At 38.1% G+C, this 57671-nt stretch carries 60 protein-coding genes and 1 tRNA gene (3 of these 61 running past the window's edge); 20 read left to right on the top strand and 41 right to left on the bottom strand.

Translation table 11 applies throughout. From position 1 onward, the window contains the following. The 9 genes from AOB46_RS17515 to AOB46_RS17485 all read left to right on the top strand — a co-directional run. Window positions 1-297, top strand: partial view of a GtrA family protein gene (locus AOB46_RS17515; protein ID WP_062701753.1) — the 3' portion only. 162 nt of this gene lie to the left of the window's left edge; only the last 297 of its 459 coding nucleotides appear in the window; its start codon lies beyond the left edge, outside the window; the stop codon is at window positions 295-297. 3 nt (window positions 298-300) lie between these two features. After that, complete coding sequence (locus tag AOB46_RS17510; RefSeq protein ID WP_082377214.1) at window positions 301-1029, top strand: lysophospholipid acyltransferase family protein; 729 nt, start codon at window positions 301-303, stop codon at window positions 1027-1029. 39 nt (window positions 1030-1068) lie between these two features. Continuing rightward, window positions 1069-2514, top strand: a complete 1446-nt coding sequence (locus AOB46_RS17505) for an MFS transporter (RefSeq protein WP_062701750.1) — start codon at window positions 1069-1071, stop codon at window positions 2512-2514. 91 nt (window positions 2515-2605) lie between these two features. Continuing rightward, window positions 2606-3562, top strand: a complete 957-nt coding sequence (locus AOB46_RS17500; RefSeq protein ID WP_082377213.1) for a DUF3810 domain-containing protein — start codon at window positions 2606-2608, stop codon at window positions 3560-3562. A gap of 924 nt (window positions 3563-4486) precedes the next feature. Next, the gene (locus tag AOB46_RS17495) at window positions 4487-5995 is read left to right on the top strand and encodes a vitamin K epoxide reductase family protein (protein WP_062701749.1); all 1509 of its coding nucleotides are present in this window, start codon (window positions 4487-4489) and stop codon (window positions 5993-5995) included. 113 nt (window positions 5996-6108) lie between these two features. Continuing rightward, window positions 6109-6300 carry a bacteriocin-like protein gene (locus AOB46_RS23240; RefSeq protein WP_131724410.1) on the top strand — a complete coding sequence of 64 codons (192 nt, stop codon included), beginning with the start codon at window positions 6109-6111 and terminating at the stop codon, window positions 6298-6300. A gap of 44 nt (window positions 6301-6344) precedes the next feature. Next, complete coding sequence (locus AOB46_RS23460; protein WP_157845079.1) at window positions 6345-6509, top strand: bacteriocin-like protein; 165 nt, start codon at window positions 6345-6347, stop codon at window positions 6507-6509. Window positions 6510-6596: 87 nt separating this feature from the next. Continuing rightward, window positions 6597-8789 carry a peptidase domain-containing ABC transporter gene (locus AOB46_RS17490; RefSeq protein WP_062701784.1) on the top strand — a complete coding sequence of 731 codons (2193 nt, stop codon included), beginning with the start codon at window positions 6597-6599 and terminating at the stop codon, window positions 8787-8789. A gap of 200 nt (window positions 8790-8989) precedes the next feature. Continuing rightward, window positions 8990-10288 carry an HlyD family secretion protein gene (locus AOB46_RS17485; RefSeq protein ID WP_062701747.1) on the top strand — a complete coding sequence of 433 codons (1299 nt, stop codon included), beginning with the start codon at window positions 8990-8992 and terminating at the stop codon, window positions 10286-10288. Between the two features lie 66 nt (window positions 10289-10354). Here the strand turns inward: AOB46_RS17485 and AOB46_RS17480 are convergent, their stop codons facing one another. The 9 genes from AOB46_RS17480 to greA all read right to left on the bottom strand — a co-directional run bounded on the left by AOB46_RS17480 (window position 10355) and on the right by greA (window position 18978). Next, window positions 10355-11161, bottom strand: a complete 807-nt coding sequence (locus tag AOB46_RS17480; RefSeq protein ID WP_062701745.1) for a DUF2182 domain-containing protein — start codon at window positions 11159-11161, stop codon at window positions 10355-10357. Continuing rightward, window positions 11158-12669 (bottom strand): tyrosinase family protein, encoded by a 1512-nt coding sequence (locus tag AOB46_RS17475; RefSeq protein ID WP_062701743.1) that lies wholly within the window; start codon window positions 12667-12669, stop codon window positions 11158-11160. The genes AOB46_RS17480 and AOB46_RS17475 overlap by 4 nt, the downstream gene beginning before the upstream one ends. Window positions 12670-13033: 364 nt before the next feature. Continuing rightward, a tRNA-Met gene (locus AOB46_RS17470) sits at window positions 13034-13107 on the bottom strand. A 44-nt stretch (window positions 13108-13151) separates the two neighbouring features. Further along, window positions 13152-14444, bottom strand: coding sequence for a TlpA family protein disulfide reductase (locus AOB46_RS17465; protein WP_062701741.1), 1293 nt, complete (start codon window positions 14442-14444; stop codon window positions 13152-13154). Window positions 14445-14505: 61 nt separating this feature from the next. Continuing rightward, window positions 14506-14730 carry a hypothetical protein gene (locus AOB46_RS17460; protein ID WP_062701739.1) on the bottom strand — a complete coding sequence of 75 codons (225 nt, stop codon included), beginning with the start codon at window positions 14728-14730 and terminating at the stop codon, window positions 14506-14508. A 5-nt stretch (window positions 14731-14735) separates the two neighbouring features. Next, window positions 14736-16721: a T9SS type A sorting domain-containing protein gene (locus tag AOB46_RS17455; protein ID WP_062701737.1), complete on the bottom strand. Its 1986-nt coding sequence runs from the start codon at window positions 16719-16721 to the stop codon at window positions 14736-14738. A 75-nt stretch (window positions 16722-16796) separates the two neighbouring features. Next, window positions 16797-17984, bottom strand: a complete 1188-nt coding sequence (clpX, locus tag AOB46_RS17450; RefSeq protein ID WP_062701735.1) for an ATP-dependent Clp protease ATP-binding subunit ClpX — start codon at window positions 17982-17984, stop codon at window positions 16797-16799. 67 nt (window positions 17985-18051) lie between these two features. Beyond that, window positions 18052-18441, bottom strand: coding sequence for an HIT family protein (locus tag AOB46_RS17445; RefSeq protein ID WP_062701733.1), 390 nt, complete (start codon window positions 18439-18441; stop codon window positions 18052-18054). 66 nt (window positions 18442-18507) lie between these two features. Beyond that, window positions 18508-18978: a transcription elongation factor GreA gene (gene greA, locus AOB46_RS17440; protein ID WP_062701731.1), complete on the bottom strand. Its 471-nt coding sequence runs from the start codon at window positions 18976-18978 to the stop codon at window positions 18508-18510. Window positions 18979-19087: 109 nt separating this feature from the next. Between greA and AOB46_RS17435 the strand changes: the two genes are divergently transcribed. After that, entirely contained in the window at window positions 19088-19543 is a 456-nt protein-coding gene (locus AOB46_RS17435; protein WP_062701730.1) for a hypothetical protein, read from the top strand. A 42-nt stretch (window positions 19544-19585) separates the two neighbouring features. Here the strand turns inward: AOB46_RS17435 and AOB46_RS17430 are convergent, their stop codons facing one another. Beyond that, window positions 19586-20422, bottom strand: coding sequence for a GLPGLI family protein (locus tag AOB46_RS17430; protein WP_082377211.1), 837 nt, complete (start codon window positions 20420-20422; stop codon window positions 19586-19588). Window positions 20423-20576: 154 nt separating this feature from the next. Here AOB46_RS17430 and dtd point away from each other — a divergent pair, with 154 nt between their 5' ends. Together dtd and AOB46_RS17420 are read left to right on the top strand one after the other, a co-directional pair. Continuing rightward, window positions 20577-21026: a D-aminoacyl-tRNA deacylase gene (gene dtd / locus AOB46_RS17425; RefSeq protein ID WP_062701726.1), complete on the top strand. Its 450-nt coding sequence runs from the start codon at window positions 20577-20579 to the stop codon at window positions 21024-21026. Window positions 21027-21372: 346 nt separating this feature from the next. Next, window positions 21373-23025 carry a S8/S53 family peptidase gene (locus AOB46_RS17420; protein WP_062701724.1) on the top strand — a complete coding sequence of 551 codons (1653 nt, stop codon included), beginning with the start codon at window positions 21373-21375 and terminating at the stop codon, window positions 23023-23025. A 59-nt stretch (window positions 23026-23084) separates the two neighbouring features. Here the strand turns inward: AOB46_RS17420 and AOB46_RS17415 are convergent, their stop codons facing one another. The 12 genes from AOB46_RS17415 to AOB46_RS17360 all read right to left on the bottom strand — a co-directional run bounded on the left by AOB46_RS17415 (window position 23085) and on the right by AOB46_RS17360 (window position 30489). Further along, window positions 23085-23597 (bottom strand): hypothetical protein, encoded by a 513-nt coding sequence (locus tag AOB46_RS17415; protein ID WP_062701722.1) that lies wholly within the window; start codon window positions 23595-23597, stop codon window positions 23085-23087. Window positions 23598-23649: 52 nt separating this feature from the next. Beyond that, window positions 23650-24186, bottom strand: coding sequence for a hypothetical protein (locus AOB46_RS17410; RefSeq protein WP_062701721.1), 537 nt, complete (start codon window positions 24184-24186; stop codon window positions 23650-23652). A gap of 133 nt (window positions 24187-24319) precedes the next feature. Further along, window positions 24320-25690, bottom strand: a complete 1371-nt coding sequence (locus AOB46_RS17405; protein ID WP_062701719.1) for a DUF4173 domain-containing protein — start codon at window positions 25688-25690, stop codon at window positions 24320-24322. 11 nt (window positions 25691-25701) lie between these two features. Beyond that, a complete protein-coding gene (locus AOB46_RS17400; protein ID WP_062701717.1) occupies window positions 25702-25992 on the bottom strand; it encodes a hypothetical protein in 291 nt (96 codons plus the stop codon). 16 nt (window positions 25993-26008) lie between these two features. Next, complete coding sequence (locus AOB46_RS17395) at window positions 26009-26494, bottom strand: Coq4 family protein (protein ID WP_062701716.1); 486 nt, start codon at window positions 26492-26494, stop codon at window positions 26009-26011. Window positions 26495-26505: 11 nt separating this feature from the next. Beyond that, window positions 26506-26802, bottom strand: a complete 297-nt coding sequence (locus tag AOB46_RS17390) for a hypothetical protein (RefSeq protein ID WP_062701715.1) — start codon at window positions 26800-26802, stop codon at window positions 26506-26508. Between the two features lie 86 nt (window positions 26803-26888). Then, window positions 26889-27728 carry a metallophosphoesterase gene (locus tag AOB46_RS17385; RefSeq protein ID WP_062701714.1) on the bottom strand — a complete coding sequence of 280 codons (840 nt, stop codon included), beginning with the start codon at window positions 27726-27728 and terminating at the stop codon, window positions 26889-26891. 43 nt (window positions 27729-27771) lie between these two features. Next, the gene (locus AOB46_RS17380; protein WP_062701713.1) at window positions 27772-28062 is read right to left on the bottom strand and encodes a hypothetical protein; all 291 of its coding nucleotides are present in this window, start codon (window positions 28060-28062) and stop codon (window positions 27772-27774) included. A 61-nt stretch (window positions 28063-28123) separates the two neighbouring features. Then, window positions 28124-28414, bottom strand: coding sequence for a winged helix-turn-helix domain-containing protein (locus AOB46_RS17375; protein WP_062701712.1), 291 nt, complete (start codon window positions 28412-28414; stop codon window positions 28124-28126). Then, a complete protein-coding gene (locus AOB46_RS17370) occupies window positions 28411-28938 on the bottom strand; it encodes a hypothetical protein (RefSeq protein WP_062701710.1) in 528 nt (175 codons plus the stop codon). The genes AOB46_RS17375 and AOB46_RS17370 overlap by 4 nt, the downstream gene beginning before the upstream one ends. 16 nt (window positions 28939-28954) lie before the next feature. Continuing rightward, the gene (locus AOB46_RS17365; protein ID WP_062701708.1) at window positions 28955-29572 is read right to left on the bottom strand and encodes a hypothetical protein; all 618 of its coding nucleotides are present in this window, start codon (window positions 29570-29572) and stop codon (window positions 28955-28957) included. Between the two features lie 152 nt (window positions 29573-29724). Next, a complete protein-coding gene (locus AOB46_RS17360; protein ID WP_062701705.1) occupies window positions 29725-30489 on the bottom strand; it encodes an enoyl-CoA hydratase/isomerase family protein in 765 nt (254 codons plus the stop codon). Between the two features lie 294 nt (window positions 30490-30783). Here AOB46_RS17360 and AOB46_RS17355 point away from each other — a divergent pair, with 294 nt between their 5' ends. Then, complete coding sequence (locus tag AOB46_RS17355) at window positions 30784-31332, top strand: phage tail protein (RefSeq protein ID WP_062701703.1); 549 nt, start codon at window positions 30784-30786, stop codon at window positions 31330-31332. 28 nt (window positions 31333-31360) lie between these two features. Further along, window positions 31361-32182, top strand: coding sequence for a T9SS type A sorting domain-containing protein (locus tag AOB46_RS17350; protein ID WP_062701701.1), 822 nt, complete (start codon window positions 31361-31363; stop codon window positions 32180-32182). Window positions 32183-32273: 91 nt separating this feature from the next. Here the strand turns inward: AOB46_RS17350 and AOB46_RS17345 are convergent, their stop codons facing one another. Then, window positions 32274-34958, bottom strand: a complete 2685-nt coding sequence (locus tag AOB46_RS17345; RefSeq protein ID WP_062701699.1) for a DEAD/DEAH box helicase family protein — start codon at window positions 34956-34958, stop codon at window positions 32274-32276. A 37-nt stretch (window positions 34959-34995) separates the two neighbouring features. Next, a complete protein-coding gene (locus AOB46_RS17340; RefSeq protein WP_062701698.1) occupies window positions 34996-35682 on the bottom strand; it encodes an SMUG2 DNA glycosylase family protein in 687 nt (228 codons plus the stop codon). A 256-nt stretch (window positions 35683-35938) separates the two neighbouring features. Here AOB46_RS17340 and AOB46_RS17335 point away from each other — a divergent pair, with 256 nt between their 5' ends. Continuing rightward, complete coding sequence (locus AOB46_RS17335; protein WP_062701696.1) at window positions 35939-36652, top strand: CPBP family intramembrane glutamic endopeptidase; 714 nt, start codon at window positions 35939-35941, stop codon at window positions 36650-36652. A gap of 222 nt (window positions 36653-36874) precedes the next feature. On the opposite strand, the gene paaZ is transcribed toward AOB46_RS17335, so the two are convergent. From paaZ to AOB46_RS17250, 17 genes are all read right to left on the bottom strand, one after another. Further along, a complete protein-coding gene (gene paaZ, locus AOB46_RS17330; RefSeq protein WP_062701694.1) occupies window positions 36875-39370 on the bottom strand; it encodes a phenylacetic acid degradation bifunctional protein PaaZ in 2496 nt (831 codons plus the stop codon). A 12-nt stretch (window positions 39371-39382) separates the two neighbouring features. Further along, window positions 39383-39658, bottom strand: coding sequence for a hypothetical protein (locus AOB46_RS17325; RefSeq protein WP_062701693.1), 276 nt, complete (start codon window positions 39656-39658; stop codon window positions 39383-39385). Continuing rightward, entirely contained in the window at window positions 39655-40341 is a 687-nt protein-coding gene (locus tag AOB46_RS17320) for a DUF6624 domain-containing protein (protein ID WP_131724409.1), read from the bottom strand. The genes AOB46_RS17325 and AOB46_RS17320 overlap by 4 nt, the downstream gene beginning before the upstream one ends. 11 nt (window positions 40342-40352) lie before the next feature. Then, a complete protein-coding gene (locus tag AOB46_RS17315) occupies window positions 40353-41180 on the bottom strand; it encodes an alpha/beta hydrolase (protein ID WP_062701689.1) in 828 nt (275 codons plus the stop codon). A 31-nt stretch (window positions 41181-41211) separates the two neighbouring features. Next, on the bottom strand, window positions 41212-41805 hold the full coding sequence (locus AOB46_RS17310; RefSeq protein WP_062701686.1) for a transferase hexapeptide repeat family protein: 594 nt from the start codon (window positions 41803-41805) through the stop codon (window positions 41212-41214). Between the two features lie 134 nt (window positions 41806-41939). Continuing rightward, window positions 41940-43145, bottom strand: coding sequence for a 3-oxoadipyl-CoA thiolase (gene pcaF / locus AOB46_RS17305; RefSeq protein ID WP_062701684.1), 1206 nt, complete (start codon window positions 43143-43145; stop codon window positions 41940-41942). A gap of 214 nt (window positions 43146-43359) precedes the next feature. After that, a complete protein-coding gene (locus AOB46_RS17300) occupies window positions 43360-43773 on the bottom strand; it encodes a PaaI family thioesterase (RefSeq protein WP_062701782.1) in 414 nt (137 codons plus the stop codon). A gap of 5 nt (window positions 43774-43778) precedes the next feature. Continuing rightward, on the bottom strand, window positions 43779-44087 hold the full coding sequence (locus AOB46_RS17295; protein ID WP_062701681.1) for a hypothetical protein: 309 nt from the start codon (window positions 44085-44087) through the stop codon (window positions 43779-43781). A gap of 262 nt (window positions 44088-44349) precedes the next feature. Continuing rightward, window positions 44350-45480 carry a 3-hydroxyacyl-CoA dehydrogenase NAD-binding domain-containing protein gene (locus AOB46_RS17290; RefSeq protein WP_062701780.1) on the bottom strand — a complete coding sequence of 377 codons (1131 nt, stop codon included), beginning with the start codon at window positions 45478-45480 and terminating at the stop codon, window positions 44350-44352. 412 nt (window positions 45481-45892) lie between these two features. Beyond that, complete coding sequence (locus AOB46_RS17285; protein ID WP_062701679.1) at window positions 45893-46693, bottom strand: enoyl-CoA hydratase-related protein; 801 nt, start codon at window positions 46691-46693, stop codon at window positions 45893-45895. A 139-nt stretch (window positions 46694-46832) separates the two neighbouring features. Next, window positions 46833-47297, bottom strand: coding sequence for a 1,2-phenylacetyl-CoA epoxidase subunit PaaD (gene paaD, locus AOB46_RS17280; protein WP_062701678.1), 465 nt, complete (start codon window positions 47295-47297; stop codon window positions 46833-46835). A gap of 77 nt (window positions 47298-47374) precedes the next feature. Then, window positions 47375-48124: a 1,2-phenylacetyl-CoA epoxidase subunit PaaC gene (paaC, locus tag AOB46_RS17275; protein WP_062701676.1), complete on the bottom strand. Its 750-nt coding sequence runs from the start codon at window positions 48122-48124 to the stop codon at window positions 47375-47377. 99 nt (window positions 48125-48223) lie between these two features. Then, window positions 48224-48505 carry a 1,2-phenylacetyl-CoA epoxidase subunit PaaB gene (gene paaB / locus AOB46_RS17270; protein WP_062701674.1) on the bottom strand — a complete coding sequence of 94 codons (282 nt, stop codon included), beginning with the start codon at window positions 48503-48505 and terminating at the stop codon, window positions 48224-48226. A gap of 85 nt (window positions 48506-48590) precedes the next feature. Next, entirely contained in the window at window positions 48591-49529 is a 939-nt protein-coding gene (gene paaA, locus AOB46_RS17265; RefSeq protein WP_062701672.1) for a 1,2-phenylacetyl-CoA epoxidase subunit PaaA, read from the bottom strand. Between the two features lie 78 nt (window positions 49530-49607). Next, the gene (locus AOB46_RS17260; protein WP_062701670.1) at window positions 49608-50693 is read right to left on the bottom strand and encodes a 2Fe-2S iron-sulfur cluster-binding protein; all 1086 of its coding nucleotides are present in this window, start codon (window positions 50691-50693) and stop codon (window positions 49608-49610) included. Further along, window positions 50693-52009 carry a phenylacetate--CoA ligase family protein gene (locus AOB46_RS17255; RefSeq protein ID WP_062701668.1) on the bottom strand — a complete coding sequence of 439 codons (1317 nt, stop codon included), beginning with the start codon at window positions 52007-52009 and terminating at the stop codon, window positions 50693-50695. The genes AOB46_RS17260 and AOB46_RS17255 overlap by 1 nt, the downstream gene beginning before the upstream one ends. A 377-nt stretch (window positions 52010-52386) precedes the next feature. Further along, entirely contained in the window at window positions 52387-52965 is a 579-nt protein-coding gene (locus AOB46_RS17250) for a TetR/AcrR family transcriptional regulator (protein WP_062701666.1), read from the bottom strand. Between the two features lie 370 nt (window positions 52966-53335). On the opposite strand from AOB46_RS17250, the gene clpB reads away from it, so the two are divergent. Next, window positions 53336-55930 carry an ATP-dependent chaperone ClpB gene (gene clpB / locus AOB46_RS17245; protein ID WP_062701664.1) on the top strand — a complete coding sequence of 865 codons (2595 nt, stop codon included), beginning with the start codon at window positions 53336-53338 and terminating at the stop codon, window positions 55928-55930. Between the two features lie 175 nt (window positions 55931-56105). Next, window positions 56106-56258, top strand: a complete 153-nt coding sequence (locus AOB46_RS23455; protein WP_157845078.1) for a hypothetical protein — start codon at window positions 56106-56108, stop codon at window positions 56256-56258. 202 nt (window positions 56259-56460) lie between these two features. Further along, window positions 56461-57006 (top strand): hypothetical protein, encoded by a 546-nt coding sequence (locus tag AOB46_RS17240; protein ID WP_062701662.1) that lies wholly within the window; start codon window positions 56461-56463, stop codon window positions 57004-57006. 31 nt (window positions 57007-57037) lie between these two features. After that, on the top strand, window positions 57038-57671 hold the 5' portion of the coding sequence (locus tag AOB46_RS17235) for a hypothetical protein (RefSeq protein ID WP_062701660.1). The gene runs 17 nt beyond the window's last position; the window shows 634 of its 651 coding nt (coding positions 1-634); the start codon lies at window positions 57038-57040; its stop codon lies beyond the right edge, outside the window. Beyond that, window positions 57664-57671, top strand: partial view of a sensor histidine kinase gene (locus tag AOB46_RS17230; RefSeq protein ID WP_062701658.1) — the beginning only. Its footprint extends 778 nt past the window's final position; only the first 8 of its 786 coding nucleotides appear in the window; it begins with the start codon at window positions 57664-57666; the stop codon falls past the right edge of the window. The genes AOB46_RS17235 and AOB46_RS17230 overlap by 25 nt, the downstream gene beginning before the upstream one ends.

The following is a 57671-nucleotide window of genomic DNA, read 5'->3' as shown; positions in this document are numbered from 1 at the left end:
AATATTTTTTCTACAAGCTGCGGCATCATCAGCAATTATTTTCTGAGCATCTGGTTTGTTTTTGAAAGAGGAAAGCACTCCAAAAAGCGGGAGTTTGCCTATTTTATGGGAGTTTCTTTTATTTCAACCTTATTAAGCCTTGGTTTTTTCCAGGTATTTTACAGTTTTATATTTAAGGATAATATCAATTTAATTTTTTATACCTTAAGCCCGGAAATGATCAGTAAAGTGGCGGCAATCCTGCTGGTTTCCATTCTTAATTATTCGGTAAAAAAGAAAGTAATTTTTAACGGTTAAGCAGTGACAAAGATTTTAAATTACCTGTGGAGATTCTGGCTTCTTCTGTTAGCTTTTGTACTGACAGTTACTCTGGGAATTCCTGTTTATATTTTATCCTTCAATAAAAAGCATTATAAGTACGCATATAAATTTGTACGGATCTGGTGCTTCGGTATGTTCTATGGCATGGGGCTGAGATATGATCTGATCAGACTTTCGGACCAGAAGAAGGATAAAAACACGCAATATGTTTTCATATCGAATCATACTTCCATCATGGATATTATGCTTACCTGCATTTTATTTCCTCATAACCCGATCTGTTTTGTAGGCAAGAAAGAATTGGTAAAGATTCCGATCTTCGGGACCATCTATAAAAGAATATGCGTAATGGTAGACCGGGGAAGTGCAAGAAGCCGCGCCGATGTTTACAGAAGATGTGCTGAAAAAATGGAAGAAGGCAACAGCATTGCTATATTTCCTGAAGGCGGTGTTCCGGATGACACGTCTGTTATTCTGGACGATTTTAAAGACGGGGCGTTTACTTTATCCTCAAAACATCATTCTCCTATTGCGGTATATACTTTTATCGGACTGAAAGAAATTTTCCCTTTTGACAGCTCTAAGGGGTACCCGGGAAGAGTAAAAGTATATTTCAATGGAATTATGGAGCCTTCAGATTCTCCAAAGGACTTAAAAACAGAGGCTTATAATCAGATAAAAAAAACGTTGCTGGAACATTCTATTTAAAAGAAATAGTTATATTTGTTTGCGAAATTTCTAACAAATATGTCAAATTATTCTAAACAAACCAATTGGGGGCAATTCATTCCTTTGGTTACTGTGTTTTTTTTCTGGGGATTTGTAGCGGCAAGTAATGACATTCTGATCCCGGTCTTCCAAAAAGCCTTTAAACTGACCCAAACTGAAAGTATGCTCGTACAGATCTGCTTTTATGTGGCTTATACTGTGGGGTCTTTAATTTACATGGCTGTTTCAAAGAGTTTGAGACAAGACCTGATCAACAAAATAGGATACAAAAACGGCTTAATTTTAGGTCTTCTTATTTCTGCAGCAGGAACTTTACTTTTCTATCCTGCAGCCAATATGGGATCTTTCCCATTAATGATCTCAGGACTTTTTATCGTGGGTCTCGGATTTTCACTTCAGCAGATTGTAGCCAATCCATTAGCTATTGAAGTGGGACCGGTGGAAACAGGATCTCAAAGACTTACCATGGCTGGAGGAATCAATAATTTAGGAACAACCATCGGACCTCTTATTGTTTCATTTGCCATCTTCGGATCTGCTTCTGCAGCCAATACAGAGGCAAGTATTGAAAGTGTAAAAATTCCTTATCTGATCTTAGGTGCTGCATTTGCTTTGGTTGCTGTAATGCTTAAGTTTTCTTCTCTTCCTGCGATAACTCCTACCAATACTAAAGATACTGATGATATTGTTCCCGGCGATCATAAAACATCTGCCTTCCAATATCCTCAGCTGGTTATGGGAATGATTGCCATTTTTGTTTATGTAGGGGTAGAGGTTTCTACAGCAAGTAATCTTCCTGCCTACATGGAAAAAAGCTTAGGTTTCGAGACTAAAGATGTTGCTCCCTATATTTCATTATACTGGGCTTCTTTAATGATCGGGCGTTGGACCGGAGCCGTTGAAGCTTTTGATGTGAGCGGCGGATTTAAAAAGATATTAAGATTCCTTGCTCCTTATCTTGCCTTTGGAGTATTCCTTCTGGTGAACGCTATTGCAAAGCATGACCTTTCCCCATTCTATGTGTATTCATCGGTTATTATTGTAATGATTATCTGTGATATTATGAGTAAAGGGAATCCCGCAAGAATGCTTCTGATCTTTTCCGTAGCAGGTATTGCCGCATTACTGATAGGAATGTTTACTACCGGAATGATTTCCGTATATGCATTTACCAGCGTAGGCTTATTCTGTTCTACCCTGTGGCCGTGTATTTTCGCACTTGCCATCAATGGTCTTGGAAAGCATACTAACCAAGGATCCGGCTACCTGATTATGATGATTATGGGAGGTGGTATTGTAAGTATGATTCAGGGATATATTGCTGATTTAACGAATATTCACTTCAGTTATATCGTAGGTGTTATCTGTTTTGCTTATCTTGCGTTCTATGCAATCCGTGTTACAGGAATCCTGAAGGCACAAGGCATTGATCTTGATAAAATTTCTAAAGGCAGTGGTCATTAACAATAAAAAAATTATCCATAAAAAACGATTTTGGGCAGGTGTATTACTTGCCCAATTTCTTTTGTTCTATGCGTTTTCGAAATCCGGAATAATGGTTTCTCTTTTTGAACGCTTTTTTGAATTTCAGAAAGGGGCACATCAATCACTTTTCAGCTGGATTCCTTTTTCTCTCGGGGACCTGATGTATATTATTCTGGGAATCTTTCTTTTATATTTCCTCATTAAATGCCTAAAAAAAACAGACAGAAATGCTGCTTTTCTTAAAATCCTGGGTGGCCTCAATGTTTTCTATTTTATCTATCAGTTTTTTTGGGGAATGCTGTATTTTCAGACTCCACTTATCAAGAAACTGGCTTCTCAACAGGAACCTGATATCAATAAAGCGAAAGCTCTTGCTCTCCGCTATCTTGAAAAGTGTAAAACTACACGAACATTTGTTCAGGAAGATAGAAACGGTATTTTCATCATTACTGATCTGAAGTCGGTACAAACTGAAATCCTTAAACAGCAGCTGCTGCTTCCAAAGTTCATTTCAGACAAAAAAGCCCCACAGATCAATGCTTTCAAACCCAGTCTTTTTAAAAAGGTAATGAACTTTACCGGAATATTGGGATACTATAATCCTTTTACAGCAGAAGCTCAGTACAATGCAGAACTTCCGCATACATTCATACCATTCACATCAGCACATGAAAGCTCTCACCAGCTAGGTTTTGCAAGGGAGCAGGAAGCTAATTTCATTGGTTACCTGATTGGCGTCCGTTCAGACAATACTGATCTGAGATACAGTACCGAATATTTTACCCTTAAAAGCCTTTTAAGATTCATTGTGGAGGAAGATCCTGAATTTGTAAAGACAATTCTGAACGGCTACTCTCCTGCTATGAAAAGAGACAGGGCTTATGAAAGGGCTTTTATTTTCAGGCATCAGGGCTGGCTTGATGATTTTTTCGGATTTACAAATAATCTCTTTCTGAAAGGTAACCAGCAGGAAGGTTCTGTAACCTACTCCTACTTTATTGATCTTCTTCTAAACTATGAGAAATAGTTCATGGTTTCAATGAAAGTTGTTTTTTAAAGATCAGATACAAAGGAATACAAGATTTCTGTAACAGGTTCAACTTTTGTCTATGAACAATAAATTTATATATTTTCTATTTATTCTTTGTCTTATTTTATGATCAAGATGGCTGGATTATTTAAACAGTTATTTTAAGCCTTCCGGCTTATTCTTAATTTTTTTTAGGCTGAATTCTCTTTTTACAGGCATAAAAAAGAATCGTATCAGGCGATACGATTCTAAAAACACAAATGATGAAAAAAAATTTATTACCTTGACTTGTTCCCTCATTCAAGGCGATGTAAAAGTACAACATATTTCATAAATACAAAAACATTTCCTCCCTTTTTTAAAATTTTATGAAAACTTTATGATTTTTTAAGTTCTTTTGAGTCTGTTACTAAAAACAAACATTATGTTAAAATAAACAATTCTTCCATAAAATTATTTTTAAATACCGGGTTTAAATATAAAAAGACTATCAAATCCAGCATTTAAATAACGATGTAATATTATGTTTTTTTTCATTTTTTCAGAAACAGAAAATTAGAGTTATTATTAGATTCAGGATAGAAAAGCTGCTTCCGGTTTTCAATAATGTCTCAAAATGATCATAATTGTTATCTAGCTATTATAAACGGATATAAAATACCGTTCTCCCCAAAATAAAAATCAGGAAAACAGCTTTTATCTACAGGGCTGAGGAATTTAAAAAAAGGTAAGCTGAAAGGTTTCTGACATCCGCCAACCTGTTATCTACCGTTCATAAAATCTACAGATGAAAACCACCGGCTGTTTATAAATATACAGATTTACAACCAGATATACTTATTTACGCGTTGTATATCACCCTTAAAAGAAAAAAAATTTGTTTATTTGAAATCTCTGCGTATTTTAGATAAAAATATTAATATGATTTTTGATAAACTAATAAACTACCTGAAATTAGACAAACAGGAGTTCACATTTCAGTTCAATTCACACCCTAACTATCCCTCTGCACTTGCATTCAGCGATACCTTAAATTTCATGGGTGTTAAGAATGATGCCTATGAGCTTGATAAAGAATATTGGGATGAATTACCGGAAGAATTTATTGCTATTGTGGACAACTCTTTCTCTCTTGTTAAAAAATCAGGAAACAGTTATTCCGTTTATTCAGAAAAAGCCAAAACTCTTAATAAGGAAGAACTCCACCAAAAATCCACAGATTTCGTATTGCTATTTGAAAAGACTGAAAATGCAGAAAACAAATCAGTATTTGATTTCAGGCCGATTTTATATCTTGTTTTTGCAGTCATTCTTATCCATTCATTTCTGAATATGAGTATATATGACGCCATTTTCAACGTCTTATCATTAGCCGGTGTTTATATTTCCCTGGAAATATTTAACCAAAAATTCGGAAATACATCCACTGTTATCGGAAGTATATGTGGAGATACAGCTTCCAGCCAGACAGCCAATTCATGTGACAAGATTATCAAACAGGATAAAACAAGTATTTTCGGTTTAAAATTCTCTGATTTTTCCCTGATTTATTTTACCGGACTTGCCATAATGGGGCTATTTCTTCCGGCCTCGGCATACCTTGTTAAAGGATTCACTCTTGTTTCTGTGATTGCTATTGCTTATTCTTTATATATTCAGGCTTTTGTAGAAAAAACATTCTGCAGAGTTTGTCTTCTGATTATTTCAATTCTTGCAGGGCAGCTCATTATCAGCATGTTATTTTTTCAGAACACGGTTTTCAGCATAGGCATGTTATTATTAACGCTTGTTTTGTGGTTACTTATCTTTTCAGCCGTACTGTATTCCAGCAATCTCCTGACCCAAAAAGAAAATCTTCAGAAATCCAATGCAAAAAACCTTAGGTTTAAAAGAAACTATGATCTTTTCAAAAGCCAGCTTTTAGAAAATGAAAAGATAACCTTCCAGGATAACCACACCTTCTCTTTGGGAAATAAAGAGGCTAAACTTCGTATTGCCATTGTGTCTAACCCATATTGTGGTTTCTGTAAAGATGCTCATAAAATAGCTGAAGGACTTTTAGAGAAATATCCGGGAGATATTTCCGTACAAATCAGGTTTAATTATTTCCCTGACAGGGCTCCTGAAAAATATACCCAGCTTCTTTCTGCGCTCAACTATATATACCATAACAGGCCACAAAAGGAATTCCTGCATGCTGTAGAAGAGTGGTTTGAAACAAAAGATGAGAGCAAAGCTGTAGCAAGAGCCGGTTCTTCCGCCACAGAGGACCTTACTGCGTTTACCGCAATGTCTTCTGATAACAGTAATGCAGGACTTAGCTTCACTCCTATTTTTATTCTGAACGGATATCAGTTCCCTGATAAATATGACCGTGATGATATCTGGTATTTCATTGATGAATTAATAGAAGATGAAGACTTTCAATAAGATTTTCCAAAAGAAAAACCTTTATTGGATTTAAAAATTCACTATCTTAGGAAAAAATATAAGCATCGTCTGAAATGCTTAAAAAATAAAATAAACCCAAAAAACTAACTATTATGAAAAATTTAAAGAAAGTATCCCGTGAAAACCTAAAAACAATTATTGGCGGCGACAGTGCTCCCATAAGTGACGGTCTGGGCGGATGGCGTTGTTCAAGCAGTTTTGAAGTGGTATGCTACAGAGGCTGTACACCAATGTGTATGAGTTTTAATAAATGTATGATCTCATTCTGTCATGATCCGATCTAATCAATTTATGTTGAAGCAATAACAACCAATGCAAAAAGACTACTATGAAAAATTTAAAAAAACTGTCAAGAGAAAGCTTAAGGATGCTTAAAGGTGGAATCACTGAAGAATGTGCCCGTATCCAGGCTGTATCGATATGCTATCCTATTGGCGGATGTCCTGTAAATGAGATCTGTGTACGGGTATGCAATAAGGTATGTATCCTGTAAATAAGCCCTGAGCTTGAATATTAATATTAGTAGATAAATTAAAAATGTCGCCATCTTTTGGCGGCATTTTACAATGAAAAAAAAATTTTGAAGAAATTTCCTTTTTATAAACAGCCGGACGCTAAAGACTGCGGCCCTACCTGCCTTAGAATAGTAAGTAAATATTATGGCAAAAGCATTTCGCTTCAGCAGATCCGCACACTTTCTGAAACTACCCGTGAAGGAAGCAGCCTATTAGGCCTCAGTGATGCCGCAGAAAATCTGGGATTCCGGTCTCTTGGAGTCCAGATTGATTTCAATACCCTTACAGAAGAAGTTCCATTTCCCTGCATTGTACACTGGAACAAAAACCACTTCGTTGTTGTTTATAAAATTGATAAGAACAATAAAGTTTATATATCAGATCCCAGTTACGGGCTGATTACTTACACCAGGGAAGAATTCATCAAACTATGGATCGGAGAAAATGCGAATGAAAATACAGAAGAAGGTATTGCCCTGATTCTGGAAACCACACCTGCTTTTTTCCAGACCGAATTTGATGCAGAAGAAAGCAAGGCTAGCTTCTCCTTTCTTTCCAAATATCTTTTCAAATATAAATCACTTGTTATCCAGCTTGCTGTAGGACTTTTGGCAGGAAGCTTACTTTCACTTATTTTTCCGTTCCTTACCCAGAGTATTGTAGATGTCGGGATACAGAATCAGGATCTTAACTTCATTTATGTTGTGCTTCTTGCACAGATCATGCTGTTTCTGGGAAGAATGGGAATTGAAGTCATCCGAAGCTGGATCTTACTTCACCTATCCGCCAGAATCAATATCTCTATCATTTCAGATTTCTTTATTAAGCTGATGAGGCTTCCTATCAGCTTCTTCGATACGAGAATGACAGGAGATATTATGCAGAGAATCAATGACCATCACAGAATTGAACAGCTTCTGACCAGCTCTTCCTTAAATACCTTGTTCTCACTGGTGAACCTTATTATTTTCAGTATTGTTTTATTGTTTTATGATTACAGGCTGTTCCTCGTTTATCTGGTAGGAGCTGTCTTGTATGTAGGATGGATCAGTTTTTTCCTTAAAAAAAGAAAAGAACTGGATTATAAAAGATTCTCACAGGTTTCTCAGGAGCAGAGTAAAGTAATTGAACTGATCAACGGTATGCAGGAGATTAAAATGCATAATGCTGAAAAACAAAAACGTTGGGACTGGGAATTTCTTCAGGTAAAGTTATTTAAAATAAGAATTCAGTCACTTTCCCTGGAACAATGGCAGTCTGTAGGAGGAAATTTCATCAACCAGATGAAGGATATATTGGTAAGTTTCCTTTCTGCAAAACTTGTTCTAAGCGGGAATCTTACTTTGGGGATGATGCTGTCTGTGCAATATATCATCGGACAGCTTAACAGCCCGCTGCTTCAGCTTATTGACTTTATTAAGCAAACTCAGGATGCCAAAATTTCTCTTGAAAGGCTTGGCGAAATTCATGATAAAGAAGATGAGGAAGACAAGGACGAGCAATATGCTACCGAGGTACCGCAAAAAGACATTGAAATCAGTAATATGTCATTCAGATACATTGGTTCTGATGTTCCGGTATTTGAAAACCTGAATCTTACCATTCCTTATCAGAAAACCACCGCTATTGTAGGAGCCAGCGGAAGCGGAAAAACAACCCTCTTAAAGCTTCTCATGAAGTTTTATGATCCTTCTGAAGGGGATATTAAAATCGGGAATACAAAACTGAAAAATGTATCGCCAAGATTCTGGAGAGATCATTGCGGCGTAGTAATGCAGGAAGGTTATGTTTTCAATGATACGATAGCCAATAATATTGCGGTGGGTGAAGACCATATCGACAAGCAGAAATTAAGACGTGCTGTAGAAATTGCTAACATCAAAGAATTTATTGAAGGTCTGCCTTTAAGCTATAATACAAAAATTGGAAATGAAGGTGTGGGTGTCAGCGGCGGGCAGAAACAAAGGCTTTTCATTGCCAGAGCAGTATATAAATCTCCGGAATATATCTTTTTTGATGAGGCTACCTCTGCACTGGATGCCAATAATGAAAAGATCATTATGGAAAACCTGGAACAATTCTTTAAAGGAAAAACGGCTATTGTTATAGCCCACAGACTATCCACAGTAAAGCATGCCGACAAGATCATCGTTCTGGATAAAGGAAAAGTAGTGGAAGAAGGTAGCCACAGTGAACTTGTTGCTTTAAAGGGTGAATATTACAGATTGGTGAAAAATCAATTGGAATTGGGAAATTAATCTGTTTTTATTAAATTCACGTAATCAACTGAATACGTAACAATTATAAAACTATAAAAAACAGTAAAAAACAGTAAAAAACAGAGACAGCAAAACAATGATTAAAAAAATGATTGTAAACTGCCTTGGTAATTTATTTTAAAATAAAACAATGAATCAGGATCTTCCTGTGAAGATTTTGAATTCAACAGACTGCTTATATGGAAAAGGAAATTTTAGATACTATTGAACTTCGTTCGGAAAGCGTTCAGGACATTCTTACCCAGCCGCCACATTGGATGATACGCTGGGGAAATACCCTTATATTTATCATACTTCTGCTTATTCTTCTGATGAGCTACATTATCAAGTACCCTGAATTTGTTCCTGCCCCGATTGTTGTCACCTCACAGAACCCACCTGAAAAAATTGAGGCCCGGACCAGTTCAAAAATTGAAAAAATATTTATCAAAGACCATCAGGAAGTTAAAAAAAATGAGATCCTTATGGTAATGCAGTCTACAGCAAACTATAAGGATGTTCTGGAACTGAAAAAACTTATAGACTCTATTAATCCTGGCCAGGTTCTTTCTTTCCCCATTGCTCAGGCCTCAAGATTTAAACTCGGAGAGCTTCAGGGTGATTATAACAATTTCGCAAAAGCCTTTCAGGATGAGGAGCTTTTCACCAGACTTCAGCCTTATGCACCGGAAAATATTGCAGCCAATCAGAGTCTTTCAGAGTACCGGGTAAGAATGGTAACAACAAAACAGCAAAAGAATTTAGAGCAGGCCAAATATGAACTCACGAAAAAGAACTATCAGAGATCACAGGAATTGTTCAACCAGGGTGTTATCTCATCCATGGAACTGGAAAATGAGAAAATAAAATATATCCAGGCCCAGCAGAATCTTGAAAATATTACGATTTCTTTATCACAAATGGAAGAAGGAATCTCCAACCTCAATAAAACCAAAAGCGGTACTGCCATTAATACAGAAAAGGACAGGATTACCTATTCATCGCAGACTTTGCAGCTTTTTGAACAGCTTCGTAAGTCCTTAAAACAATGGGAGCAAACGTACCTTGTTACCTCTTCTACTGATGGTGTGGCCAGCTTCCAACAGTTTTTTGGTGAAAATCAGTTTGTAAAAACCGGAGAGCCTATTCTTTCTATTCTTCCCGCCAATAAAGAAAAACTTGTGGGAAGGATGTCTGTGCCTACCGTTAACTCAGGAAAGATAATTCCAGGTGAGAAAGTACTGATTAAACTGGATAACTACCGCTTCCAGGAATATGGCATTGTGGAAGGAAAAGTACAGAATATCTCTCTTATTCCTGACGATAAAGGAAACTATTATGTAGATGTAGTTCTTCCGAAAGGATTAAAAACAAGCTATAATAAAACTCTTGTATTCGATAAAGAGCTCAGAGGAAATGCTGAGATTGTCACCCAGGATCTAAGACTGATTGAAAGGTTCTTCTACCAGATCAGAAAATTACTGGGGTATCAAAGCTAATGTATCGCTTAAAAATATAAAAACCGCAATCTGTTTTAGACTGCGGCTTTATTTTTGTTTCAAAATTTAAAGAAATTTTTCAGTCATATTGAATTGAACATGATGTTGAATTTTTTCTTTTCTTTTAAAATTGATTTTTATTCTGCCCACCATAATCCGGATGAGTTTCAGACGGAAATCAAAATACCAGCGCGGATATCTCGGATGCTCCATGTGTTCACTGATCATAATAACCGTTACCACAATCATTGCAAGGTTATGCCCTTCCGGCAGCAACATCGGAAAAAGCATTAATGCCCATCCTGAGCCGATACACCAGATTCCGTGCATGATTCCGAATTTGAGGACGTCCCGGTCTGCATCCCATCCGAAAGCTGCTATTGAACGATGATCATGCCCACGGTTCAGACACAGTTGCTTCACGGGTGAAAATTGCCAGATCAAAGCTATAACTCCTACTATAAGAGCCGGAAGATAAGATCCGCCGGGTAATAATAGATTAAACCCGAGGATAACAGCATTCATAACCATTCCCATAATTGTCCAGACCATGGAATAGCTTAATACAAAAAGTAGACTTAGCCAGAAACGACGTTTCTTAAGGCTTTTTGCATAAATATACTGAACAGGGGAAATAAGCTTTGGGAGCATCATTGCTAATACCATAAGAATCCAGCCTGTCATCATATCTGAAAAAGGGTTCATCTGAAGCATCATTTTAAGGGAGACATTTGAGGCACCATCTGTTGTCATGTGACAGTGTTTTATTCCCAAGATCCCTCCCGGATCCAGAAGCAGTATCATCCAGAATATGGCACTTATGATGAGAATGGCAGCCGTGATATAGCTGTCTTCTCTTACTGAGGTTTTCATAATTTCTGCTGTTCGCGGTAAATGCTCACCCGGCCTACCGTGATGGTTTCGCCATCCGGAATTGCGTTATCAGGCAGAATAGCTACTTCCAGTGAATTCACATCTAGATTATTGCTCACAAACAGATTATCTATGATATCTGTAATGTTCAGGATAAAAGTAAGTCCATTACCGCCATTGTGTCCGTCTTTGTCAGAAGCATTACGCAATCCGAAAAGAGAAACGTATCCCGCCAGCTGATGATTTACCGAAACACTCAGAACATTGGAATCAGCAGTTCCTTTTACATTTTCCAGCTGAAGATAGACCTGATCCGGCAGACTGATTGCTGAAGCCTTCATCAGACTGCCGGATACATTTTTCCAGGAGCTTCCTTCCAGCTTTACACTGGTTTTTGTTCCCGATCCGTCCAATTGAACTTGTCCTGCATTGGCACCAACAAGTTCTGAGTTACGTCCTAAATCCATATTTTTTTCTTCCAGATTTTCAACAGGCTGTGCACCTAATTTATTTAATCTCTGAGCCAGGGTCTTCTGAGGCAGCGGAGCTGTAGTCAGTGAAAGGTCATCATAACTGTAATCCAGTGTCTCTAAGTTACTCATTTCTGCCGGAGTGTATACCCAGCCTTTATCATTACCCGGTACAGGCATGATAAACTCTCTTTCTCCCAATGCTGCAGGCCCATTTAACCAATCCGGATCTGTAGGATTATCATTGCTTGTATTCCATGCCGCCCACATTCTGTCTATATTGCAGTGATGCAGATAAAAAATAGGATCCAGTCCGGCAGAATCAGGATCTGACATCCATCCGTCCTGACCTCCTACCTTTACGTGCACCAGGTTGTGGGGATTGCTTTCTAAATTTCCGCTCACATTACCGTCATGTGAAAATTTTGTTTTTGGTCCTCCATATCCGGGGTGCGGTGTTGAAGTATTGCTTCCTGTATAAATGGTATTTCCCTGGCACACTTCCGATATAGGCGGAATCGGCACATATACATTTCCGTCACTTTTAGGCCCGTATCTTGCGGTTACATATAAAGGATTGGCGCTACCATCAGGCATTGTTTCCTCCATAAAGGCAGGCGGAATTTTATACTGATCTCCAGGACCTAAATAATTCCAATAAGGAAGTGCCCAGTCTGCGGGGCCTCCTAAACTGATCACTGCCTGACGAACCTGCTCTTCCAAAGCAATAAGGTAACCACGATGCCATGGTGTAAAGTACCAGCTTTGGTGCTGACATTGATTCCAGAATTTTTTAATAACATCCGGGGAAGGAAGCGGGCTTGTCGGAACTTTTGGAACCCCTGTAAGAACATTCCAGTTCGGAAATTTCGTTCCTCCCATCTGTTCACCATGAATAGCGGCAAAGAACCACCAGCTGTTTTCATCACTCAGAAGTCTGGACTGCAGAACGCCTACTCCTTTTGCATACCAAAAAAGATCGGGGTTATTAAAAGTTCCCCCATTCTCCCATGCATTTTTTCTTAAGAATTTAGCCATAGAATTAGTTTTTTTGTTTTATACTTTTATGTTAAATACAAATCTAAGCAGCCTTCTAAAAAAAACAGTACGTATTTATACCTAAATTATCCCCCTATTGTGATAATTTATTTGACTAATATAATTAAAGGCAGTAAGATACCCTTACAGCTTTGTATGTTATAATGATAAAATAGAATTGCAATAACAAAATAAATCAAAAAGCAGATATTCTTACCAACTTCCATTTTTGATTATAAAAGAGATCAACCGCCATCATCAACTATTATTTACGTTCAAAGGAACAAGATATTCTGGGGGAAGGTAAAAGGGGTGTAAAACTGGGTGTATAAAAAGAAAATCCCCTATAAATAGGGGATTTTTGTAGCGAAGACGGGAATTGAACCCGTGACCTCAGGGTTATGAATCCTGCGCTCTAACCAACTGAGCTACCTCGCCGTTTTGGTGGTGCAAATATAGAAAATATTTATTTACTACCAAAATTATTTTACCTTAAAATATTCCAAAACATCACCAACATGATCTGGTTTGCTGATTATCTTATTGTTAGCATCTAAAATAAAATAGGTAGGTGTTGCATGAACATTGTACGTTTCGGTATAACTGCTGTTCCATCCTCTTAATTCAGAATCATTGATCCATGGAAATGCTGCAATTCTGTTGGTATAAGAATTCTTATCTGTATCTAAAGACAGACCTACAATCTGGATGTTTTTTGCTTTGAGCTCATTATATTTCTCCAGAAGCTTAGGCAGCTCTGTTTCGCAGTGAGAACATGTAGATGACCAGAAAACAACCACCTTCTTGTCTGCTTTTACATCCTGAAGCGACTTTGCCGTTGTATTCACAGGCGACTGGAACTTATAATTAGGAAACACAGCCCCTATTTCCACATTAGCATTAGATTTTAATGTAGAAGCTAATCTGTCAGTGATTGTACACTTAAGGTTTTTAGCCAGGGTGAGGTATTTATTTTTAAACTCGTCCATTTCATAAGCATCGAAGATATCAATGAGCTCAGACAGAACAGCCTGCCCTCTCGGAGTTTCAACTTTTAAGCGGTCTAAAAGCTTATCCACAGAACCGGGCACATTGGTATTGCCTCCGGCATTAAGATAAGCCACCAAAACAGGTCTTAATAAGGATGAAGACTCAAGCATGTCATTAGACTTATCCAGAAAGTTGATGATATCTTCCTGGGAAACCTTTTTAGAAGGATCTGAAGAATTAGACAGAAACTTGCTGTAATTGGTATTATAGAAGGAAATAAACGGGTGTTTTACAGGATCTATAACAGCAGCATTACCTGAAAGTCTTTCAATTTCTATTTTAAGAGCTTTCCCGAAATCTGTATTATCCTTATAATATTCTTTAATCTGTGCTAAAGCCGGAAGAATCAGCTCTTTTTTCTGGGAACCTTCCTGTTGCTTGCTCATAAGATCATTAACTTCATCCAGATAAGCTACATCTTTAATTTTATTGTTCCGAACATCCAGTTTGATATTGACATTCTTATTTTCAGAAACAAAACTAACGGTATTATTGGAGCCCGGGAAATATACTTTCATCATTCCCATATAGTGATTAGGATTCTTGAAAGTCCAGGTATTGTTTTTATTCTGCTCTTTGGTAACAATAACGTCCTTTGAGCCGTTTAGGGTATATAGAATGGCATCCTGATCTTTAAAATCTGCAGGCGCCTGAATGGTTACAGTAAATTGAGCCTGTAAAGAAAACGCAGCTAATACTGCAGATACTATATAAATCTTTTTCATAGGGTAAAAATAAAAAAACTCTCCGACTAATCAGAGAGTTTAATGTTATTTTAATAAAATTTTAGGCTTTTACGCTCTTATATTTTTTAGTATAATAGGCAATGAAGATGATGGCTACTATTCCCAGTACATAAATGTACATATCAATTGGAGAAGCTGGTTTTCCGGGACCTACTGTTCCCGACCCACCATCACCCGGTACTGGCATATCATTAGGGTCTGCTGCCCGGACCAGTAATACGGCGAATAAAAAAAGAGCTGATACTAGTTTATTTATAGTTTTCATAATATTTATTTTAAGATTTTAGTGCTAACGGTTATTCCTTTATCTGAAACAATTTTTACAACATAAGAGTTTTTAAGAGCGCTGTTAAGCTCAATTACAAAATCTCTGGATGTGTCAACTGCTTTTTTAGAAATAACCAGTTTACCGCTCATATCATAAACTTCAATATCTGCTTTTTTCCAATCCGGATCGAATCTCACAATGTAGTTGGTAATATCAGGATTATAAACTACCATTGTTCTCGATTGTGTAGCCTCGGTATCATTTGTTCTTAAAGAACCTCTGTTTGGCTCACCGTAATATAAATTATAAGATTTAGATGTCAGAGACACTATATCCCCTTGTTTCGCCTGCTGTACTGTACCGTTAGAAGCTTTGTAGTAGAAACCGATTCCTGAAGAAAGCTGGTGCGTTCCTGCCGGAACAAGTTCAGCATTTTCTCTGATCTCAAATTTATAGGATACAATTTTTCTGTTTGGCTTATCATAGTCATAATTCCAAAGTAAGATATCTTTTCCTAAGAAGTTATCCTCATTGGCTTCATTAATATACAGCCAGTATTTTGCGTTGTAGTTCGGGTCATACCCTCCATTTGGCAATTCTTCAAATGTACCGATCAGATTGGAACTCGTATTGGTTGCCTGAACAGTAGTGGCAATTGAAGATTGAAATCCTGTAGTAGCAGTATTGGAAACTACATAATATGTTCTTGAAACTTCATACCCGTTAGCATCCAGACCAATTACTCCAAGCTGCTTCATTGTTCCGGCAGTAGTTGTGTTTTTCGCTGCTGTTACATTGTAATCTGTAGCTGCTGCTCTGGTTGTGGAATTAAATCTTCTAAGGGTATTAAAATCTAAAGTCTGAGGATTGTTGTTTCTCAGTTTCAATACAAATGCCTGCATAGGTTTGATGATAAGCCCTACGTCTCCTGCCGGAACCCCGGTTACAGGGTTATAAGTCTGAATCTGAGCTCCCATACTGTATGCATTACCTGCAGCGGTAACCACAACAGTTCCCGGGTCATATCTTACTCCCCAGATATTGGTAATATTATTTCCGTCTGTAATACCTCCGTTTTCAACATAACCGATTCTTGACAGGTCAAGATTGGTTAGGAAAGGATTTCCAAACTGATAGAAATTTTTCCCATATGTGGATGACACCCAGGCTCCCGTTGAAAACTCAAACTGATCCTGGACATGAGAGTTATACATTTCACCATACGGATTCAGGTTCGTACCATTAGCCCCGAAATCTACACTTCCACCATTCTGCAGGGTAGCAGTGGCTAATGTTGCATTAGGGCGTCCGTTAATAGTATAAACAGAACCGGTAGGGGTTGGAGCAATCGTTGGAAGGGAAGCCGGCGGCGTACTGGTGTCTAAGTTGTTGTTGTTTGATCCCAACATATAGTAGCCGGACGGATCGCTGGTTGTTGTTGCAAGACTGGTGATTGTTTCGGCAACATTGTTGGTATTATTCAGCTTTAGAATTTCATTCTTACTGTATCGCTGAGTATTGAATACTTTACCGAATTCTGTAGATAAAGAGCTCAGGGTTTTACCAAAAAACGGCATTGCCAATTGCTGGTAGAAATTACCATTACCATGCTTTTTGCTTTTGAATTCTTTACTTACAATACCTGTAATATCTGATTGGTTTAAACCGTTAATATACAGCTGCCCGTAAGTAGAAGTATCATAGCTGGCTGAATTATTGAGCCTTAACACGATATTACCACCATCGGTTTTATCTGTTCCGGTGCTGGTAATTGTTTTTAAAGCATCTCCTGCGGCACCTACAATCATAACGTTACCGTGAACATCCAGAAGACCATTGCCTTTTGTCTGTACACCTCCACCACTATAAACCAGGGTACCTTCGCTTACATACATATTAGCGTTAGTGTCTACGTGACATAAAACATTCTGCGCCTGAACAGAATAGCTAACGGCTAAAAGACCTATAGCAAATAAACTTTTTCTCATTGTATAAATTATTTGTGTGTTAATACAATCTCACCCGCAAAGGTATGATTTTTATTTCTTACAAAAAAATATATTTTATTTATTAACAAAAATATTATCTTCCGTCAATATAATTTCTTTCTCTTCTCCTATGGAAAACATATAATCTTCCAGAACCTTTTCGGTAGTTCCTCTTAAGCCTCTGGCGCCTAATCCCTTCTCAATGGTTTCTTCTACAATTTTCTCAATAGCCCCGTCTGTGAAAGATAATTTAGTACCATCCATTTTGAAAAGTTCCACAAATTGATTGATGATAGAATTTTTAGGTTCTTTCATAATTCTTACCATGGTTTCTTTTGTCAGTTTATCAAGGTAAGTAATGATTGGAAACCTTCCCAAAAGTTCAGGAATTAATCCGAAAGAACGAAGGTCAATTGCATTAATATTCGTTAATACATATTCATCTTCATCTACTTTATTAATTTTTTCGGAGCTGAAGCCAATTGCCTGCTTGTTCATTCTTCTTTCAATAATTTCCTTGATTCCGTCAAAAGCACCTCCGGCTATAAACAAAATATTCTGGGTATTGACCTGGATATATTTCTGGTCCGGGTGTTTTCTTCCTCCCTGAGGCGGTACATTAACAATGCTTCCTTCCAGCAGCTTCAGCAATCCCTGTTGTACTCCTTCTCCGGAAACGTCTCTTGTAATGCTTGGGTTATCGGATTTTCTGGCAATCTTATCAATCTCATCAATAAATACAATTCCTTTTTCGGCTTTTTCCACGTCATAATCTGCTACCATTAGAAGCCGTGAAAGGATACTTTCTACATCCTCTCCTACATAACCGGCTTCTGTGAGGATGGTTGCATCTACAATACAGAAAGGTACATTCAGTTCTCTGGCAATGTTTTTTGCCAGCAAGGTTTTTCCGGTACCTGTTTCCCCGATCATGATGATATTAGACTTTTCCAGCTCTACTTCCCTGTTTTCATCTTTGGCATGAAGAAGTCTTTTATAGTGATTGTACACGGCAATTGAAAGCTGCTTTTTAGCCTGGTCCTGCCCGATAACATATTGATCAAGAAATACCTTGATCTCCTTAGGTTTTTTTAATTCATCTATAGTTTCTGCCGGTGAATATCCTGTCTTGGAAACGCTGTCTTTTACAATTACATGCGCCTGCTCTATACAGTTTTCGCAGATAAAACCATTCTGCCCGGAAATCAGCATCTGTACTTCATTTCTTTTTCTGCCGCAGAAAGAACATTGGTTTGAGTTCATACTATAATAATATATTGTATATGTTAAAGAAAATCGTAAAAAATTACTTTTTTACGATTTATGTTTTTTAAGAATTAATAATTGAGTTTTTAATCTCTGTGTATTCTTCGTCGGTTAATTTTAATCTTTCATTTCTGAAATTCATATCTTCCATCTTATTCAAAGGGATGAGATGGATATGTGCATGCGGAACTTCAAGTCCCACTACTGCCACCCCTACTCTCACGCAGGGAACAGCATTTTTTATCTTCTTCGCTACGTTCTGTGCAAATCCCCAAAGGTTTTTGTATTCTTCACTCTCCAGATCAAAGATCAGGTCTACTTCTTTTTTGGGAACAACCAGTGTATGTCCTTTCACCAAAGGCATTGCATCTAGGAATGCGATAAAGTTCTCATCCTCTGCAATTTTATAGGAGGGAATTTCGCCGTTGATGATTTTTGTGAATATACTGCTCATGTTTTAGAAGTTAGAAGTTAAATAATAGAGTTAATAATCAGAAATACAGATAAGAAGATGATCAGACTATAGAGAAATGTCTAATACTTCGAAAGACAGTTTGTTTCCGTTTGGCAGAACAATATCCGCAGTCTCGCCTACTACTTTTCCAAGCAGTCCTTTTGCGATAGGGGTATTCACAGAAATCTTTCCTGCTTTAAGGTCACTTTCATTATCCGGTACCAGTGTAAAAATCTGCTCCTGCTTGGTAGCATTATTTTTAAGCTTTACTGTTGTAAGTATAGAAACCTTTGAAGTATCTAGTTGACTTTCATCTATGATTTTAGAGGTTGCGATAGTATCTTTCAGCTTGGAAATTCTCATTTCAAGCATTCCCTGAGCCTCTTTGGCCGCATCGTATTCTGCATTTTCAGACAAATCTCCTTTGTCTCTTGCTTCTGCGATCTGCTGGGTAATTTTTGGTCTTTCCACAGTTTCCAACTGTTCCAGCTCAGCTTTCATTTTCTCTAGCCCCTCCTTTGTTACATAGCTTGCCATAATTTTCAAAATTTAGTTTTAGTATAAAAAAATAATCCGACATTTGCCGGACAATGTTTTCGTATTATAATCGTTTTATTTTTACAAATATATAAAAATTTAAATTGAAATGAAAAAAACTTTTTCAATACTATCTATTTTCATATTTCTGATTTTCAGTAATTTAACTATAAACTCATGCGGAAGCAGAGAAGACACTGTAAGCTGCTTTCCCAACAATCCTATTAATGTTACCCTGAACCTCAACCTTCCGGCTTATTATAATCTTACGTACAGCGGAGGCTGGATTTATGTGGACGAGCAGCAGTCCGGAACCAGAGGGCTGATCGTTGTTCGTGTGGGTGATGCATTTAAAGTTTACGACCGTAATGCTCCCCATATATGCCCTGATTCCAACACGACTCTTGAAGTACAAAACAACATCAATATTCTGTGCCCGAAAGACAATACAAAATGGCTTCTGAATACAGGCCAACCGCTGGACGGAGCTCAAACCTCGCTTCCTCCAAAAACGTACCCTTACAATTACGACCCGGCATCCAAAACCCTGAATATTTATTATTAGCCTAAAATACAAACCGCAATTGATCTTATTGCGGTTTTTTTATTAATCACCGGGATATTGAATAGCCTTATCCAATTCTATCGGGTTATTGAAAGACCTGAGTTTTTTCCGCTCATTTTTTTCTGCCGGTTTTAATTCTTCTTTTGTCAGGATGGTGCCGTCATCCAGCTGAAGCTTTTTTCCTTCAGGAATACTCAGTTTACCATTAAGAACATATTTAAAAGGGCTCTGATACAGCTCTAATTTCAGGTCATCCAGCTTTTTCTGATTGATTTTCACAGCATTACTTCTCCTTTCTTTCAGGCTGTAGCTTTTATAGTTTCCGGGAATTTTTTCACTTTTAATCAGCTTGAAGATATAATCTTTACGGGTATCGTGGATTTCAATAATCAGCCCGGGAAGACCGCTAAATTTATACGGACCATACGATAAAGGAATCTCCTGGGTAAACCAGGCAACCCACTTTCTCCCTCCAAAACCGGTTTCTGCCTTCTGCACTTTTAATTCGTTTATCATTTTTGTACTGTCCGATATTTTCCATACAAGATCAGCAGGTGCTTCCAGCTTATAAAAATTTACATCCCCTATGTATTCATAATTTTCATAAAAATCATTGCCTTTATTCCTGGTTAAAAAGGAAGTTAAGCGATACCCTTTAAAACCTTCTTTTCCCGTTGCGGCAAATACGGAATCATTGATATAATAAATTCTGTTATAGTAGGTTATTTCTTCCTTTGTAATGTCTAAATGATAATTTTCTCTTGTAATTTCGTTGGAAGACGAATCTTTTTTGAAAGTCACATCATAAATGAACCGGTCATTTTGAGAATATAACAAACAGCTCATCAGTGTTAAAAGTATCACGGTTATCTTTTGCATTATTATCAGGATTTAAAGCTTTTCAGAGTGCTGAATATGAAAAGCCCGTCAATATATAAAATTATAGCTTACCATTTAACAAAATTCCCCTGAATTTCTACTGCTTTTCTTTAAGTTTTCCTATATTGGAAGCTTAAAAGTAAAGACCAATAAAATGAAGATTGTCATACAAAGAGTATCCGAAGCCAGTGTAAAAGTAGACGGAAAAACAGTAGGTAATATCGGTAAAGGCTTAATGCTGCTGACAGGAATAGATGAAAATGATGAAAAGGCAGATGCGGACTGGCTGGTTCAGAAAGTACTGAATCTCCGGATTTTTGGTGATGAAGAGGGGAAACTGAATCTTTCGGTGAAAGATATTTCGGGAGAAATTCTTTGTATCAGCCAGTTTACATTAATTGCTGATTATAAGAAGGGGAACCGTCCTTCATTCATAAAGGCAGCAAAACCTGATAAAGCCGTTCCTCTCTTTGATTATTTTAAAGAAGAAATAGCTAAATCCGGATTGAAAACTGAAAGCGGAATCTTTGGGGCAGACATGAAGGTTTCCTTAATTAATGACGGCCCTGTAACTATCGTAATGGATTCAATAACGAAAAATTAGCCCAGGAAATCAATGAAACTCATCATCCATAGGAGTACAAATTCATTTTCCCGCGAGGTCTTCTAAAGTTTCAAACGATACTGCTACAAGATTTATTTACCTTCTCATAACAATACCGTCTTTCGGAATTACAGAAAGACGTTTTTCATTTCATACCGTCTTAATCAACATTTCATAAATTATGAATTAAAAAAATTCACAAAAAAGTGATTTGAATCTGTTTTTATTCTTATTTTTGATACGATCTTTATTTACAGAGTAAAACTGTGTGCATTTATTTTATCTCATTTTACATTAGAAAAACACCATCAATCAGATATGATCCACAACCATTTAATACAATATTATGAGAACAAAAATTTCACTTTTCACGTTACTTATTTTATGCTTTTTCCCTTCCTATGGCCAACATGCCATAAATAAAGCTGAGCCTCTGAAAGAAAACATTTACGTCTGCTTTTCAAAAGGTATCAATTCTGAAAAAATAGCATTCCGTAAAAATCCCGAACTGGAAAAATTTACCCAGGCCAACCAGATATCATTTACGTATGATCTCGGCTTCAGTGATCAGAAGCTTGAAGAAATGACCAGAGACAGCAAAGCCAACGGTCATTCGGGTGAATCTGTAGAAAAACTGAAACGGATATTCAAAGCTGATCTTCCCATACAAAATGAAGAAGGCATAAAAAAACTGGTTCAGGCGCTCGAAAAATTCCCTGAGATAGAATATGTATCTGTGATGAGCAGCACTCCGGTTGAGCCTCCGCTGGTGAAAATGTATACCGTAACGCCTAACCTGGAAAATCTGCAGACCTACCTCAATGATAATCCCGGAATTAATGCAAAGTATGCCTGGTCCAGAGGGATTACCGGACAGAACATCCGTGTTCGTGACGTAGAATATGGTTTTCATAAAACCCACGAAATGCTGTCTGCCCAGAACTTTATACAGCTGGAATCAGGTTACACGCCTAACTCCGGATTATCGGCCAACAATTATATGGATCATGGAACCGCTGTGGTAAGTATTATGGGTTCAGCAAAGGACAATGTAGGCCTTTCCGGGGCAGCATATGGTGTTTCTGAAATAAAAGGTTATTTAGAATGGACCACTGTTGGTTATAACAGGGCTTCGGCAGTAAGCAGGTCTATCAATGCTTCCCAGGCCGGGGACATTATTCTATATGAAATGCAGACCGGCGGGAAAGACGGTTACTGCCCGGCAGAATATGACAGCGTAATCTGGGACTTGACCAAAGCGGCTACAGATGCGGGAATTATCATTATTGCAGCAGCAGGAAACGGAAATCAGGATTTGGATGATCCTTTTTATACTGCTTACCGGGCAAGAGGAAACAGCGGAGCCATTATTGTAGGAGCCGGATCTCCCAATACCACGCATTCTAAGCTAAGCTTCAGTACCTACGGAAGCAGGGTGGATGTTCAGGGTTGGGGAAGCAGTGTTCTGGCGGCAGGATATGGCTCTTACCAGAAATATGATAATGATAACAACAGGACTTACAATTATTTCAGCGGAACAAGTTCTGCCACTCCTATTGTAGCCTCAGCAGCAGTACTCATCCAGTCTTTCTACCGGCAGAATACGGGTCAGTATTTAAGTCCGGCAGCCATGAAAAATCTTTTGATTTCTACAGGAATTCCTCAGGGAGGAACAGATACCAATAAGAAAATAGGACCGCTTCCCAATGTAAAAAATGCCATACTACAATTAGAGGGCAGCTTTGCAGCGCCTGCAAAAAATCCACTTCCGTTAGAAATCAAAATCTATCCTAATCCGGCAGGCAGCTATATTGCGTTAAAAAGTAGTGAAAATAAAAAGCTTGATATAGAAATTATCAATATGCAGGGACGATCTGTTCTGAAAAATTCAGTTTTTGCAGATGACAGAATTGATGTATCTTCATTTCCTCCGGGACAATATATGATCAATATTAATGAAGGGCAAAGAAGAGTTGTTGAGAAATTTACCAAACTATAAGCCAACAAAAACACCTTTCAGAGCTGCTGAAAGGTGTTTTTTAATCATTGTATAGTAAACTATGTCGCAGGAATACTACTGAAGTTAAGCGCAACTTTGACGTTCATATCTGAGCTGGTCTGGTTTTTCAGTTCATAAACCGTTCTTACGGTAAGGCCGGAGCTTTTTACTACCTCATCCAGAAACCCGGTATCATTAAGGTCAAGATTCAGGCTGGAAGAATTGGTTGATATATTGGAACGTGAGGCTACCAGCCTTTCTCCTGTACCGGCTGATGAAATATATACTTTGACGGTTTTAAAAGCACTCAGATTTCCGCCTGACGGAGAAACCACAGAGATCTTCGCATCAGAAATTCTTACATCTTTAATTTTAGCGTTATTATTTCCCCCGAACCATGTCTGCACATTGGTGGCAGTAGAGGTTGAAGAAACTTCTTTATCGGCAGGCACTCCCGTAGAAACCAGGACATTGGCTGTATAAGGGAATGTATTCTGAACCAGCGACTGTACTGTTCCACAGCTTACTGCTAGCACTGAAACAGCGGCTGTCATTAAAAATATATTTTTCATAATTTTAAACTTTAGAGTTCAGTTTGCAGAAATTATACCAAATTGATTATAACTATTCGACATTGATCATAAAACTGCCTTTTGTATTTCCTGAAGCCATATTACTTTTCCCGATAATAAGCCATACTTCACCTTTTTCCGGGATTTTATACGTGATGTCTCTTCCGAAAGGTCCGTCATAGTCTCCGCTAGGCAACCTGATCTGATTGAAACGGATATTAAAGTCTTTTTCGTTGGTTGTGATTGTAGCTTTCAGATCTGATTTTTCATAATGCTTAAGTTTTAGGACAAGCTCCTGCCCGTCTTTTGTAAACTCTTCTCCCAATGCGAAAGGAAGCTGTGATGCTTCAGCTGTTCTTATGATCTGTCCGTTCTTTTCTTCTCTCATTATCCCTTTCCTCCCTCCTTCTGCTGCCGCAGAAGCAGGATTACTGACAGAATCTTTTTTAAGCACCGCAGAATCTGATTTTACTACAGAATCCGGCATTTCTGCAACCACTGTGGAATCTTTATCCTGCACCGTAACCTCTTTTGATTCTTTTTTACAGGAAAGGATGATGATTGGAATGAATAACAGGCTCTTTTTCATAGTACTTTATTTTTAGAATGATGTGTCAACTGTAGTTTAAACCGGAAAAAGATTTTCAATGATTCACCACTCCGGCTTATGATCTTTTCAGAGCTAAAATTATTCCAAGTGCTTTTCTGGTAATCTTTTATTTTTATTTCAGGGTCTGATAATAGATAATTTTTGAAAGGAACGGTTTTGATTTTTCAACTTTAATTTTATCCTCTATTTTCTTTCTGAGCTCAGGGTTCCTTTTTTCATCTGCATATTTCAGCAAAGGTCTTTCACTGAAATTAATGGACCTGAAATGATAATCCACTGCAAAGTCTTTACGTTTCATATTCTGTAAGGTAATCCAACCTCCCCAGTTGATGTAGCTGCAGACCAGAATGGTTCCATAAAAATACCAGACCATTGTATTGAACAGGAATGTATTCCTTTTTTGTTTCTGAATTTTAATAAAAGTCATCGCCAGCCCTGCCAGAGAAAGGATAAGAAAGGCAAAAACACCAAGTCTCTTATAGGTAAATCCATAATTCACAATATATTCATAGTTTTTTACGGCAGCAGACAATACCAGAACTACATTCAGAAATATCCAGATTCGGGCTAAGATTTTCATCAGCCGGGCTTTGGGGTCAAAATTAAAGCCTGATTTAAAGTAGAACATGATCACGAGAATCGCCATTATAATAGATACAATCACTGCATTCACTCTCTCATGGGTTTCTTCTGAAAGCCGGGAAGGGGTTTTTACAGCTTCATAAAACTGTTCATAATTATAAGTGATGATAAAAAAGACCAGCAAAATATTCAGTGAAAAGAAAGAAACTACCCCACTGATTCTTTCAGCATCAAGATCCAGAAAAGAATACGTTGATTTCTGGGGTTTCCTGTTCTCACCGAAGTCATTATCCAGCAGATGATTCATTTTATAGATTGGTCTTTCTACCGTATAGTTCCAGTAATTGAAGGCAATGAAAAAACCGATGGCCGACAGGCAGATGACCTGCCACACATTCAGATCCAGTTCATAATCCCTGAATACTGCGGCAAAGTGATCACTTCCTACTGAATAAACAGCGAAAAAAACTGATAAAAATACCAAAGGAATAAGAACGAAAGCCACAGTTTTCTGCCAGGCTCCGGAGAAGCTTTTCTTTGGCAGCCATGCATCAAAGCTGAAAAACCTGAAGAAAAAGGTAATACAGTTGATCACAAAGACCGGAATAAGGAACAGCATTTTCAGCTTCCTGTTCCGGGACCGGAAAGAAAGCATGATAAATGAACTTACAACCGCCAGCAATGAAGGAAAATCTCTATACCGCATAAAAGCAATGGATGACAACAAACTTGTCACAAAAAGTATCAGGAATATCCTGGTCCTGTTTTGTTCCGGCGTCTTAAGCAAAGTCAATATGGCATAGATAATTCCCAGGATCCCGAGATTCAGTCCTATATCCTGATCATAAAACAGAACGACAAACAGGGTGGCTGTAAGAAATATATAGTGATGTGTTTTCATAATTAAAAAATTTAAATGTTAAAGACAATCAAGAGATACAGGGCTGTAACCGGAATATTAAGAAGCATCAGGAGTATGGAATTTCCTGAAGCCTTATGATCTGAAACACTGGTCAGAAACTGTATAAGTTCATACAACAGCACGATCAGGTTGACGACTGCTGCGGTAACGACGTGGTAAAAACCCAATGTGACCAGAAAGTCTGAGCGGGTTACCAGGAAACTGATAAAAATAAATGTTCCTGTTAAAAATGATGCAAGGAAAACATTTCTGCCCAACGGGCTGTATCTGATAGTTTTCATGGTATTATTGATTTAATTAATAAAGTACAACTGTTTCTTTCTGCTGAATATAATCTTTCAGGTTATCAAAATTCTGCCACAGCAGGCTTTCAAAATCCCAGCTATGAAACGGTCTCATTCGCTGGCCTTTTTTGTAGGCACTGATATAGATTTTCAGATATTCCGGAAGGATCAGGGTTCCCAATACCACTGCAGCAAGAAGGTGGGCATTAAGTTTTCCGTTTCCGAGAAGCAGGTACTGCATGGCAATTTCATCTTCAAAATTGGTCCCACAGCCTGTGATCAGATGGTGTACATCGTGGTTTTCCATTTTGGGGATCATAGAGAATCCATATTTTTTATAGAACTCTCCTAATTTTCTTCCTAAAGAATCTTCTTTGAACTCCAGCAGCTGCTTTTCATTGAACTGCCACTGTCTTTTTTTCTTTTTAAAATATTTTCTGTAGAGTTTCTGGGTTTTGTCATAGACGAAAAGTAAAAAAGCAACACGTATTTTTTTCATAATTAATTATTTTAAATGATACTAAGTCCTATTAAAGCATATACAATGGCAAGAGGGATGTTGATGAGAAGTATTCCTATAGCTTTAATGCAGGCACTGAGCTTTGCCTGGCAGATAATAAGCCCATACAGCAGCAGCCCGCTTATCACAATCATGTTCAGTATGGATCCGAATACAAGCAGCATATAACCACCGGCCATGAAACGGTCATCTCGGGTAAACATAAATCCGAAGAGACAGATATTTCCCAACAGGAAGCACAATGCAAACAGCCCTCCTCCTATGTTAATAATTTCACGATCTTTCATTGTTTTATTTTAAGTTGTATTGAAGCGTTAAATGAATTCTGAAGACGGATTTCCCTATATTGACAATGTATTTATCTTTTATCATCTTAAGCCCTGGTTAAAGTAAAAACCGTTATTTCCGGACGGACCATAAACCGGACCTGAAAAGAATGACCGATTGCGCGGTTGATATAGAGCATTCTTCCATCCAGAAGATCAATTTCTCCTGCGTTATATTTTTTATTTTTCACGGGAAGAACTGGTGTAATTACTCCCGGAATCCTGCATTGTCCGCCATGGGTATGTCCACTCAAAATCCATCCCTGATAGCCGTTCCAGATATCCATATCGCAAGCGTCAGGATTATGGCAGAGCACAATGGAGGCTTCCGAAGGATTGTAATTCTTCATAACTTCAGAAAATCCAAAATTGGGAGACCACAGGTCTTCAAAACCAATAAAGTTCAGTCCGTAGCTTTCTTCACTTCTGTTTTTCAGCATGGTAATACCCGAGTTTTCAAGAATCCTGCTGATATTTTCTGAACAGTGTATATCTTTCCAGTCTTCTCCATAATCATGGTTTCCCAGTATTCCGAAAGTAGCCAGGTTTCCGTGGACAGCATGTTTCATTACTTTTTTCAGGGATCCCTGTTCTTCTGCATTTCCGTGGTTCACAAAATCCCCGGTGTAGACTACAAAATCAGGATTGAACTTTTGTGCTTCCTGAAAAGACCTAATCAGAAAATTCCAATCGAAACGGGTTCCAACATGGAGATCAGAAATTTGCATCAGCGTCTTTCCGTTCAGAGCCTCCGGTAAATTTTTAACCGGAAGCTTTCTTTGGACAAATTCCACCCAGAAAGGCTCCACCTGCCAAGAATACAACGCAGGGAATGCTCCTATTATGGATAACTGCATCAGTCTTTTTATGAATTTTTTCCTTGTCATTGAGTCCTATAGTATTTTTAGTTTCCGAAAAGAGAATCCGGAGCTAGTTTCCGGCAAACGGACTTCCGAAAATCCCTACTGCCAATTCTGCCCAAACTATAATGAGAACCAGCAGGATGAAAGCACAGATCATGATTTTCCGGCCCTGTCTTTTAATATTGTTTCTTACAAGATTAATCAGGAGAGCAGCAGCAAAAAGCAATAGTCCGGCAATCATAAAATCTGAAGGGGACCAGTTGACCTCATCAGAAATCATATTTCCGAATAGCGGAATACACAATAAAGCCAATGGAAGGGCGTAAATCGTAAGTGTTTTTTGTTTTTGTGTCATCATATTATTCAATTTTTATAAAGTACTTTGAAATACAAAGTCAATTTTCAAAAAAATATAGGAATTACCTTCCTAATAATTTTTCCAGAGCATTGAGGTGTTCTGTAAAGGCCTGTCTTCCGCTTTGGGTAACCCGGTAAGAAGTTTTAGGCTTTTTTCCTACAAATTCTTTCTTCACTTCTATATATCCTGCTTTTTCCAGAGCATTGCTGTGGCTTGCCATATTTCCGTCTGTGATTTCCAGCAAGGCTTTCATTTCAGAGAAATCAACCCAGTCGTTCACCATAAGAACAGACATGATGCCCAGTCTTACACGGCTTTCGAATTCTTTATTGAGCTGATTTATCTTTATCATTTTAACGTTATCTTATTTATTCTGAAATAGTCATAAAGCGCTGCGTCAATGGCTATTCTTTCTTTTGTTTCTTTATTCTTCACGACCACAAAATCATGATCTTTAAAAAATTTTGAAGTGAAATACTGATTGATATTTTTATTCAAAAAATAAATCTCTCCTACTTCATGGCTCACCTCCCATTCTTTATCCAATTTATCCTTCCTGAGCTCAGCCTGTATCAATGCTGCTAAAAGTGCAGAATATCCTATACAATTGGCTTTTTTTGCTCTCAAAAGCAGATTGGGATCATTTTCACAGGGGCCGAAACTAAACGTCAGTAGGGATGAAGTATGTTTTAACCCGCCTTCAATAATTTCTTCTATGTCTCTGTCAGGCTTATCATTTTTAAAATTCTCATTTTCAAATGGATAAATTTGCCTCTCTCTGATGGTTTCATAACTAAAAAAAGTTCTGTATAAAAAGCCTCTTCCAAAGAAAATTCCTGCAAAAATAAGGATAAGAAAAATGATACGCTTTTTCATTCAGCAGAAAACAGTCTTATTTATATTTTTTATGCATGATTAATCCATACACAATATGCAGCACTCCGAATCCAAATGCCCAGAAAATTAATCCCCAGCCTAAAAAGAACAGGGAAATCAGTCCTAAAACAATCTCAAAATACCCTAAATATTTTATGTCTGTCAGGGTATATCGTTCTGCACTTACTAAAGCCAATCCATAAAAGATGAGTGTAGCGGGTGCAATAAAAACATAAAGATGGTGGAAGATCAGTGCCAGGCAAAAAATACCTCCTGATACTAAAGGAACTGCAAAGGTAACCAGCAGGCGTTTTGTTGTTGCATCCCAGATTTTCAGTCCTTTCTTTTTACTTTTATGAGCTGTAAAAATATATCCGCTGGCCACAGCAACCACCAGAATTGCAAACCCGGTTATCATCAGTTCTTTTACCAGTTCAGGGCTGAAAAAATTCCTTTCTCCCTCAAAATAATCAATTCCTTCCCGTTGAAGGACAAAATATACATACCCTGCTCCAATTAAGGCCGCAAGTCCTGCAAATACACCGGACAAACCGCTCAGTGAAATAAACCGGGAAGACCGCTCCATCATGGAACGGATATGGGACAAGTCTTCGTGATAATTTTTCGAATCCATAAAAAGAACTTTGAATTACAAAGTTATAATTTATTTTTATCCTGCAAAATATTTTTTCAAAAAAAGTAAAAGTGAATCTGCTTCGCAGCCAATGGGAAAATAAAAAGCCGTTGACTGAATCAACGGCTGTATTTTTTTAGGATAGCTGCTTTTTACTTGGCTCTCAGTCTTTCTTTGATGGCTTCGATATTTTTCTTTGCAGAATCTTCAAGGATAAGGCTTGCACTCATATGGATTCTTGCCGGCATCAGCTCATTAAAATGATCTGTTCCTTCCCATGATACTTTTTTGATCAGCGCTAAAGCATCACTGCTTCTGGAAGCTAAAGTCTGCAAGAATTTTTCAAGCTTTTCATCCATTTCTGCAATATTGTCTGAAACGGAGTGATAAACATTATGCTGTTCTGCCCATGCAGCAGATCTGAAATCTGCATCAATAGCCATTGCAGAGAACTGCGACTTTCCGATTTTTCTTTCTACATACGGACCAATTACAAAAGGCCCTATTCCGAGATTGATTTCTGTTAATGCCAATGCTGAGTCTTTCGTAGCAAAACAATAATCTGCCCCACATGCAATTCCTACTCCTCCGCCGGTTGTTTTTCCCTGAACTCTAACGACCACTATTTTTCCACAGTTTCTCATTGCATTAAGCACTTTAGCAAATCCTCCGAAAAATTTTGTGGAAGCTTCCAGTTCCTCAATAGCCAGAAGCTCATCAAAGCTGGCCCCTGCACAGAAAGCCTTTTCTCCTTCACTTTTCACTAAAATGGCTTTTACCTCATCTTTAGCTCCTTCATCCAGAATAGTCTGGGCAAGTTTTTCCAGAATAGCCCCAGGAAGCGAGTTGCTTTTGGGAGTTCCGAAAGTAATTTCGGCGATATTATTTTTAATTTCTGATGCTACAAATTCGTTCATTTTTATTTTAAATTGGATTCTTACAAAAATACTAAATACTGGTCTTTCAGAGAAAATATTACTTTACAAATTATTGTTTCCATTGCAGTTTCCGAACATCAGACGCAACATTCCTGAAATACTCTTCATTACACCAGCTACGTATAAATACGTAGTCTGCAATTTGGTGTTTTCTACGCTAGTGCTGTTTTAAAGGAAATCGTTCCTTTGACCTATCAAAACAATTGATCAACAGAGGCGGAATCCGAAAAGCCCTATACGAGTAGGAAATTTAATCACTGAAAACTTTTTATTATGGATGAGTACATTGGAATCGTAAAATTATTTGCCGGAAATTTTGCACCGAGAGGCTGGATGTTCTGTGACGGGAGCTTATTAAGAATTTCGCAAAACAGCGCTTTATTTTCAATTCTGGGAACCACTTATGGAGGAAACGGAATTGATACTTTCGCTCTGCCCAATCTGAAAGGACGTATGGCCATAGGTGCCGGAAGCGTTAACTCTAGTGAAAATTATCCTTTGGGAATTCAGTCCGGAACTACTCAGAATACGCTGCTAGCTTCTAATCTTCCAAGTATTGGATCTGGATTTCAACTGAAGGCAGCTAATAAAAATGCTACCGTATCCCCTCCTTCTCCAACAGCATCTATTGCTATGACAGGAACACAGGTAGGCAGAGACTTTAACGCTGTACCAAGCTTTGTACAAGCAGATCCGGATACAACCATCAATCCAAAATCTATAACTTTTACGGGGCAAAATCTTCCGGTTAATAATATGCCGCCTTATTTAGGACTGAATTATATTATTTGTGTAGAAGGGATCTACCCTCCACGAAGTTAAAATCTAAATCACCTTTAAAACCTAAATCATGAAAAGAACTATTTTCTTAACTATCTGCTCTCTGCTCACAGCGATATTTTCTTTCGGGCAGACCAGCTCTGAGTATTTCGAGACTGAAACTCATGGAAGTTCAAGTTTCACTGATAATGGTGTTATCTTCAATATCATATCCCATGTGGGAGTTTTTGATGTACAGGCAAATTATCCTGGTACAGGTTGGAGTGGAACAAGTAATGACAACAGATATATTGATAATTCTAATGATACGTCTTTTCCGCCGTCATTCAGTATCAAAACCACTTCAAACCTGTTTAAGGTCAACAGATTCTGGATGTATTTATCAGCTTTGAACCTGGACCTTAATGTAACGGGAAGCATCACTGTTACAGGAAAACTAAGTGGAGTTACTAAGTTTACACAGACTAAAAGCACCGGATTTGCTACCAGTCTGGGAACAACTAACGGCTACACTCTGATTGATATGACTAATCTGAACGGTCAGAATTATTCAAATATTGTTATTGATCAGCTTCAGATTACTATGAATGGAGGGTTCAGATATGCAGGCTTTGATGCATTCACCTGGGTAAAAGACAGCAATATTGTATTGGCAGCCCATGAAACCAAAGCTGCGCAAAAAGGGATCAGTATTTTTCCCAACCCGACTGACGGGCCTGTTTCCGTTGAAACGGAAAAGGATGTAAAAGCTGAAATTTACAGTATGGAAGGAAAGCTGATGAAGAGTATGGACATTAAGAAAGGTACTCAAAACATTGATCTTTCTGAATTTCCTGGCGGAACATATATCATTAAAACTCCGTCCGGGTCTTCAAAGGTCATCAAAAAATAAAACCCAATTTTTTCATAAGCCTTTGTGCAATAAAGATTCTAATGCATAAATGATCGTCAGATCCCCTGAGGTGTTCGGGGGATTTTTATATTTACCGTGTCCATTTATGAAGATGTTCTATTCTTGCATCTGTTTTCAGGAGAGCCTGGAATCTTAGTTGTAACAGGATGCGGCGGCCTTCAATCGTTCTGGTGAAAAGCAGTTCGGATTTTTCAATTTTTTCACTCCATGTTCTGGCAAAGAAGTCTGCACTTTTCTTGTTTTTGGCCAAAATCTCTGGTACGGGATAGTATATTTCTTTTTTTGTAAAGAAAAATTTAGTTTTCTGCTTCAGCAGATACCTTGGATTATCCACTTTTGAAATTACTTCCTGAAGCACCCGAATGAATAGTGATCTTTCATAATAACTTCCTCCTTCCAGATAACAGAATACCTCTTTACCTTTATTGTCTGAACTTATTACTTTCATTTTTCCAGGCTCTGTGGTAATAATTCTTTCATGTACCAGACATTTCAGAACAACCTCACCAATAAGCCCTATCTGCTTACCTATATTTTTATATTTCAGGTACTGTTTTAATGCACGATAAAACTTCCTGCCGTATCGTATCATTCCTCCAGCTCCTAATATAGAGATAATCAGGAACAAACCCTTCCTGGAATCTATTGAATCTGCATTTTCAAGTATTCCCAGGAAAAGATCTTTTCCAAAAAGCAAAACAGATGAAATAAGAACTCCTGAAAGATCACTTAGCATAATTTTGACATAATTCATTTTCATATTATGCATTTCAGCCATATCCGTTGAAGGCACCCTGATTTCCTCAATCAGGATATTTCCTTTATCTAAAGCAGCCTTCCAGCGTGACGACTGTCCTTTTCTGTTTCCGGCCCTTGAAAATATTTCTCTGTTAATTATTGAAATGCTTTCCGGCTTTTCAACAGATCCCAGATGAAGTCTTTCAAAATTATTTTCAATAGTAGCTTCTTCTTTATTCGAAATTCCTACAAAGGTTTTAAATCTTTTCTTCATCATATTCAGGTCCTGTCCGCCATCTTCGCTGTTAGGATCAAAGCATATCAGATGCCATATATTTCCGCTTTTACCGGGATTATCTTTATCAACTCTTATTACCCGTCCTCTCATCTGATTGGAAAGAACGAAAGAGCTTACAAAGCTGGCCAGAATCAACGTATTCATTTTAGGGGCATCCCAGCCTTCTCCCAGCAGAGATTTGGTTCCAATAAGTATTTGTATACCACCTGCCTGAAAAACCTCGGTTACAATGTATACAAGATCATGTCTGATGTGCTCGCTAAGGCTAATCTGAATATAATCCGAATCATACGTAAGCTGTGAAAGAGATATCCCGGATATCCCTTTTTTAAGGCAAAGGGCATTGAGCTGATCTTTTGCTGAAACCGGAATGATGACCAGGCTTCCTGTAAGAACTCCTATTTTTTTATTCTGAGCATTTTCCCTTCTCAGTTTTTCAAAAATGGGTACTGCTCCTATTTTGTCCAACGGAAGATTATTTTCCTGTCCGCTGGTCAGGTATTCCTTTTTTATAAAATCGGTAAGGATAACCATTCTCAGATCTTCTTTCAGAATTGAGAATTCAAAATCGGCTATATCTTTGATGCCCTGAAGTTTTCCAATACTGGAGTTCAGGATTTTGCTTAAATGTTGATTAGTAAAAAAGCTTATGGTCTTTTTCTCAAAAAATCCCTGGTGTTTAAGCCTGTTTCCAAGCTTGGTACGGTGTTCTTCTTCTTTTTTAAAATGAAACTCATCTACAATCAGATAAAAATCAAGGAGTTCTTCGAGCCAGAAAAAATCAAATTCCGGGACGTATTTCTGATGATCTCCTATGATATCAAAATGAATTTCAGGGATTTCCCTCTGTCTGAAATGCAAATATACGAGCCCTGAGGTGTATGATGATATATTTTCATAAATCCAATCCAGGTGTTCTAACGGTTTCTGATAAACAGGGTGTTGCTCCAAAGCATTTAAAAGAATATCATCAGTACTGATCTCTTTAAAAAAAGCATCTGCCCGGGCATGATAATCTTCTATCTCCTGCTGCTCCTCATAAGATGGTAATGTAAAATACACCAGATCCTGATGTGGACAAAGATCGCCTTCTATCATCAGTTCAGGAACAGAGATTTCCGCATCTATAGGACCGTTTAGCTGAATATATTTTTGCCATTCGGTACCTGAAACATCAAAAGGAGGTGTTGCAGTAAGGGATACTATGACAGGTTCAATCTTAGCTTTCAGCTCCATTAAACTCCTCCACCACGCGTTTTTCAGATGATGGGCTTCATCGAAAATAAAGGTTTCCACTTTTTGTTTTTTCAGCTTTCTGATAATATCGGCTAATGAGACTCTCGACGATTTTTTACAGGTATCTTCTTCTTCATCCACATAACCGGATGCGGCATGAATTCCCTGATACGTGGTTATGGTAATAAGTCCCGGATTTTTAATATCCCCGGATATCCAATCCGGAACAACTTCTGTATCCAGAAAAAGTTCACAGAATCTCTGTATCCATTGATTTTTTACAGCTAAAGTGGGAGCAACGATGAGGGCGGGTTTATTAAGCCTCAGCATAACTTCCAGTCCCAGAACTGTTTTCCCTGAGCCGGGCGGTGCAGTTACGTGAAGATGTCTGTTGTGAAGATATTCTTCCATATTATCCAGAAAATTCTTCTGGTAAGTACGCCAGCTGTATTTAAATTTTGCTTCTTCAGGAAAAATAGTCATACTATATTAATTTTAGCCCAAATCATAAAACGGCAATTCATTTTTTCAATGCCATAATATATTTGTCAATATACAATTGTTTTTCTTTGGATTTATACTGCTGAATATAGCGGGGATGCTCCAAAACGGTCATTTTTCCGAACAGCCTGGTTTCCTTATTAAGCTTTGAAATAAATTCTGCATTCTTTTTTCCAAGGATAAACACTTCTGAAGCATCCAGGCCGAGGCTGAAATGTTTTTGTAATGAATTGATCATAAAATCTTTTACTGCTTCAAACAGGTTTTTATCATCATAATAATTGGCATTCAGCCAGCCGTTTTTTGTTTTTCGGACAATCGCCAGCGGAAATGGCGAATTGATATAAATATCCCTGTAAAATTCTTGCGGACCGCCATAATCAACCATCATATCATACATGAAAACAGAAGAAACTTCATGGGTATGCGCTGATTTCATGGGTATACCGCAGACAGATTCCAGACGCTTGGTATCTGTAAACGGAACTCCTGTAACTCCTGCTCCGTGGCGGCTCGGATTGATGCCGATCATCAGTTTTCTTTGTGCTGAATCGTTATAATATTTGTGGTAGAATTCTTTCATCACCATCATGGTTTCCGGATTATCCAGATACGGATTCAACACCTGAAAATCTTCAGGAAGCTTCCCGGAAAACTTTAGATTTTCGTTAAATTCAATAACCTTATCTGCAAAAGTTTCATTCATAAATTTATTTCAAAAAGACGGAACAGCTCCCAATGTTTGCAAGCGGTTTTGGGAACGGATCCAGCTATCTTTCCTTATTTTATCCTGTTTAGATTTGAATTCTAAAAATACAATTTATTTGAGCGAATGCCAATGTTTACCGGATTCTACTATGCTAATAGTGCATATAATTTTATAAAAATAATTTTCAGACCTTATTTTTTATTAATTTCGCTTTAATCAGAGTTCAATACGCTGATAGTAAAACAAATAACCTATGATTGGTCTTATTGCTGAATTAGTTATTTCCTGGCTTTTGCTTTGGTTTATTGTGAAGCAAAATCTTAGTGTTTTGGGATTTAAGCCTTCCCGGAGCAGGCTTACACAACTGTTTACCGGAATATTTCTTGCGGCAGTCTGCTGTATTATTTATCATGTTACCTCTAAAATTTCAGCAAATAACAACTGGAAGCTGAATCAACAGATATCATTCCTGATTCTGCTACCGGGATTATGGTGGGTTTTAAAGTCAGTATTGTTTGAAGAGCTTATTTTCAGGGGTGCTTTACTGTATGTTGCCATCGAGAAATTAGGAGTAAAGAAAGCCTGCTTATTGTCAGCGGCCTGTTTTGGAATCTATCACTGGTTTTCATACAATGCTTTCGGAAATCCTTTTCAAATGGTCATTATTTTTGTAATGACCTCTGTTTTCGGGTATATGCTTGCTTATGCATTTGCCGTGACAAAGTCACTTTATCTTCCTGTAGGCCTTCATCTGGGATGGAATCTTTTCAATATCCTTGTGTTCTCCAATGGACCGCTGGGAAATCAGATCCTGATAAGAGCCAATGAAAATAAGCCTGAGGGGATTTTATCGCTGATTATTTTTCTGTTTCAGATTTTTGGTCTGCCTCTTCTGGCCTTCTGGTATCTGAAGTATTTAAAATCGAAAGATGAAGCGGATCATGAAAGGGTGAAAGAACAAACTTAGAGCCTGTTTAAATTTCTAATTTTGATTTTTTGTAAACACTCAACTCTTTATCTGAATCACATTCTTTTGAGTATCTATTGATTAAAAAGATAATGTACTGATGGTATGTTTTTCCGACGCAGAATTTTCATTTTTGAAACTGCTGATTTCGGTTTAGCCGGAATATAAGAACAGCAGTCCGCCAGAAACGAACTGCTGTTTTTATTACATATTTTATTGGAATTAAATCAATCCAAACTGTTCAAAATGATGGGTAAAATGTTTTTTATGCATCAGTTCCCACATTTCCTTATTCAGTTTTCCAAAAACAAAATTCATATGTTCTGCCTGCTGATTTTCTCTGTAATAGACTGTATATCTCTTCATGGTTTCGATGAAAGATTCTTTGGCTTTCTCCAGGTTCTTATGAATTGGCTCAGGAAGGCTGCCATCCTGCGGAAGGAATGGAGCGGTAAAGTCTTTTGGCATTTTTCTGTGGGTGTATAATGAATCCTGCCATTTTTCAAGATGTTCTTCCGGAGTGAAACATTTTTCGGCTTCAGGTTCTCCCAGGCTTACCAAAACTCCTTGTTCCAGGTGTTCAATCATCTGCTGCGGAGACATTTTGCCCCATTGTGCGGGAGTATTTTCCGTTAATCCGTTCAGAATTTTCTGAATATTTTTCACATTCAGATCGATGAACGGAGATTGTTTCGCTACCAATGTAAGAATGGTTGCCACGCAAACGACCTCGTCTCTTTGGTTAACTACCTCAACCAGCCATTTAACAACTCCTGAAGGAATATTTCTTCCTTTTACACCTCTGTTAATCTTTTCTTTAGCTGTAAGGTATACGGTAATGGTATCACCTGCATATACCGGTTTGAAGAAACTACAGTCTTCAAGTCCGTAATTGGCAATAACCGGACCTTTTTTACCGGAAACAAACAGACCTGCTGCTGCGGAAAGGATAAAGTATCCATGAGCAACGGTTTTATCGAAAATAGTTCCTGATAAGCTTGTTGCATCTGTATGGGCATAGAAGTGATCCCAGGAAACATTGGAGAAGTTTACGATATCTGCATCTGTAACGGTTCTTCCTGCTGTTTCTAAAGAGTCTCCCACTTCAACTTCTTCAAAGTATTTCTGGAACGGATGCTTGTCTGAGAATTTTTTCTCTGCACCCTGCTGATAGATTCTGGTAATGGCTTTCAACACATCCGGTGATCCCTGAATTGCTGTTTTCTGTAAGAAGAAATGAAGACCGTTCAATCCTCCCATTTCCTCACCTCCTCCTGCTCTTCCGGGACCTCCGTGCATCAATGTCGGAAGCGGGGAACCGTGGCCTGTACTTTCTTTGGCGCTGTCTCTGTTCAGCACAAAAATTCTTCCGTGCTGGGAAGCCATTTTCCATGAAGTTTCTGCAATGAAATTTTCATCGTGAGATATAATAGAACCAACTAAGCTTCCTTTTCCTCTTTTTGCCAGCGCGGCTGCTTCTTCGGCATCTTTGTAAGGCATCAAGGTAGAAACAGGTCCGAAGGCTTCTACATCATGAGAGATGTTCTTTTCAAACGGCCTGTCATTCAGGAACAATTTCGGGCTCATGAATGCTCCTTTTTCATAATCAGCATCTACCAGTTGGTGCTGTCCGTCATATACCAGCTCTGTTTCTGCTTTCAGTAGGTTTACTTTTCTCAGCACTTCATCGTACTGCTGTTTTCCGACTAATGACCCCATTCTGGTTTCTCTGTTTAGCGGGCTACCAATTTTGGTTTGGTCTAAAGCTTTAGATAAAGCATGCTGAACATCCCCGATCAGGTGTTCAGGAACAATAATTCTCCTGATTGCTGTACATTTCTGTCCTGCTTTTGTGGTCATTTCATTTCGTACTTCCTTGATGAACAGGTCAAATTCAGGAGTTCCCGGCTTTGCATCCAATCCAAGGATGGAACAGTTCAGAGAATCTGCTTCCATATTGAAACGTACCGCATTTCCGGCAATTGACGGCAGGGATTTTAATTTTCTACCTGTAGATGCCGAGCCTGTAAATAAGACGGAATCTCCGTCCTGAACATAATCAAGAATATTTCCCGGTTCCCCGCATACCAGCTGGATTGCTCCTTCAGGAAGGATTCCGCTTTCAATCATGTCCTGGAATACGGCATTGGTAAGATAGGAACCAAAGGGTGAAGGCTTAACGATAGACGGAACTCCTGCCAATAATGAAGTAGACAGTTTTTCCAGCATTCCCCAAACCGGAAAGTTGTAAGCGTTGATCTGAACGGATACTCCTTCACTTGGTGTAAGAATATGGGTTCCCAGAAAAGTTCCGTTGGCAGAGATCTTCTGAGTGTCTCCATCTACCCAGAACGGAGTGTTCGGAAGCATTCTTTTTGCCAATCCTGAATAGGTGAAGAAAGTTCCGAAGCCCCCCTCGATGTCTACCCATGAATCTACATGAGTAGCTCCTGTTTTATAAGAGAGATCATAATATTTTTTCTTTCTTTCCAACAGATAAAGGGCTACCTTTTTCAGCATTTCCCCTCTGTCATAGAAAGTCATTGAAGAAAGGTTTTTATATCCTACTGTTCTACCATAATCAAGAGCCTGTTCAAAATTAAGCCCTTCGGTATCGGAAACAGCAACCTGCTCACCGGTAACAGCATTGTATAAAGGAACTCCGTTTCCGGTACCTTCTATCCATTCTCCGTAGATATAGTTTTTCAGTTTTTCCATATGAATTTTTACTTATTTTATTTTTCTGTTTTTATTTTTAATCCTATTCATAATGACCAGATAAGGAATAAAAAGGACCAGCGAAAAGTCCAGAATCAGGACAGCATCTATTAACAGGGTATAAAAAAAGCTTTTCTGTTCCAGCTTTTTAATGATCTTTTCTGAATCTACATGTTCCAAAGCATCCGAAATACCTATTGATTCTTTGGTCAGGTAAAACCCTAAAAAATTGACTGCAATCACTGCAATCAATATCAGGAACCCATATTTTTTCAGAAGATTTCTCATTGTCCTTTCGTAAGTTCCAGGGCTTCTTTCAATGTATATTTTTTATACTCTTTTCCTGTAAGGTCTTTTGCATATTCTTCTACTGTTCCTCCAATTCCGGCTTCCTGTCTGAGCTTGTTTACATTTTCAGGATTTTTTACGGGCCATATCATCCACATGAACTCCGGCTTTCCGTCCTTGGTTACGGTATATGACCGTGCCTGGGTTCCATAGATCTGTTCTTTATTTTCCTGCATGAGCTTTCTGTCCAGCATCATTGCATACAGTCTGAACGGTAATTCCTTTTCTTCAGCCGCTTTTTTAATCATGGGTAAATACTTTTCAATTTCCGGAGAGTGCTGTATCACATACCAGACGGCTTTGTTTTCAGGCTCCCCCACTAAAGATTTACCAGGATACCCATATTTTTTAATAATTTTTTCTACTTTGATTAGATTTTCACGGTCCTGAGCATCCATACGTTTAGGCAGCTCTGCCCCCATATCTGCCTGGGTGAGATTTTTCTCCGCCATAATTTCCTGGCGTCTTTCAGCTGTGATTGGAGACATTAGCTCACGATAGATCTGATCATCTTTGTAGATTTGTGCCAGCTCTTTTTTAAGTTCTGTATTGAGTGTTTTTACTTCAGTCTTCTGGCCGCTCATGATCACCGAAAAGAAAACTGCAATGAGTAGGTATTTCATGGCTATGATTGTTATTTAGGTTCTTTATACAGGAACATTTTTACTAATCCTTCGTACAGACTTCTATGTAAAATTGTAGCATGATTATCTGTTTCCATTAATTGATACTCAACAGTCCAGTTTTTCTTTCCTGCTTTTTTCAGAAGATCATACAGAGATCCTGCATCTTTTACCATCACAGGGTGTTCATCTTTTCCAACTGAAACATATACGAATTTCTTTTTATCTCCTGATTTTGAAAGCATCTGAGGGGCCAGCTTCAGAAGACTCTGATCATCCCACCATAAACTTGGACTGATGATAAAGTAATTATCAAACATTTCCGGTTTTTTTATTAGGATCTCACTTGCTAGAAGCCCTCCTAATGATTGTCCGAACAGATATTTGTCTGTTGTTTTATACTGGCTTTCGATATAAGGCTTCAGTTCTTTTTCCAGAAAACTGATGAACTGGTCTGAATGTCCTGTTGTAGGATAGTCTTTCTGCAAATCTTTTAAATCTGTATGAAAAGTAAAGTCTTTCTTTCTGTCTATGTTTGCAATCCCTACAACAATAGTTTCAGGCATAGCATACATCAGATTAAAAAACTGAATCAATCCTGAAACATGAATAAAATCTTCATTCATTGATCCGTCTAAAAGATAGATCACCGGATATGATCTTGCTTTATCAAAATTCTGAGGAAGATAGATATTTAAAGTTCTGTCTTCATGTAAGACTCTAGATTTTAATGTTCTAACTTCTCCAATTGTAAGTGGTTTTACTGTTACAGTCTGTGCTAAAACAATACAATTAAAACTGAATATGATACAGCAAAGGATTAGAATTTTTTTGATCATACAGGTATTCTTTTTAAATAATTCTTTTATATTATTTCACATCATCCCAAATGCTGTAATCCACAATTTTTGTTGGGGTCTGCTGCACATATTCTGTAAACGGTTCACACGGAAGAATGGCTTCTTTGCCTTCTCTTGCCAATTCCTGATAGAGTTTTGTTCCTTCTGTTTTCCAGCGGATCATTTCATCAGAAACATCACGGATGATCTTTGCAGGGCTTCCTACAATGAGTTTCCTCCGTTCACATTTAAAATTAGCTGGGACAAAAGCCAGAGCACCGATAATGCATTCGTCTCCGATAACTGCTTTATCCATCACTACTGAATTCATTCCCACCAGGCAGTTTTTTCCGATATGCCCGGAATGAATAATGGCTCCGTGACCGATATGAGCGGATTCTTCAAGGATGGTTTCTATATTCGGGAAAACATGAAGGGTACAGTTTTCCTGAACATTGGCACCGTCTTTAATGATAATTTTACCCCAGTCTCCCCGGATCACTGCATTAGGCCCTATATAGACTTCTTCACCAATCTCTACGTTTCCGATGATTACTGCCTGCGGATGAATATAGGCTGACGGTTTTATAACGGGACGTATTCCGTGGTATGAGTAGATGTTCATAAAATTTTTTATTAAAAATTTAATTTAGCGATGTATCAGTTTACCAATGTAACAATAATATACTGCCGTATTGAAAGAATATATATTTTATTGGTAAACTGTTATGTTGCTGTATTGTTATATTATTGAAAAAGTTATACTTTTTCAATCACCATTGCATAGCCCTGTCCAACACCGATACAAAGGGTACATAATGCGTATTTTTTATCCTGTTTCTGAAGCTCTATGGCGGCTGAGCCAACAATTCTTGCTCCTGAAACTCCGAGAGGATGGCCTATGGCAATTGCTCCTCCGTTAGGATTTATTCTTGCATCATCATCTTTTAAACCTAAGCTTCTTGTTACGGCTAATGCCTGTGCTGCAAATGCTTCGTTTAATTCAATAATGTCCATATCTTCTAAAGACAGGTTAAGCCTCTTCAATAGTTTTTGTGTGGCCTCTACGGGTCCTATTCCCATGATTCTTGGCTCTACCCCTGCTACAGATGATCCTAAGATTTTAGCTTTTGGCTTCAGTCCGTATTTTTTTACTGCTTCTTCGCTGGCCAGAATAAGCGCTGCTGCTCCATCATTCATTCCAGAAGCATTTCCGGCAGTTACGGTTCCTTCTTTTCTGAATGCCGGACGAAGCTTGGCCAGTCCTTCCATGGATGATGAAGGTTTGATGAATTCATCTTTTTCAAAAACTACAGGATCTCCTTTTCTCTGTGGAATTTCTACTTTTACAATTTCTTCTGCCAGTCTTCCGCTTTCCTGAGCTTTTGATGCTTTCTGCTGAGACCAAAGGGCAAACTGATCCTGATCTTCTCTGCTGATCTTATGGATATCTGCAAGATTTTCTGCGGTTTCTCCCATTCCGTCAACTCCATACATTTCTTTCATTTTCGGATTGACAAAACGCCATCCGAATGTGGTATCAAACATCTGGCTGTCTCTTCCGAAAGCAGCACTTGGCTTTGACATTACATATGGTGAGCGTGTCATATGCTCCACTCCACCCGCGATATAAATTTCTCCTTCTCCGGCTGCTATGGAACGGAAGGCATTGGCTACGGCCGACATTCCTGAAGCACAAAGCCTGTTAACCGTTTCACCACCGATTTTATAAGGAAGACCTGCCAAAAGAAGCCCCATTCTTGCTACGTTTCTGTTATCTTCTCCGGCCTGGTTGGCACATCCGAAAATAACATCCTCAATTTCATCAACGGGAACGTCCGGATTCCTGGCTACAATTTCTTTAATCACAATGGCTGCCAGATCATCTGCTCTTACTTCTGATAATCCTCCCTGCAATTTTGAAACAGGAGTTCTGACATAGTCTATAATGTATACGTTATTCATATTATTCAATTTAACAATCTAATAATGTAGCAATGTAACAATTATTGGTACATCGGTAAACTTCCACATTGTTACATTTTTAAGATTGATTTTTATTTAAACCTGTTCTTAATATTTTATAAATTCTTCTTCCTAATTATTCAATTTAACAATCTAATAATGTAGCAATGTAACAATTATTGGTACATCGGTAAACTGATACATTGTTACATTTTTATAACTCTGTTACTTTTTTTCCTATTTTATATACTGTCCCAACGAATTTTGCGATCAGATCGTTATTTTGATTGGTGATCTTAATATCATAAACAGCTGTTTTTCGGGTATCGTTCACCAGAATGCTTTCTGCTCTGAATGTATCGCCTTCTTTTCCGGCTTTGGTGAAATTGATGATACAGTTTAGTGCCACCGCAGCATCTCCGGTATTGTTGGAGGAAAATGCAAGGGCAGAGTCTGCAAAAGCAAATGTTACCCCTCCGTGTACTGTTTTCAGCCCGTTAATCATTTCTTTTTTGATGGGCATTTCTATTAAGCAGTAGTTTTCTTTTACCTCAATCATTCTGATATTCATCCATTGGGAAAAATAATCCTGATTAAGCATATAATCTGCAACCTGTCTTGGATTCATTTCTGTCATACGTTCGTTATTTCTTCATATAATTCATCAGATAATCTATCGTAAACACTCATGGTTTTGCCAAGAATAATCTGCTCATAGGTAAGAGTTTCTGATTCAGACGGGGCTTCAGGTTTGTAAGGAGCATTCAGGTCGATACCTTCTTCATTTGCCAGTCTTCTGACCAGGTCCCGGTATTTTCCGTTAAATATTCCCAGTAATTCAAGCTTTTCCTCATGATCCATTGAAGAAATCTCCTGAATCAGATATTCTTTTTCAATGATAAGCCTTGCTTCCAATTCAGTTTTAAACTCTTCTATATTCATGAAAAAATTAACTTCCTTAAATCTTTTTCATCCGGGGGCTTTTAAATACGGTTTCCCATCTTTACCAAATTCCCAAACATCTGATATTTCTCTTAATTGAAACCAATCATCATCTTTTTTATGAATTTTGATTTTATTCAATCTTTTTAATTTTTGGTTAGCTTCTGTTTTATTCTACTTTTCTGTGACAGCAGTAGTAATTCCCGTTATGGGTGTTTTTCCTTCTTACCTGCTCATCATCAAATAAATTAGCTAACATACTTTATAGTTTTCTCAGCAAAGGGCTTTGCCTGTATCGTTCTTCCTGATATTCTCCGTAAAGACTCTGCAGGGTTTCGGAAATTTTTGCGTATCCGATCTCTTTTCCCCAGTCTAATAATCCTTTTGGATAGTTGACACCTTTCTGCATAGCCAGCTCGATGTCCTCATCATTAGCAATGCCTAATCTTTTGGCTTCAACGGCTTCATTGATCAGCATGGAGATAATTCTTAAAAAGATCTGCTGATATAATACTTCGTCTTTTTGGGCTGTAGGTTTTTCTGCTCCTTCACTGTAATCATAGAAGCCTTTTCCTGTTTTTCTACCGTGAAGTTTGGCTTCAGACATTCGTTGCTGCAATAAGGATGGCTTGTATTTCGGATCGTAGAAATAATCTTTGTAAACGGTAGTCGTTACTGCAAAATTAACATCAACTCCGATAAGGTCCATTAATTCGAAAGGCCCCATCTTAAAGTTCCCGAGAGTTTTCATGGCTTCGTCTACCTGTTCAGGAGAGGCAATATTTTCTTCAACCATTCTTAATGCTTCGCCATAGTATGGACGGGCAATTCTGTTAACGATAAACCCAGGAATATCTTTAGCAATAACAGGTATTTTCCCCCATTCTTTCATGAGGGTATACATTTTTTCTGCTAAAGTTTTTTCTGTTACTAAAGATGGGATGATTTCCACTAAAGGCATCAGGGGTGCCGGATTGAAAAAGTGGATACCAATGAAACGTTCCGGTTTCTTAAGTTCTGCTCCAAGAGAGGTAATAGAAATGGAAGAGGTATTGGAACTGATCACACAGCTTTCAGAAACATAGGTTTCAAGCTCTGTGAATACTTTGGTCTTGATTTCTTTGTTTTCGATGATGGCTTCGATGACAAGATCTGAATCTTTTAAATCCTGAAGTGCTTCACCTTTAACGATATTATTTCTGATTTCTGCGGCTTTTTCCTGGGAGATCTTACCTTTTTCAGACAGTTTCTGAAGGGTCTTTTCCAGGCCGGTAAGCGCTTTATCAATCTGCGGGGCATTAGCGTCAAACAAAACAACTCTGCATCCCGCTGTTGCAGCTACCTGGGCAATTCCTACTCCCATGGTTCCTGCACCGATAATTCCGATATTCATATTTTTAATTTGAAAATTTGAAAATGAGCTCATTTGAAAATTATTTAAATTTTGAAGTAGAAACAATTTTGGAGAGAATTAATATAATCTCTTTTAAACAAATAATTTTCGTCCGGTGAACTCAAAAACGGTGATTGCAAACATAGTAAAAGCCAATATTCTGTTTCATCTGCTTCTTTAGCCTGTTTATTTTATAAATAAAATCAGCCTTCTTTCAGCATTTTGAGCTTCTATTACCTTAGCCCCAATGGATGTTCCCGATTTAAAAATTTGATTCGCGATCGAAAAACCTGCTTGCCTTATAAAGTCCTTCTGAAAATTCAATAATATCCAATGTAAATTCGAAAGTTTTATTGACAATTCTATTCTCCCTATCGTTTCTCATTTTCAAATTAGCTCATTTTCATATTGATTATTTCCCTTTATAATTAGGTTTTCTTTTCTGTAAAAAGGCATTTACTCCTTCTATGAAGTCTTCTGTTTCTGCGGCTTCCTGTTGAAGATCTCCTTCTAATTCAAGCTGCTCTTTCAGAGTGTTTGTATAAGAGTTGGCAAAAGCTTTTTTCGTCAATTTGATTGCTGCAGTCGGCATATTCGCCATTTTCTCAAGAATCTCCATTGATTTCGGGGCAAATTCTTCTTCTGTAAAAACTTCTGCTACAAGACCGTGAATTTTAGATTCTTCTGCAGATAATTTTTTACCTGTAAAAGCAAGATAATTGGCTAATTGTCTGCCTAAAAGTTTCGGTAAGAAATAAGTTCCTCCTGTATCAGGAATTAATCCGATATTGGAGAATGCCTGTGAGAAATACGCTTTATTATTCGCCAGTACAAAATCACAGATCAGGGCTAGCATGGCTCCTGCTCCTACCGCCGGACCGTTTACCAAAGCGATAACCGGTTTTTTACAACGGGTAACTTCCAGAACTAGAGGGTTGTAGTAGTCTACTACGATTTTTCTGATAATGTCCTGGTCATGGTGTTCTTTTCCCACAACAAAAGCTTCGTCCAGGTTCTGCCCTGAGCAGAAAGCTCTTCCTCTTCCGGAAATAGCCACACATCTTACAGTTTCATCCTCACTGCATTCTTTAATGAAATCTCTGAGGTCTCCCAGTGCCGGTTTTGTGAGGGCATTCATAGTTTCCGGCTGGTTGAGATAAGCAATTTTCAGTTTCCCGTCAAAATGCGTTTCAATATCAAGTTGTGTATACATAGTTTTTAATTTTATTATTTAACAATGCACTAATTTAACAATATAAATTAATGTAACGGCCTGTAATACTATAACAATTGAACAGATTAACAATGTTACAAATACCATGTAATAATATCAGCTGCACTTCATTTATAGATTAGTGGCATTTAAAATAATCAAAAGGCTCCAGACAGTCTAAACATTGATAGGAGGCCTTACATAAAGTGGATCCGAACCTGCTGATCTGTTTGGTATGTTCGGAACCGCATCGTGGACATTTTTTCGGTTTCCCTATATGATGTTCGTCTGCTCCTTTTTCCGGAGGGGTAATTCCGTAGGCACGGAGCTTCTCTCTGGCTTCATCGGTTAACCAGTCTGTTGTCCAGATCGGAAACATTTTGGTCACCACTTTTGCCTCCCAGCCGTTTTCTTTCATCATTTTGATAATATCCTCTTCAATGGTAAACATTGCAGGACAGGCGGAATAAGTAGGCGTAATGGTTACTTCACAGGTATTTTCGCCGGTGATTTTCGCGTCCCTTACAATTCCCAGTTCCACAATATCAATCACGGGAATTTCCGGATCAGGGATTGTTTTTAATAAATCTAATAGATTGTTCAATTTCTTTAATTTAACAATTTAACAGTAGAACAGTGAGCAACCTTGCTTCATTGTATACTGATACATTGGTCCGTTGTCTACCAGGTGCAGCCAGGATATGCTCTCTGCATATACTGAAGCTCACAAAGAATATATCCGAAGTATTCCGTATGATATCCTGTTCTTGATTTCGGCTGCATGAAAGGATTGGCCGGATACTCTAGTCCGAACTCCTGGAAATCTTTTTGCGTAATGGTTACAAATTCGCTGTATAGCTCATCTGCATTGGGAGCAATATTCAAAGCGATAAGATCATCTTCTCCCTCTACTTTTGCAAACAGTCCTTTGGTGTATTCCCAGATGTTCTCAATGGCTTTTACCAGACGTTCACGGCTTTCTTCTGTTCCCTGGGCAAAAATCTTCATCCATGAAGAAGCGTGGGTATAGTGGTATTTTACTTCTTTCAACGATTTCTGAGCAATGGCAGAAAGTTCTTCATCCGCAGAGTTTGAAAGGGCTTCGTACATCAGCTTCTGATAGATAGAAAATACGTATACTTTAAGGATCGTCTGTGCATAATCTTCGTTAGGAAGTTCTGTCCAGTGTGCATTTACATATTCGTGCTCATATCTCAGGAATGCCAGATCATCTTCGCTTTTACCATTGTCAGCAACTCTTGAAGCATACTGGTAGAAATTATTGGCCTGCCCCAATTCATCTAAAGCGATATTGGTAAGAGCTATATCTTCTTCCAGATATGGTCCTTCACCACACCATTCCGATAGTCTCTGCCCCATGATGAAGCTGTCATCGGCCAATTTCAGTAAATAATTATATAGTGGATTCATTGTTTAATAAATTTGAAGACGAATAGATGACAGAGAGATAGATCGGTAGACCTTAATGTCTTTTATCTACTCTTCTATTATCTTAAAGTCTTATTCTTATTACATATTTTTAACGTCGTTGGGAATGTCATAGAAAGTAGGGTGACGGTATAGCTTATCGTCTGCCGGGTCAAAAAATGCATCCTGCTCCATTCCTTCTGAGCTTACAATATATTTGCTCGGAACTACCCAAACACAGGTTCCTTCTTTTCTTCTGGTATAAACGTCTCTTGCATTCTGCAAAGCCATTTCTGCTGTAGGAGCCTGAACGGTTCCGGCGTGTTTGTGGGATAATCCCGGTTTAGTCTGAATAAACACTTCCCACATATCTAAATTTGCCATATTTTTTTAATTTAACAATGTATCCATGTAACAGTTTACCAATTATGTATTCAACTCATTGTTACATTTTAACACTGGTATATTGTTATATTGTTTTTTCTTCCTGTTTTTTTGCAAATGCTGCGGCCGCTTCTTTTACCCAAAGGTTTTCCTGCTGGGCTTTTACTTTGGTCTGCAGTCTTTTCTTGTTGCAAGGTCCGTTTCCTTTTAGGATTTCCATAAACTCATCCCATGGGAGTTCCCCGAAATCATAGTGCTGTCTTTCTTCATTCCATTTCAGGTCTTTATCCGGAATGGTTAAGCCTAAGAATTCTGCCTGGGCAACGGTTACGTCAATAAATCTCTGACGAAGGCTGTCGTTACTCTCCCGTTTCACTCTATAATTCATAGAAAGTTTTGAGTTTGGCGAGCTGTCATCATTAGGGCCAAACATCATCAGAGCCGGCCACCAGAAGCGGTTAAGTGCTGCCTGAGCCATTTCTTTCTGCTGTTTTGTACCACGGCAAAGTGCCATCAGAATTTCATATCCCTGTCTCTGGTGGAAAGATTCTTCTTTACAGATTCTTACCATTGCTCTTGAATAAGGACCGTAAGAGTTCCCCATCAGCATTACCTGGTTCATAATGGCAGCACCGTCTACCAGCCAGCCGATGGCTCCTATATCTGCCCAGCTTAAAGTCGGGTAATTAAAAATACTGGAATACTTTGCTTTTCCGGCCAGCATATCATCATAAGTAGCATCTCTGTCTGCTCTGATGGTACCGTTTCCAAGCGTTTCTGTGGCAGCATACAGATATAATCCGTGGCCTGCTTCATCCTGAACTTTTGCCAGAAGCGCCATTTTTCTTCTCAATGAGGGAGCTCTGGAGATCCAGTTGGCTTCCGGCAGCATTCCTACAATTTCAGAATGGGCATGTTGTGAGATCTGGCGAACCAATAATTTCCTGTAATCATCAGGCATAATGTCTTTTGGTTCTACTTTATTTTCTTCGTGAACGTATTGAACAAATTTTTCTAAATCCATAATTTTTTCAATTTAGCGATGTATCAATCTAGCAATGTACCAATAATTGCTACACTGGCAGATTATTACATTAAATTTTTAAACATCATAATTAAGCATCACCACATTGGTTGTCGGATGACACTGGCACGTCAGTACATAGCCTTTGGCTACCTCATCTTCGGTAAGGGCAAAGTTTTTCTCCATGAATACTTCTCCTTCTAAAACCTGCGCTTTACACGTACAGCACACCCCTCCTTTACATGCGAAAGGAACAGGAAGCTGGTCTTTCAATGCTTTATCTAAGATACTCTCTTTTTTGGAATTTAAGTGGAACGAATATTCATCATCATCAATGATTACCGTTACCATACTTTCAATATTGGCAATAGCCTTGAATTCTTCACTCATCTCCTCAGAGTTTTCTTCATCAGGAGCCGTGAAATATTCAAACAATACCTGAATGGCAGGCACTTTTTTATCTTTCTTTAAATAATCAGCAATTCCTTTAATCATTTCTGCCGGTCCGCAGATAAAATAGGTTGCTTCTTTAACATCAATATCAGCATATCTTTCAAAGAGCTGTTCCAGCTTCTCTGCTGAAATACGTCCTTCAAATACAGGGTCTTCGTGTTTTTCACGGCTTACCAGATAGATTACTTTCAGCCTTCCGTTGAATTGCTCTACCAGCTTATCAATTTCTGCTCTCTTCATCACATGATTCATACTTCTGTTGCTGTAGAAAAGGTAAGCATTGCTGTTCGGTTCCTGGTAAAGGCTTTCTTTAATGTTTGATAAGACCGGACTGATTCCGCTTCCCGCTGCCAAACCTACGTAGGTTTTTACATTCGTAGGATGATAAGAGGTGTTGAATCCACCCATTGGAGGCATTACTTCCAACAACTCATCCATATGAAGATGCTCATTGAAATATCCTGAAACTTTTCCGCCTTCCAGAAGCTTTACCAACACTTCAAGGGTATTACTTTTCTCGCTTGGAGCATTGCAGATAGAATAAGAACGTCTCTCTTCATTTCCGTTGATCATCATCCGGAAATTAAGATACTGCCCCTGCTTGAACCTGAATTTATCCTTCAGTTCTTCAGGGATTTCTACCGCTACATTTACTGCTTCGGGAGTATCTTTCTGAACTTTTACAGTCTTAAGTTTATAAAATGAATTCATTATTTTTTAAGTATTCTATTAATTTTTCCGCCTTCACACTTCGGTAAGCTGTCCTGAGCGTGAATTTTTACTTTTGTGGTGATTCCTACGCGTTTTTTTATTTCGTTTTCTATGGTTTTTCCAAAGTTTCCTACAAAATTAAAATAATCATCGGTACCAGCCTGTATTTTTTTGTCTTTCACCAACTCATCTCCAATTTCCACGTCAATATCCAGGGCTACACACATCTGTTCTTTTTCTACAGGGGTCAGGTAGTAATTCGGAACCACACCTTTTACATGGGAAAAGGCTTCTTCAATCTGGCTTGGATAAACATTCACTCCTCTTACGATCAGCATATCATCTGCCCTACCCTTAATAGGTTTCATTTTCACCATGGTTCTCTTACTGTTTTCATCATAATACAGGCTGGTGATATCATTGGTCCAGTACCGTAAAAGCGGCATTGCCTTTTTCGTTAATGTTGTAATCACCAGAACTCCTTCTTCCCCGAAAGGAACCGGCTGTTTGGTAACCGGATCCAGAATTTCCGGATAAAAATGATCTTCCCAGATGTAAGAACCTCCTTTTTCCTCAAAGTCTTCCATGGAAACTCCCGGACCGATAATTTCGCTTAGTCCGTAGATATTCGTTGCATGAAGGCCTAATCTTTCTTCAATATGCCCACGGATAATTTCCGTCCAAGGCTCTGAACCTAAAACCGCATATTTCAGACTGATTTCATCGGCAGAAATTCCTCTGTTGGCAAATTCATCAGCGATCGTAAGTGCATAAGACGGCGAACAGCAGATGACTTCCGGTTTGAAATCCATGATCAGGTCTACCTGTCTTGCCGTCATTCCTCCTGAAATCGGGAGAACGCTCATTCCCAACTTTTCTGCTCCGTAATGCAGTCCCAGTCCACCGGTAAAAATTCCGTATCCGTATGCATTATGCAGCTGCATTCCCGGTTTTGCCCCGGCGGCATTCAGCGACCGTGCTACCACTTCACTGAAAAGATCTACATCTTCTTTGGTATAACCCACCACGGTTGGTTTTCCAGTTGTTCCGCTTGAGCAGTGAATTCTCTGAAGCTCACTTTTAGGAACGGTAAACAATCCGAAAGGATAGTTATCTCTCAAATCCTGTTTGTAAGTGATCGGAAGTTTCGTAATATCTTCAACTGACCTTATCTCTTCGGGAGCAATTCCTGATTCATTAAACTTTCCTCTATAAAATTCTGATCGCTCTGCAAGATAGGTGACTAAAGCCGCCAACCGGTCAGACTGAAGCTGTCTCAACTGATCGAGCTTCAAATATTCAACTGAAAAATCCATACCTTAACTAACTAACATTTGTTAGGTGTAAATTTAAAAAGATTTTGCCACCTGACAAAACTTTTATGATTTTTGTCATATTTTGAATGATTCTAAATAACTGAAATAAGAATGAGATAAGGATGGAAGTTATCATTGTACATTTGACTGATAACAGTTATCCATAATCTTGTAACATCACGAGATTAAACCTTCTAAAAATCGGCTCAATCTGCTGGAAATGCAAAAATTAAAAATATAAAAACTGTGAAATCTACGGGATGTGTGGAAAAAATTGTATTGATACTTTTTCAAATGCACACTTCAACAATGCGTTTACTATCTGCTAATATTATAAATACCAGTCTGTAAAAATTTCAGTTCAAAAGCATGCCTCATCAGTATTTCTGATTTCCAAGCAGTCCGAAAAGGATTTTATCCCTGATCTCTTCAGTGATTTCATCAGTGGAATCACTATTCCTTTTGAACCAGAAATAAGAGTTATTTAAGGTGTGCAGGATAAATCTTGTAGTAAAAGAAGGAGATTTCAGCTCCCATTTTTCTGCTTGGTAAATTTCAGAAATCAGTTCTTCCACATCTTCCTGGTAGTTTTTCCTGAGCTCAACAAATTCGGGAAGCCTTTCTTCAAGATGCTTCCATTCATTGGAATAAATATGTGTAACATCGCGGTTTTTAAGCACCACGGATAAATGCCTGTCAATAAACAGGTTCAGTTTATCCCTTGGAGCAGCTTCAGTACTTTTCACCTTCTGAAGTTCATCAAAGAATTCCTGAGCAATCCCAAAGCAGATCCATTCAAGAATTTCTTCTTTAGAACGGATGTGGGCATACAAAGAGGCCGCTTTGATATTGAGTTTTGTAGCCAGGTCTCTTACCGAGCTCCCCATATACCCTTTCTCTTTGAAAAGTTCTACGGCTACATCTAATATTTTTTTCTGTTTTTCTTTAAGTTCCATCTGGTAAAATGCAAAAGTAACTATTCTGAAATAAAAAGCCGGAATTTAACACAGAGATTGGGAAAAATCCCCACACTGCTGATTTAAGGAACCGGAGTAATAAACCTTATTATGACTATTCTTCATGAATTTAAAAGAAAAAAATACTGAATCGGAAATTTTGTCAAGTTAATTTTACGTTAAAAATAGCAAATCCGGAAATTTTGTCCGTATTTTTTGTAAATTTAATAATTGAACAGTTTTTGCGATAAGGTAATCGATTAAATGATTAAATAACTGATGGCATTAAGAAACTAAGCCTTAAAATTTAGTTTCTTGATGTTTTTAAAAAAATTAAACCTGAACATATCATTACAAAAAATATAAAAATATGAACTTAAACCAATATACTGTAAAATCACAGGAAGCCATCCAGGCAGCACAGCAGACTGCAATGGAATTCGGCAACCAGAGTATCGAACCGCAACACATTCTGGAAGGTATTTTCCAGGTTGATGAAAACATATCGCCTTTTTTACTAAAAAAGTCTGAAGCAGACGCCAATCTTGTAAGAGAGCGAAACCGTGAAAGCATAGAAAGGCTTCCTAAAGTACAGGGAGGAAATATCTATCTATCACAATCTGCTAACAAAGTATTATTAGATGCTCCCAACATCGCTAAAAAAATGGGTGACGAGTTTGTAACGATTGAGCATTTATGGCTTTCCCTTTTGGAAACCTCTTCTGAAGTCTCCAAAATGCTTAAAGATATGGGTGTAACCAAAAATCTTTTGGAGGGAGCTATTAAAGAGCTAAGAAAAGGAAGCAAAGCTACTTCTGCAAGTTCAGAAGAAACTTATCAATCGTTAAATAAATATGCCAAAAACTTCAATGAGCTGGCTGCCGAAGGAAAGCTGGATCCGGTAATCGGACGTGATGAAGAGATCAGAAGAGTGCTTCAGATCCTTTCCAGAAGAACAAAGAATAATCCTATCCTTATCGGTGAACCAGGGGTAGGTAAAACGGCTATTGCTGAAGGGATTGCACACAGAATTATCAGTGGTGACGTTCCGGAAAACCTCATGGATAAAACCTTATATTCATTGGACATGGGAGCTCTTATCGCCGGAGCCAAATATAAAGGTGAATTTGAAGAGCGCTTAAAATCCGTTGTGAATGAAGTCATCAAGTCTGATGGACAGATTATTCTTTTCATTGATGAGATCCACACTCTTGTAGGAGCAGGAGGCGGAGAAGGCGCTATGGACGCGGCCAACATTCTTAAACCAGCCCTGGCAAGAGGTGAGCTGAGAGCTATTGGAGCTACCACTTTAAATGAATACCAAAAGTATTTTGAAAAAGACAAGGCATTGGAAAGACGTTTCCAGAAAGTAATGGTGGAAGAACCGGATACGGAATCTGCAATTTCCATTCTTCGTGGGATTAAGGATAAATATGAGGCCCACCACAAGGTGAGAATCAAAGATGAGGCAATTATTGCAGCCGTTGAAATGTCCCAGAGATATATTTCGGACCGTTTTTTACCGGACAAAGCGATTGACCTTATTGATGAAGCTTCTGCAAAACTGAGAATGGAAATCAATTCAAAACCGGAGGAGCTTGATGTACTGGACAGAAAGCTGATGCAGCTTGAAATTGAATTAGCCGCTATTTCCAGAGAAGGTAACCAGACAAAAATTGATCACCTGAAGGAAGATATTGCCAAAATTTCAGAAGAAAGAAACGAGATCAATGCCAAGTGGCTGAAAGAAAAACAGAAAAGTGAAGATCTTACTCAGATTAAAAAAGATATTGAATCTCTGAAACTGGAAGCAGAAAGAGCTTCAAGAGCCGGAGATTATGCAAAGGTAGCAGAGATCCAGTACGGAAAACTCCGCGAAAAAGAAGAAGAGCTCAGCAAGGTGGAACTTGAAATGCAGAACCATCAGAATGAGCTTATCAAGGAAGAGGTTACTTCTGAAAATATCTCTGAAGTGATTGCAAAATGGACAGGAATTCCTGTTACAAAGCTGTTACAATCTGAAAGAGAGAAGCTCCTGAACCTTGAAGCGGAACTTCACCACAGGGTTGTTGGCCAGGATGAAGCTATTCAGGCGGTAGCAGATGCTATCCGAAGAAACAGAGCCGGGCTGAGCGACGATAAAAAACCAATCGGATCTTTCCTGTTCCTGGGTACAACCGGAGTTGGTAAAACAGAGCTGGCCAAAGCACTGGCAGAATTCCTTTTTGATGATGAAAATAACATGACGAGAATTGATATGAGTGAATATCAGGAACGTCACAGTGTTTCAAGATTGGTAGGAGCGCCTCCGGGATATGTAGGATATGATGAAGGCGGACAGCTTACTGAAGCGGTAAGAAGAAGACCTTATTCTGTAGTTCTTCTGGATGAAATTGAAAAAGCCCACCCTGATGTATTTAATACCCTGCTCCAGGTTCTGGATGACGGACGTTTGACGGATAATAAAGGCCGTGTTGTGAATTTTAAGAATTCCATCATCATCATGACCTCGAATTTAGGTTCGCATCTGATCCAGGAAAATTTTGAAAATATTACGGATGAAAACCAGGATGAGATTGTGGATAAAACCAAAGATGAAGTTTTTGATCTTCTTAAACAGACCCTGCGTCCGGAATTCCTGAACAGAATTGATGAGGTGGTATTATTCCAGCCTCTGAGAAAAAAAGAAATCGGAAAAATTGTTCAGTATCAGCTGAGAGGGTTTAATGATATGCTTGCTAAGCGCAACATTATTATGACCGCCACTCAGGATGCCGTGGATTACCTGATGAATAAAGGCTATGATCCGGCTTTCGGAGCAAGACCTTTAAAAAGAGTAATCCAGCAGGAAGTTCTTAACAAATTATCGAGAGAAATTCTTGCCGGAAACGTGAATGACGGAGACCGTATCACTTTAGATTATTTTGATGAAACCGGTCTTGTTTTCAGACCTTCTGAACAATAAAGTAGTTTTTTTCATATATATTATTTTTGTAAATAAGTGCTGCAGCTCAATTCTGCAGCACTTATTTTTTACAATACAAACAAACTCATCACTTCATTTAGTTTATTTATCCAAATTAAGTGAATTATTATTATCTTTATCTTTCTAACGAATTATCAACTCAAAGAAAATGAATATGAAAAAGTTAAAAAGAAATCAATTAAAGAACATCAGTGGCGGTGCAGCTGCGGTAATTACAGAGTGTGATATCAATATGAACTGCCCGCGAGGCCTTTGCTGTTCAACCGGAAATATCTGCAGGGACCCGAAAAGATATCCATGTATTTAAACTAAAACGGAGAAAAATAATTTCTCCGTTTTTTATTCTCTCTTCCGCTAAAGTCTTCCATTCTGTTTTCTAAATCAAATCCAATAATCGAAATTAACAATCCGTAAAAACCCGGTAAATAAACAGGGAAAAACCCATTTATTTAAGTTGTTTTTTTACGAAATTTGCAGTTACAACTAACATTTTACTATAAAACTACGTTATGAAGACAAAAATTACTCCAGAAGATAATGCTTTGACAGCTGCCCGCGGAACAAATACAATCGCCTCAGATCTTGTTCAGACACTTATCAATAACTATAGAAACAACCAGATGAATATGGTTAACAAAGGTTTAGGCATTATTGACTCCAACTCAATCTGGTTTGACCTTCCCAAGCTGAAAAACTTTATAGCAGCAATGGAAGATGAGATAAGAAACGGGAATCCTGACGTTTCAGATGAAGAAATGGGAATCCGTTTTTACTATGCAGCCTATCCAAAAGCAGAAGAATGGGATATCATGGCCGATCATCCTGTGGAAAAAGAATATGCCGGGAGACATACGCTTGTAATGGTTCCTACATTGAAAAAAGCGGATGAAAATGGTGAGATGCTTGACTATGATTTTAACCCGTCCAACGAAGCAGCAGGAAAATCTATGGCTTTGTTTTCAAAATCAAAAGGCAGCACATTCCCTGGTACTACGTTTGCTGAAAATCACGGAACCCTGGCTCCTCCATCAGACCCTAAAGTGCAAAGTTTTTAATTAAGCTAATTCATTTTACGTAATACTATATATGACTGATTTTCAGAAATTACTACAGGAATCTTTAATCTGGACAGAAGCATTTGCTGCCATTATCTCTCTTTTTTACTATAACCGCGAAAAAGATCATTCCTGGAGGTATTTCTCCTTGTATCTTGTTCTGATGTTCCTTTGTGAGGCAATGGGAAAATGGGGACACCATCTTATAGAGTATGACAAACCAAAGTTTTTTAATTATTTTGTGATTCCTGTAGAATTTATTTTTTTCTATTGGTTGTATGCTGCAAAATCTTTTGGAAAACCCCAATTATTTTACAGTCTGTCATTTTTGTATTTACTCTCTTTTTTACCCAGTGAGTTTTTCTTTACCAGCAAAAAAATAATTTTCTCATTCAATTATACCTTTGGCTGCCTTATTCTGATGGTATTGGTGATTATGGAATATTATAAGCAGGTCAATTCATCCGAAATTTTAAATTTCAGCAGAAACAAGATGTTCTACATAAACCTAGGCGTTACATTATTCTATATCGGAACCTTACCGTTCTGGACCTTCTTTAGCCTTCTCAGCGAGTATAAAGAACTCTGGAACCTCTATTTTAATTATTTTCTGATCACCGGAATTATTATGTATCTTTTATTTTCAATTTCATTCATATGGGGAA

The organism is Chryseobacterium indologenes, from assembly GCF_001295265.1.
Lineage (GTDB): Bacteria > Bacteroidota > Bacteroidia > Flavobacteriales > Weeksellaceae > Chryseobacterium > Chryseobacterium indologenes_A.
This window is presented reverse-complemented; position numbering and strand designations above follow the sequence as displayed.

What these genes read in the sequence shown, in the direction of transcription:
- AOB46_RS17505 (WP_062701750.1), top strand. Translation starts at nt 1,069, where the DNA reads ATGTCAAATTATTCTAAACAAACCAATTGGGGGCAATTCATTCCTTTG.
- AOB46_RS17500 (WP_082377213.1), top strand. Translation starts at nt 2,606, where the DNA reads ATGGTTTCTCTTTTTGAACGCTTTTTTGAATTTCAGAAAGGGGCACAT.
- AOB46_RS17495 (WP_062701749.1), top strand. Translation starts at nt 4,487, where the DNA reads ATGATTTTTGATAAACTAATAAACTACCTGAAATTAGACAAACAGGAG.
- AOB46_RS23240 (WP_131724410.1), top strand. Translation starts at nt 6,109, where the DNA reads ATGAAAAATTTAAAGAAAGTATCCCGTGAAAACCTAAAAACAATTATT.
- AOB46_RS23460 (WP_157845079.1), top strand. Translation starts at nt 6,345, where the DNA reads ATGAAAAATTTAAAAAAACTGTCAAGAGAAAGCTTAAGGATGCTTAAA.
- AOB46_RS17485 (WP_062701747.1), top strand. Translation starts at nt 8,990, where the DNA reads ATGGAAAAGGAAATTTTAGATACTATTGAACTTCGTTCGGAAAGCGTT.
- AOB46_RS17480 (WP_062701745.1), bottom strand. Translation starts at nt 11,161, where the DNA reads ATGAAAACCTCAGTAAGAGAAGACAGCTATATCACGGCTGCCATTCTC.
- AOB46_RS17475 (WP_062701743.1), bottom strand. Translation starts at nt 12,669, where the DNA reads ATGGCTAAATTCTTAAGAAAAAATGCATGGGAGAATGGGGGAACTTTT.
- AOB46_RS17465 (WP_062701741.1), bottom strand. Translation starts at nt 14,444, where the DNA reads ATGAAAAAGATTTATATAGTATCTGCAGTATTAGCTGCGTTTTCTTTA.
- AOB46_RS17460 (WP_062701739.1), bottom strand. Translation starts at nt 14,730, where the DNA reads ATGAAAACTATAAATAAACTAGTATCAGCTCTTTTTTTATTCGCCGTA.
- AOB46_RS17455 (WP_062701737.1), bottom strand. Translation starts at nt 16,721, where the DNA reads ATGAGAAAAAGTTTATTTGCTATAGGTCTTTTAGCCGTTAGCTATTCT.
- clpX (WP_062701735.1), bottom strand. Translation starts at nt 17,984, where the DNA reads ATGAACTCAAACCAATGTTCTTTCTGCGGCAGAAAAAGAAATGAAGTA.
- AOB46_RS17445 (WP_062701733.1), bottom strand. Translation starts at nt 18,441, where the DNA reads ATGAGCAGTATATTCACAAAAATCATCAACGGCGAAATTCCCTCCTAT.
- greA (WP_062701731.1), bottom strand. Translation starts at nt 18,978, where the DNA reads ATGGCAAGCTATGTAACAAAGGAGGGGCTAGAGAAAATGAAAGCTGAG.
- AOB46_RS17435 (WP_062701730.1), top strand. Translation starts at nt 19,088, where the DNA reads ATGAAAAAAACTTTTTCAATACTATCTATTTTCATATTTCTGATTTTC.
- AOB46_RS17430 (WP_082377211.1), bottom strand. Translation starts at nt 20,422, where the DNA reads ATGCAAAAGATAACCGTGATACTTTTAACACTGATGAGCTGTTTGTTA.
- dtd (WP_062701726.1), top strand. Translation starts at nt 20,577, where the DNA reads ATGAAGATTGTCATACAAAGAGTATCCGAAGCCAGTGTAAAAGTAGAC.
- AOB46_RS17420 (WP_062701724.1), top strand. Translation starts at nt 21,373, where the DNA reads ATGAGAACAAAAATTTCACTTTTCACGTTACTTATTTTATGCTTTTTC.
- AOB46_RS17415 (WP_062701722.1), bottom strand. Translation starts at nt 23,597, where the DNA reads ATGAAAAATATATTTTTAATGACAGCCGCTGTTTCAGTGCTAGCAGTA.
- AOB46_RS17410 (WP_062701721.1), bottom strand. Translation starts at nt 24,186, where the DNA reads ATGAAAAAGAGCCTGTTATTCATTCCAATCATCATCCTTTCCTGTAAA.
- AOB46_RS17405 (WP_062701719.1), bottom strand. Translation starts at nt 25,690, where the DNA reads ATGAAAACACATCACTATATATTTCTTACAGCCACCCTGTTTGTCGTT.
- AOB46_RS17400 (WP_062701717.1), bottom strand. Translation starts at nt 25,992, where the DNA reads ATGAAAACTATCAGATACAGCCCGTTGGGCAGAAATGTTTTCCTTGCA.
- AOB46_RS17395 (WP_062701716.1), bottom strand. Translation starts at nt 26,494, where the DNA reads ATGAAAAAAATACGTGTTGCTTTTTTACTTTTCGTCTATGACAAAACC.
- AOB46_RS17390 (WP_062701715.1), bottom strand. Translation starts at nt 26,802, where the DNA reads ATGAAAGATCGTGAAATTATTAACATAGGAGGAGGGCTGTTTGCATTG.
- AOB46_RS17385 (WP_062701714.1), bottom strand. Translation starts at nt 27,728, where the DNA reads ATGACAAGGAAAAAATTCATAAAAAGACTGATGCAGTTATCCATAATA.
- AOB46_RS17380 (WP_062701713.1), bottom strand. Translation starts at nt 28,062, where the DNA reads ATGATGACACAAAAACAAAAAACACTTACGATTTACGCCCTTCCATTG.
- AOB46_RS17375 (WP_062701712.1), bottom strand. Translation starts at nt 28,414, where the DNA reads ATGATAAAGATAAATCAGCTCAATAAAGAATTCGAAAGCCGTGTAAGA.
- AOB46_RS17370 (WP_062701710.1), bottom strand. Translation starts at nt 28,938, where the DNA reads ATGAAAAAGCGTATCATTTTTCTTATCCTTATTTTTGCAGGAATTTTC.
- AOB46_RS17365 (WP_062701708.1), bottom strand. Translation starts at nt 29,572, where the DNA reads ATGGATTCGAAAAATTATCACGAAGACTTGTCCCATATCCGTTCCATG.
- AOB46_RS17360 (WP_062701705.1), bottom strand. Translation starts at nt 30,489, where the DNA reads ATGAACGAATTTGTAGCATCAGAAATTAAAAATAATATCGCCGAAATT.
- AOB46_RS17355 (WP_062701703.1), top strand. Translation starts at nt 30,784, where the DNA reads ATGGATGAGTACATTGGAATCGTAAAATTATTTGCCGGAAATTTTGCA.
- AOB46_RS17350 (WP_062701701.1), top strand. Translation starts at nt 31,361, where the DNA reads ATGAAAAGAACTATTTTCTTAACTATCTGCTCTCTGCTCACAGCGATA.
- AOB46_RS17345 (WP_062701699.1), bottom strand. Translation starts at nt 34,958, where the DNA reads ATGACTATTTTTCCTGAAGAAGCAAAATTTAAATACAGCTGGCGTACT.
- AOB46_RS17340 (WP_062701698.1), bottom strand. Translation starts at nt 35,682, where the DNA reads ATGAATGAAACTTTTGCAGATAAGGTTATTGAATTTAACGAAAATCTA.
- AOB46_RS17335 (WP_062701696.1), top strand. Translation starts at nt 35,939, where the DNA reads ATGATTGGTCTTATTGCTGAATTAGTTATTTCCTGGCTTTTGCTTTGG.
- paaZ (WP_062701694.1), bottom strand. Translation starts at nt 39,370, where the DNA reads ATGGAAAAACTGAAAAACTATATCTACGGAGAATGGATAGAAGGTACC.
- AOB46_RS17325 (WP_062701693.1), bottom strand. Translation starts at nt 39,658, where the DNA reads ATGAGAAATCTTCTGAAAAAATATGGGTTCCTGATATTGATTGCAGTG.
- AOB46_RS17320 (WP_131724409.1), bottom strand. Translation starts at nt 40,341, where the DNA reads ATGAAATACCTACTCATTGCAGTTTTCTTTTCGGTGATCATGAGCGGC.
- AOB46_RS17315 (WP_062701689.1), bottom strand. Translation starts at nt 41,180, where the DNA reads ATGATCAAAAAAATTCTAATCCTTTGCTGTATCATATTCAGTTTTAAT.
- AOB46_RS17310 (WP_062701686.1), bottom strand. Translation starts at nt 41,805, where the DNA reads ATGAACATCTACTCATACCACGGAATACGTCCCGTTATAAAACCGTCA.
- pcaF (WP_062701684.1), bottom strand. Translation starts at nt 43,145, where the DNA reads ATGAATAACGTATACATTATAGACTATGTCAGAACTCCTGTTTCAAAA.
- AOB46_RS17300 (WP_062701782.1), bottom strand. Translation starts at nt 43,773, where the DNA reads ATGAATCCAAGACAGGTTGCAGATTATATGCTTAATCAGGATTATTTT.
- AOB46_RS17295 (WP_062701681.1), bottom strand. Translation starts at nt 44,087, where the DNA reads ATGAATATAGAAGAGTTTAAAACTGAATTGGAAGCAAGGCTTATCATT.
- AOB46_RS17290 (WP_062701780.1), bottom strand. Translation starts at nt 45,480, where the DNA reads ATGAATATCGGAATTATCGGTGCAGGAACCATGGGAGTAGGAATTGCC.
- AOB46_RS17285 (WP_062701679.1), bottom strand. Translation starts at nt 46,693, where the DNA reads ATGTATACACAACTTGATATTGAAACGCATTTTGACGGGAAACTGAAA.
- paaC (WP_062701676.1), bottom strand. Translation starts at nt 48,124, where the DNA reads ATGAATCCACTATATAATTATTTACTGAAATTGGCCGATGACAGCTTC.
- paaB (WP_062701674.1), bottom strand. Translation starts at nt 48,505, where the DNA reads ATGGCAAATTTAGATATGTGGGAAGTGTTTATTCAGACTAAACCGGGA.
- paaA (WP_062701672.1), bottom strand. Translation starts at nt 49,529, where the DNA reads ATGGATTTAGAAAAATTTGTTCAATACGTTCACGAAGAAAATAAAGTA.
- AOB46_RS17260 (WP_062701670.1), bottom strand. Translation starts at nt 50,693, where the DNA reads ATGAATTCATTTTATAAACTTAAGACTGTAAAAGTTCAGAAAGATACT.
- AOB46_RS17255 (WP_062701668.1), bottom strand. Translation starts at nt 52,009, where the DNA reads ATGGATTTTTCAGTTGAATATTTGAAGCTCGATCAGTTGAGACAGCTT.
- AOB46_RS17250 (WP_062701666.1), bottom strand. Translation starts at nt 52,965, where the DNA reads ATGGAACTTAAAGAAAAACAGAAAAAAATATTAGATGTAGCCGTAGAA.
- clpB (WP_062701664.1), top strand. Translation starts at nt 53,336, where the DNA reads ATGAACTTAAACCAATATACTGTAAAATCACAGGAAGCCATCCAGGCA.
- AOB46_RS23455 (WP_157845078.1), top strand. Translation starts at nt 56,106, where the DNA reads ATGAAAAAGTTAAAAAGAAATCAATTAAAGAACATCAGTGGCGGTGCA.
- AOB46_RS17240 (WP_062701662.1), top strand. Translation starts at nt 56,461, where the DNA reads ATGAAGACAAAAATTACTCCAGAAGATAATGCTTTGACAGCTGCCCGC.